43 protein-coding genes, 5 tRNA genes and 1 pseudogene (1 of these 49 only partly in view) are annotated in these 57,671 nt (G+C 50.2%); 19 read left to right on the top strand and 30 right to left on the bottom strand.

Going from position 1 to position 57,671, the window contains the following annotated elements; all coding sequences use genetic code 11:
* Positions 1 to 88: 88 nt before the first annotated feature.
* Positions 89 to 652, top strand: coding sequence for a helix-turn-helix domain-containing protein (locus PK629_02395; GenBank protein ID HOP10317.1), 564 nt, complete (start codon positions 89 to 91; stop codon positions 650 to 652).
* Complete coding sequence (locus PK629_02390; GenBank protein ID HOP10316.1) at positions 645 to 1,832, top strand: MFS transporter; 1,188 nt, start codon at positions 645 to 647, stop codon at positions 1,830 to 1,832. The genes PK629_02395 and PK629_02390 overlap by 8 nt, the downstream gene beginning before the upstream one ends.
* A 70-nt stretch (positions 1,833 to 1,902) precedes the next feature.
* On the opposite strand, the gene rplA is transcribed toward PK629_02390, so the two are convergent.
* From rplA to rpmG, 5 genes are all read right to left on the bottom strand, one after another.
* Complete coding sequence (gene rplA, locus PK629_02385) at positions 1,903 to 2,595, bottom strand: 50S ribosomal protein L1 (protein HOP10315.1); 693 nt, start codon at positions 2,593 to 2,595, stop codon at positions 1,903 to 1,905.
* A 17-nt stretch (positions 2,596 to 2,612) separates the two neighbouring features.
* The gene (gene rplK / locus PK629_02380) at positions 2,613 to 3,038 is read right to left on the bottom strand and encodes a 50S ribosomal protein L11 (GenBank protein ID HOP10314.1); all 426 of its coding nucleotides are present in this window, start codon (positions 3,036 to 3,038) and stop codon (positions 2,613 to 2,615) included.
* Positions 3,039 to 3,159: 121 nt separating this feature from the next.
* On the bottom strand, positions 3,160 to 3,678 hold the full coding sequence (gene nusG, locus PK629_02375) for a transcription termination/antitermination protein NusG (GenBank protein HOP10313.1): 519 nt from the start codon (positions 3,676 to 3,678) through the stop codon (positions 3,160 to 3,162).
* 8 nt (positions 3,679 to 3,686) lie between these two features.
* Positions 3,687 to 3,905 (bottom strand): preprotein translocase subunit SecE, encoded by a 219-nt coding sequence (gene secE, locus PK629_02370; protein ID HOP10312.1) that lies wholly within the window; start codon positions 3,903 to 3,905, stop codon positions 3,687 to 3,689.
* 15 nt (positions 3,906 to 3,920) lie between these two features.
* The gene (gene rpmG, locus PK629_02365; GenBank protein ID HOP10311.1) at positions 3,921 to 4,070 is read right to left on the bottom strand and encodes a 50S ribosomal protein L33; all 150 of its coding nucleotides are present in this window, start codon (positions 4,068 to 4,070) and stop codon (positions 3,921 to 3,923) included.
* Positions 4,071 to 4,478: 408 nt separating this feature from the next.
* On the opposite strand from rpmG, the gene PK629_02360 reads away from it, so the two are divergent.
* Positions 4,479 to 6,008 carry an ATP-binding cassette domain-containing protein gene (locus PK629_02360; protein ID HOP10310.1) on the top strand — a complete coding sequence of 510 codons (1,530 nt, stop codon included), beginning with the start codon at positions 4,479 to 4,481 and terminating at the stop codon, positions 6,006 to 6,008.
* Between the two features lie 317 nt (positions 6,009 to 6,325).
* Here the strand turns inward: PK629_02360 and srtB are convergent, their stop codons facing one another.
* A complete protein-coding gene (gene srtB, locus PK629_02355) occupies positions 6,326 to 7,198 on the bottom strand; it encodes a class B sortase (GenBank protein HOP10309.1) in 873 nt (290 codons plus the stop codon).
* 224 nt (positions 7,199 to 7,422) lie between these two features.
* Here srtB and PK629_02350 point away from each other — a divergent pair, with 224 nt between their 5' ends.
* The 8 genes from PK629_02350 to PK629_02315 all read left to right on the top strand — a co-directional run bounded on the left by PK629_02350 (position 7,423) and on the right by PK629_02315 (position 13,151).
* Entirely contained in the window at positions 7,423 to 9,297 is a 1,875-nt protein-coding gene (locus tag PK629_02350; GenBank protein HOP10308.1) for a heparinase II/III family protein, read from the top strand.
* A gap of 9 nt (positions 9,298 to 9,306) precedes the next feature.
* Entirely contained in the window at positions 9,307 to 10,974 is a 1,668-nt protein-coding gene (locus PK629_02345) for a formate--tetrahydrofolate ligase (GenBank protein ID HOP10307.1), read from the top strand.
* Positions 10,975 to 11,083: 109 nt separating this feature from the next.
* A tRNA-Val gene (locus tag PK629_02340) sits at positions 11,084 to 11,159 on the top strand.
* A gap of 3 nt (positions 11,160 to 11,162) precedes the next feature.
* Positions 11,163 to 11,239 (top strand) — tRNA-Asp (locus tag PK629_02335).
* Between the two features lie 3 nt (positions 11,240 to 11,242).
* Positions 11,243 to 11,318: transfer RNA gene (locus PK629_02330), tRNA-Phe, on the top strand.
* A 92-nt stretch (positions 11,319 to 11,410) separates the two neighbouring features.
* Positions 11,411 to 11,486 (top strand) — tRNA-Gly (locus PK629_02325).
* A 44-nt stretch (positions 11,487 to 11,530) separates the two neighbouring features.
* Positions 11,531 to 11,605 (top strand) — tRNA-Cys (locus PK629_02320).
* Between the two features lie 586 nt (positions 11,606 to 12,191).
* Positions 12,192 to 13,151 (top strand): uroporphyrinogen decarboxylase family protein, encoded by a 960-nt coding sequence (locus tag PK629_02315; GenBank protein HOP10306.1) that lies wholly within the window; start codon positions 12,192 to 12,194, stop codon positions 13,149 to 13,151.
* A 1,039-nt stretch (positions 13,152 to 14,190) separates the two neighbouring features.
* Here PK629_02315 and ugpC read toward each other — a convergent pair.
* The 6 genes and pseudogenes from ugpC to PK629_02285 form a co-directional block, all read right to left on the bottom strand.
* Positions 14,191 to 15,336, bottom strand: a pseudogene (gene ugpC / locus PK629_02310) (sn-glycerol-3-phosphate ABC transporter ATP-binding protein UgpC).
* 116 nt (positions 15,337 to 15,452) lie between these two features.
* Positions 15,453 to 16,310 (bottom strand): ABC transporter permease subunit, encoded by an 858-nt coding sequence (locus tag PK629_02305; protein ID HOP10305.1) that lies wholly within the window; start codon positions 16,308 to 16,310, stop codon positions 15,453 to 15,455.
* Positions 16,307 to 17,821 carry a sugar ABC transporter permease gene (locus tag PK629_02300; GenBank protein ID HOP10304.1) on the bottom strand — a complete coding sequence of 505 codons (1,515 nt, stop codon included), beginning with the start codon at positions 17,819 to 17,821 and terminating at the stop codon, positions 16,307 to 16,309. Before PK629_02300 ends, PK629_02305 begins: the two co-directional genes overlap by 4 nt.
* A 115-nt stretch (positions 17,822 to 17,936) precedes the next feature.
* Positions 17,937 to 19,181, bottom strand: a complete 1,245-nt coding sequence (locus PK629_02295) for an extracellular solute-binding protein (protein HOP10303.1) — start codon at positions 19,179 to 19,181, stop codon at positions 17,937 to 17,939.
* Between the two features lie 55 nt (positions 19,182 to 19,236).
* Positions 19,237 to 21,198 (bottom strand): glycosyl hydrolase 53 family protein, encoded by a 1,962-nt coding sequence (locus PK629_02290; GenBank protein HOP10302.1) that lies wholly within the window; start codon positions 21,196 to 21,198, stop codon positions 19,237 to 19,239.
* A gap of 42 nt (positions 21,199 to 21,240) precedes the next feature.
* Positions 21,241 to 22,254 carry a LacI family DNA-binding transcriptional regulator gene (locus PK629_02285; protein HOP10301.1) on the bottom strand — a complete coding sequence of 338 codons (1,014 nt, stop codon included), beginning with the start codon at positions 22,252 to 22,254 and terminating at the stop codon, positions 21,241 to 21,243.
* 419 nt (positions 22,255 to 22,673) lie between these two features.
* Between PK629_02285 and PK629_02280 the strand changes: the two genes are divergently transcribed.
* Complete coding sequence (locus PK629_02280) at positions 22,674 to 23,876, top strand: transglutaminase domain-containing protein (protein ID HOP10300.1); 1,203 nt, start codon at positions 22,674 to 22,676, stop codon at positions 23,874 to 23,876.
* 81 nt (positions 23,877 to 23,957) lie between these two features.
* On the opposite strand, the gene spo0A is transcribed toward PK629_02280, so the two are convergent.
* The 6 genes from spo0A to PK629_02250 form a co-directional block, all read right to left on the bottom strand.
* Positions 23,958 to 24,770: a sporulation transcription factor Spo0A gene (gene spo0A, locus PK629_02275; protein ID HOP10299.1), complete on the bottom strand. Its 813-nt coding sequence runs from the start codon at positions 24,768 to 24,770 to the stop codon at positions 23,958 to 23,960.
* Between the two features lie 507 nt (positions 24,771 to 25,277).
* Positions 25,278 to 25,841 carry a zeta toxin family protein gene (locus tag PK629_02270; GenBank protein HOP10298.1) on the bottom strand — a complete coding sequence of 188 codons (564 nt, stop codon included), beginning with the start codon at positions 25,839 to 25,841 and terminating at the stop codon, positions 25,278 to 25,280.
* Positions 25,842 to 25,872: 31 nt separating this feature from the next.
* A complete protein-coding gene (locus tag PK629_02265; protein HOP10297.1) occupies positions 25,873 to 26,571 on the bottom strand; it encodes a helix-turn-helix transcriptional regulator in 699 nt (232 codons plus the stop codon).
* Between the two features lie 180 nt (positions 26,572 to 26,751).
* Positions 26,752 to 28,119 carry an ABC transporter permease gene (locus PK629_02260; GenBank protein ID HOP10296.1) on the bottom strand — a complete coding sequence of 456 codons (1,368 nt, stop codon included), beginning with the start codon at positions 28,117 to 28,119 and terminating at the stop codon, positions 26,752 to 26,754.
* Positions 28,106 to 30,124, bottom strand: coding sequence for a hypothetical protein (locus PK629_02255; protein HOP10295.1), 2,019 nt, complete (start codon positions 30,122 to 30,124; stop codon positions 28,106 to 28,108). Before PK629_02255 ends, PK629_02260 begins: the two co-directional genes overlap by 14 nt.
* Positions 30,125 to 30,138: 14 nt before the next feature.
* Positions 30,139 to 30,867, bottom strand: coding sequence for an ABC transporter ATP-binding protein (locus PK629_02250; protein HOP10294.1), 729 nt, complete (start codon positions 30,865 to 30,867; stop codon positions 30,139 to 30,141).
* 232 nt (positions 30,868 to 31,099) lie between these two features.
* On the opposite strand from PK629_02250, the gene PK629_02245 reads away from it, so the two are divergent.
* Both PK629_02245 and PK629_02240 read left to right on the top strand, forming a co-directional pair.
* Complete coding sequence (locus PK629_02245; GenBank protein HOP10293.1) at positions 31,100 to 32,890, top strand: hypothetical protein; 1,791 nt, start codon at positions 31,100 to 31,102, stop codon at positions 32,888 to 32,890.
* A 15-nt stretch (positions 32,891 to 32,905) separates the two neighbouring features.
* Positions 32,906 to 34,672 (top strand): ABC transporter ATP-binding protein, encoded by a 1,767-nt coding sequence (locus PK629_02240; protein HOP10292.1) that lies wholly within the window; start codon positions 32,906 to 32,908, stop codon positions 34,670 to 34,672.
* Between the two features lie 62 nt (positions 34,673 to 34,734).
* On the opposite strand, the gene PK629_02235 is transcribed toward PK629_02240, so the two are convergent.
* The 12 genes from PK629_02235 to PK629_02180 form a co-directional block, all read right to left on the bottom strand.
* Positions 34,735 to 37,059, bottom strand: a complete 2,325-nt coding sequence (locus PK629_02235; protein ID HOP10291.1) for a C1 family peptidase — start codon at positions 37,057 to 37,059, stop codon at positions 34,735 to 34,737.
* Positions 37,060 to 37,152: 93 nt separating this feature from the next.
* Positions 37,153 to 43,008: a hypothetical protein gene (locus tag PK629_02230; protein HOP10290.1), complete on the bottom strand. Its 5,856-nt coding sequence runs from the start codon at positions 43,006 to 43,008 to the stop codon at positions 37,153 to 37,155.
* 16 nt (positions 43,009 to 43,024) lie between these two features.
* On the bottom strand, positions 43,025 to 43,999 hold the full coding sequence (locus PK629_02225; protein ID HOP10289.1) for a cohesin domain-containing protein: 975 nt from the start codon (positions 43,997 to 43,999) through the stop codon (positions 43,025 to 43,027).
* A 221-nt stretch (positions 44,000 to 44,220) separates the two neighbouring features.
* Positions 44,221 to 45,135, bottom strand: a complete 915-nt coding sequence (gene fmt / locus PK629_02220; GenBank protein ID HOP10288.1) for a methionyl-tRNA formyltransferase — start codon at positions 45,133 to 45,135, stop codon at positions 44,221 to 44,223.
* Between the two features lie 163 nt (positions 45,136 to 45,298).
* Positions 45,299 to 45,760: a peptide deformylase gene (def, locus tag PK629_02215; protein ID HOP10287.1), complete on the bottom strand. Its 462-nt coding sequence runs from the start codon at positions 45,758 to 45,760 to the stop codon at positions 45,299 to 45,301.
* 29 nt (positions 45,761 to 45,789) lie between these two features.
* On the bottom strand, positions 45,790 to 48,189 hold the full coding sequence (gene priA / locus PK629_02210; protein HOP10286.1) for a primosomal protein N': 2,400 nt from the start codon (positions 48,187 to 48,189) through the stop codon (positions 45,790 to 45,792).
* A 12-nt stretch (positions 48,190 to 48,201) separates the two neighbouring features.
* A complete protein-coding gene (locus PK629_02205) occupies positions 48,202 to 48,447 on the bottom strand; it encodes a DNA-directed RNA polymerase subunit omega (GenBank protein HOP10285.1) in 246 nt (81 codons plus the stop codon).
* Positions 48,425 to 49,048 (bottom strand): guanylate kinase, encoded by a 624-nt coding sequence (gene gmk / locus PK629_02200; protein HOP10284.1) that lies wholly within the window; start codon positions 49,046 to 49,048, stop codon positions 48,425 to 48,427. The genes PK629_02205 and gmk overlap by 23 nt, the downstream gene beginning before the upstream one ends.
* Positions 49,045 to 49,305, bottom strand: a complete 261-nt coding sequence (locus PK629_02195; GenBank protein HOP10283.1) for a DUF370 domain-containing protein — start codon at positions 49,303 to 49,305, stop codon at positions 49,045 to 49,047. The genes gmk and PK629_02195 overlap by 4 nt, the downstream gene beginning before the upstream one ends.
* Before the next feature lie 39 nt (positions 49,306 to 49,344).
* Positions 49,345 to 50,745 (bottom strand): oxaloacetate decarboxylase subunit alpha, encoded by a 1,401-nt coding sequence (locus PK629_02190; GenBank protein HOP10282.1) that lies wholly within the window; start codon positions 50,743 to 50,745, stop codon positions 49,345 to 49,347.
* Between the two features lie 99 nt (positions 50,746 to 50,844).
* Positions 50,845 to 51,210, bottom strand: a complete 366-nt coding sequence (locus tag PK629_02185; protein ID HOP10281.1) for a biotin/lipoyl-binding protein — start codon at positions 51,208 to 51,210, stop codon at positions 50,845 to 50,847.
* A 54-nt stretch (positions 51,211 to 51,264) separates the two neighbouring features.
* Positions 51,265 to 52,605 (bottom strand): carboxyl transferase domain-containing protein, encoded by a 1,341-nt coding sequence (locus PK629_02180; GenBank protein ID HOP10280.1) that lies wholly within the window; start codon positions 52,603 to 52,605, stop codon positions 51,265 to 51,267.
* Positions 52,606 to 52,881: 276 nt separating this feature from the next.
* On the opposite strand from PK629_02180, the gene PK629_02175 reads away from it, so the two are divergent.
* The 5 genes from PK629_02175 to PK629_02155 all read left to right on the top strand — a co-directional run.
* Positions 52,882 to 53,637 (top strand): alpha/beta hydrolase, encoded by a 756-nt coding sequence (locus PK629_02175; protein HOP10279.1) that lies wholly within the window; start codon positions 52,882 to 52,884, stop codon positions 53,635 to 53,637.
* A 26-nt stretch (positions 53,638 to 53,663) separates the two neighbouring features.
* Positions 53,664 to 55,244 carry a UDP-N-acetylmuramoyl-tripeptide--D-alanyl-D-alanine ligase gene (gene murF, locus PK629_02170; protein HOP10278.1) on the top strand — a complete coding sequence of 527 codons (1,581 nt, stop codon included), beginning with the start codon at positions 53,664 to 53,666 and terminating at the stop codon, positions 55,242 to 55,244.
* Positions 55,245 to 55,259: 15 nt separating this feature from the next.
* A complete protein-coding gene (locus PK629_02165; GenBank protein HOP10277.1) occupies positions 55,260 to 56,417 on the top strand; it encodes a D-alanine--D-alanine ligase family protein in 1,158 nt (385 codons plus the stop codon).
* Between the two features lie 117 nt (positions 56,418 to 56,534).
* Complete coding sequence (gene trxA, locus PK629_02160) at positions 56,535 to 56,843, top strand: thioredoxin (GenBank protein ID HOP10276.1); 309 nt, start codon at positions 56,535 to 56,537, stop codon at positions 56,841 to 56,843.
* 168 nt (positions 56,844 to 57,011) lie between these two features.
* Positions 57,012 to 57,671, top strand: partial view of a cytochrome c biogenesis protein CcdA gene (locus tag PK629_02155; protein HOP10275.1) — the 5' portion only. It continues 24 nt past the right edge of the window; the window shows 660 of its 684 coding nt (coding positions 1-660); its start codon is at positions 57,012 to 57,014; its stop codon lies beyond the right edge, outside the window.

Raw genomic sequence — 57,671 nt, 5'->3', positions numbered from 1 at the left:
CGGGAAATTCGGAGCAGTTTTGTTTTTTTCTTGACATTACTCTTTGTGTAATGTTATTATATTCGTAACATGAGAAAGGAGCTTTCAAATGGACACCATCTTTTTATCCGGAAAGAAAGAATTAGATATTTACATCAATCCGCAAAGGCAGGAGTTATTACGCCGCATGCGTATTTCCGGCACTCCGATGACGCCGAAACAGCTCGCCGATCAAATGGATATTTCCGCCTCAGCCGTGCAACATCATATTAAAAAGCTCATCGGACTCGGTATTGTGGCGCTTCATCATACCGCGCATATTCACGGCATTTTAGCGAGCTATTACGAAGTGTTGCCCAAAACGGTCAGCATCGGCTGCCAATTCGATGATATCAATGAGGTTCAACGGATTGCTTTTATGCAGAATGAATTGAACTCGGTGTTTTCCGGAATCGCAGATTATTATAAGAATGATTACAAAAACATAAAACCAGATGAACAACACGGCGATTTTCTCTCCGGCATTGTTTATCTTAAAAATGATGAGGCGAAAGAACTTTACGGCATCATCCGAAAATTCTTAGACGAACATCACCAGAATAAACAAGAGAATACCGTCCCATGGGAATATGCCCTGATTGCATATCCGATTACAGAAGAAACAGATGCGTAAAATATTTTTGATAATCACTTTTTTAAAGAGCTTTTCCGTTGGGGTTATGATGCCGGTTCTTGCTCTGTCTCTAATTGCTCACGGCGCTTCAATCAACACCATATCTCTGCTTTTAGGCACATATTCGCTCACTGCCCTTTTTGCCGAATTCCCAAGCGGTATATTTGCCGATATCTGCGGAAGGAAGAAATCGGCTCTGTTAGCTTATTTTTTATCAGCCGTCTCATTTGTATTTTTGTTGTTTTCAAACACTTTATGGCTCTTATTTCTATCCATGGTTTTCACGGGCCTGGGGCGCGCTTTTGCCTCAGGGAGCATGGATGCTTTGATTATCGACGACACTGTCTCAAAGGGGATAACACTCGTTAAGGTGACAAGCCGACTTTCGATTTTTGAAAGCGCGGGGCTTGCCGCCGGTGCGCTGGCGGGTGGGTGTCTGTCCGGTATCATACAGCGTTATACCGCCAATATTTTAACCGGCCTGATCATTAACGTTCTGTTATTGATGGTATTAATTTTCTTCGTTAAGGAAAAACATAGCGATTTGGAAAATAAACCGAACAAAAACAAGATCGGTATACAGATTAAAAACAGCTTGAGCTTTTTATCTCAAAAAGGGCTCGTACGAATTTTATTGGTATTTACAATCCTCACAGGTACAGCATTGTTTTCTGTCGAGACATACTGGCAACCGGCTTTCAGCGAAATTTCTTCAGCCTCTTGGCTTTTAGGTGTCACCAGTTTTACGGGTTTTGCTTTTGTTATTTTAGGCAGCAAAATTGCCGAGTGCTTTTTGGCCAAAAAGCCGAATTTCAGCGTGCTTTGGTTAATCATCAATAAACTCATATTTGGTATTTTACTATCCCTATTCATGCTGCAAAACCAAATCCCACTGTTTATCGGAATGTACGTATTCATCTACTTTTTTGTCGGAAACGGCAACGTTACAGAAAACACTTTATTAAATCAAATTGTCTCTCCCGATCAACGGGCAAGCATTCTCTCTTTATTCTCATTCATTCTGCAAGCCGGAGGCATCATAACCGCTCTGCTTGGCTATATCGTCAGTACACAAACCAACTACCGCGTGATTTGGCTGATCGCAGGTATTTTACTCATTCTCGGTGTGGGGCTGTGCGTCCTATTATATCGCAGAGCGATAATAAAATCACCCGCTTAAAAAAATCCTGAATAAATTATAAAGCAAAAAGTGCCGCAGCAAAAGCTGTGGCACTTTTTTGGAATTATGATTAGACCAGTTTGCTGGGCATGATCTTGACTGCCGGACCCATGGTCGAAACCACGGTGCAGGAGCGGATATACTGTCCCTTTGCCGCAGCCGGCTTGGCCTTGATGATGGCGCCGAGTAAAGTGTTGAAGTTCTCTGCCAGTTTCTCTTTGCCGAAACTCGCCTTACCGATCGGGCAGTGGATGATGTTGGTCTTGTCCAGACGATATTCGATCTTACCGGCTTTGGCTTCGGTGACTGCCTTGCCGATATCGGGCGTAACGGTGCCGGCCTTGGGGTTCGGCATCAAGCCGCGCGGACCGAGAATTTTACCGAGGCGGCCGATCAGACCCATCATATCGGGAGTTGTGATCAACACGTCGAAATCCATCCAGTTTTCTTTCTGGATCTTTTCGATGAATTCTTCGGCACCGACATATTCAGCGCCGGCTGCCGTAGCCGCTTTTACCGCATCATTTTTGCAGATTGCGAGTACGCGGACGGTTTTGCCCGTTCCATTGGGAAGAACGACCGCGCCGCGGACCTGCTGGTCGGCATGGCGGGAGTCGACGCCCAGACGGACATGGACTTCGATGGTCTCGTCGAACTTGGCTTTGGCAGTCTGGGCGCAGAGCTCCATTGCCTCTTCAACTTCATATTGTTTGGTCTTGTCGTACAGCTTTACGCTGTCGTCATATCTCTTTCCGTGTTTCATATCCCTGTTTCCTCCCGTCAGTCGACAACTTCGACGCCCATGCTGCGCGCGGTACCGGCGATCATCTTCATCGCGGTCTCGACACAGGAGGCGTTGAGGTCCACCATTTTGGACTCTGCGATCTGGCGAACCTGAGCAGAGGTGATCTTGGCGACCTTGGTCTTGTTGGGCACACCGGAACCGCTCTCAATGCCGCAGGCCTTTTTAATCAGAACTGCCGCAGGCGGTGTTTTGGTGATGAACGAGAAAGAGTGGTCCGCATAGACCGTGATAACAACCGGGATAATGAGTCCCATGTCGTTTTTTGTTCTCTCGTTGAATTCCTTTGTGAATTGCATGATGTTCACGCCGGCCTGACCGAGTGCCGGTCCGACAGGCGGTGCCGGTGTGGCTTTACCGGCGGGGATCTGAAGCTTGACATAGCCAATGACTTTTTGAGCCATTTTTCTTTCCTCCAATTTTGTGGTTTCTGGCGGACATTCTATGAACATCCTCCCACTGACGCCTGATACCTCCGGCGTCCGGAGTTCACCTCAACTGAAGTGATCACTTCAATAAAGTGATTTATACCGGTGTGATCTGATCCATAGCCAGATCGACCGGGGTCTCCCGGTTCATCACGAACACCATCACGCGCACACGGCCTTCAGCGGTGTCGATTTTATCGACAACACCGGTCATGCCGGAGAACGGACCATCCATGATTTCAACGGAATCGCCGACTTCATAGTCGACTTTGACACTGCGCGTTTCAACGCCGAGGGCGTTGATCTCCGCTTCTGAAAGCGGTTCGGGTTTGGAAGCTGCGCCGACAAAACCGGTCACGCCTCTGGTGTTTCGGACGACATACCAAGATTCATCGGTCATCACCATTTTGACGAGCACATAGCCGGGAAACAATTTTTGTTCGACCTCGCGGGTCTTATTGTCCTTGATCTCGGTCACGGTCTCGAGCGGGATCTTGGTCTCGAGAATCAGATCCTGCATATGGCGGTTCTCCACCATTTTTTCAAGATTGGTGCAGACCTTGCTTTCATACCCTGAATAGGTATGCACGACATACCATTTTGCGGCTTCAGGCATAGTTCCTCTCAGCTTCCTGCGATCACGCCGGCCAGCAACAGCAGCAGGCGGTCGAATCCAAAGAGCAGTGCGGCGCAGATGATGACGACCACCATAACCAGCATAAATCTCTTAAATGCCTCTTTATGCGTCGGCCAGGTGATTTTTTTCATCTCAAGACGGACTTCTTTCAGGAATTGTCCGAGCTTTGCAAAACCCTTTTTCGGAGCGGCGGCATCGTTAGCCATTTTTGTACCTCCCCGTTACTTCGTCTCGCGGTGGAGTGTGTGTTTACGGCAGAATCTGCAGTACTTGTTCATCTCCAACCGGTCGGGATCGTTCTTCTTGTTTTTGACTGTGTCATAGTTGCGCTGTTTGCACTCCGTGCAGGCCAGCGTGATTTTGACCCTCATGACGGCACCTCCGTTACAGCGGTCTTCCCGCCTTAGTTTGCCTCCCTCAAGGGTGAGTTCTTGTCCTTCACGCAAAAAAGTGCAGACAAAAAATAAGCCCTCTCTGAGGTGATTGTCATTGTATCATAATTCGGACGCACTTGTCAACCCCTATTATGCCATATTTTCGGGCGAAATGCAACATTCTCGATTGACAAAATCCGCTTTTCGTGTTACACTCAATCCATCTTTCCCGATAGGAGTGAAAAGATGTACAATTAACCGCTTGAACGACACATCACTTGGCGTAATCGAATCTTGACTGGATTCGAACACACTTTGTTATGCTGTCGGAAAAGACGGTTTTTTTGTTTGTCTTAAAATAAATTTCCGGTTCTTTTTTGACAGCTTTGAGGGAGGAATTTTCAGATGCTTCAAATCTTGAATTTAACCATATCGCTTTCTAAAAACGGCAAGAAAATCTTAGACAATTTCACTTTTTCGCTCAATCCGGGCGATAAAGCCGTCATCATCGGAGAAGAGGGCAACGGTAAGAGCACCCTTTTAAAGTTGATTTATGACCCGGCTCTGGTCGAGCATTATATCGAATACAGCGGTAATATCCTGCGCGACGGATTGAAATACGGCTATCTCAAGCAGGAACTTTCCGATGCCGAAAAACAACTCTGCGTAAGAGAATTTTTATCGGATGACCGTTTGTTTGAGACGCTTTTGCCCGACGAACGCGCCGAAATTGCCGCACAGCTCGGGTTGAACCCGCAAATGTTCAATTCCGATCAATCAATGAGCACCCTCTCGGGCGGCGAAAAGGTCAAAATGCAGATGGCGCGGATTCTGGCTGCACGGCCCGATGTGCTGCTGCTCGATGAGCCGACCAACGACATTGACATTAAGACCCTCGAATGGCTGGAAACCTATATCAACCGCTGCGGACTGCCGGTGCTGTTCGTCTCCCACGACGAAACGCTGATCGAGCGCACGGCCAATGTCATCATCCATCTCGAACAGGTGGTGCATAAGCGCAACGCCCGACATACGATTGCAAGAATGCCGTATGCACAGTATATCGACGAGCGTATGCGCGGCCTTGTCCATCAGGAACAGGTGGCAAGAAAGCAGCGCGAGGATTATAAAGCCCAACAAGAGCGTTGGAAGAAGATTCATGACAAGGTCGAACGCGATCAGGAGAATATCTCTCGTCAAGACCCCGGGGGCGCTCGTCTTTTAAAAAAGAAGATGAAGGCAGTCAAATCGCTGGAACACCGGTTTGAGCGCGAAAAAGAGGACTTTGAGGAGATTCCGATTGTCGAAGAGGCCATTTTCATGAAATTCGCCGAGGGCACCGCTCTGCCCCGCCAAAAAGAGGTCCTGCGGCTGTCGCTGCCGGAACTTAAAATCGGCAGCAGGATTCTCTCGAAAAACATTGAACTTAACGTATCCGGCGGAGAACACGTCGGAATTATCGGCGACAACGGCACGGGCAAGACCACACTGCTGCGGCTGATCGCGGACGAACTGCTCCGGCGAAAAGACCTGAAAGCCGCCTATATGCCGCAGGATTACGAGGATTCGCTCGACTTATCCCAATGCCCGCTTGATTTCCTTGCGCCGTCCGGCAAAAAGGAGGACATCACCCGCGCACGAATCCAAATGGGCAGCATGCGCTTCACCCACGAAGAGATGCTCGGAACCATCGGCGGACTCTCAGGTGGTCAGAAGGCCAAACTGCTGTTTTTAAAGATGACGCTCGACGGCAGCAATGTGCTGATCCTCGACGAGCCGACACGCAATTTCAGCCCGCTCTCCAATCCGGTCATCCGCCGCGTATTGCGGCAGTACGACGGCACGATCATCAGCGTAACCCACGACCGCAAATACCTCGCCGGGGTCTGTGACACCATTTATGAAGTGACGCCTGAGGGACTTTTCAAAGTGTAATTTAAATTGTAGGGCGCGGCATCCCTGACGTGCCGTATGGATTTCCATGCAGCCGACTTTAATCAGAAGGGCAACGGAAGTGCAATGCGCACCCTTACAATGAAAAATCGTATAAACGGCGCGTCAGGGATGCCGCGCCCTACTACTATACGAAGCACTGAAAAATTCCATACGGTGGGACGGGGTCTTCACGCCCTACGATAAAAAACAAAACAACTTAAGAACAACTTAAGGTAAACAAAAAACAAGGGCTCGGAGGTTTCCCCGAGCCTTTTGTCTTTTTTTTAACGGTTACTTGCTTATTAAAAATCCATTATTCAGCTCGCGTATTGGCCGGGCATAATCACATCGTCGTTGAGTTTTGCCGCTGAGGTGTCGACGTCAGTGCTTTCATCCTCACGGATTTCGCGGGCAAAGATGGCATACCGGCCGTCTTCAATATCATACGAACAGGTGACCAGCGAAATAATCAGATCGTCTTTTTGGACGTCAACATCAATATCAAGCAGACTGTGCGCCCGAATGGTGTCTATGTAATCCATAAAACTGTCATCACTCGAAAACTGCGAATACAGCTTAAACTCATCGTCTGAACCGTTATCGGGCGAAGCGTCCATCAGCACGACGGCGAAAATCTTATATTTGGAATAATCGTAAAGGGTATTAAACTCGACAATCGGGTGCTGTTGATAATACTCAACCGAAGTGTATTCGTCAAGCGTGGAAAACATCGCTTGGGTTTTCATATTATGGCCGTAAATGACAATATTCTTGCCCTTGGGATTAAATATGCTTTGATAATCGAGGAAGATCGTGCCGTTGCGGTTATAGCTGCCGTCATAAGCGGTGCGCAGATAGTCGTCGTTATTTTCGGTCTGAACCACGACATAGTCGATCGGCGTGTCCTCAATTTTAATCCAGCCAACCGTGTCTTTGTTTTGATCATACAGCGTTCGGAAAGCCGGCAGAATATCATTTTCTCCCATTGGTGCCGTAATCTGCTGCGCCGCACTCTGCATTTCAGATGCCAGTTGTTCTTTTTCCTTTTCGCTCTTATACCCGTCGTACCAATCCAAAAACAGAATGCCGGCACAAATCAAAAGAATCATCATAAAAATGGTGATCAATACGATTTGTATTTTGGACATCCCTTGTTCTCTCGGCGGTTGTTTTTCTCTAATTTCGTTCATTTCTATCTCCCTGAAAAAGGATACCACTATATTATATCGCCTATGCCGTTATATTTCAAGTGAGTCATAACGCTCTAAATCGTTTGATTGTGGCAAAAATCGTGAAGCCACTCAAAAAATCAACATCAGGATAAGCGGTAAGTGGCTTCACAATGGTTGCTTTTTAAGGTATCTCATGATAAAATGGACACAATTCGGAATACCGAAGTTCTGGAGGGATCAATATGGCATACATCCAAGATTATTCAGCGCTTAAACAAAAAATAGATCAATACGACTGGGCTGAAAAGCTCTATGATAAGATGAAAACCGGCGTCGACGCATTTATCGATACCTATCACGACGATATCAACCGCCGCAACGGCTGGGGTCATAACTACATCTGCGAAAAATGCGGCACCGGTTTAAAATTCGACAAGGATATCCCGATGGGGCAGCCCTGCCCTGCCTGCGGACACATCAATATGGGTTGGCGCGCCAATGACGCCTGGAACACTTCATATCGCGGCAACGCCAACGGCAACGCAAAAAAAGCTGCGATTTTATACAAGCTCACCGGCGATACGAAATATCTCGAATATATTAAAAAAGTTCTTACATTCTACCTCGAAAATTATCAGAAACTGCAGGTATGGGTTGTCCATCCGATGTACTTAGGCCGAATCAACGGCCAGCACCTTTCCGATGACGGGTGTGTGATCTCTCTTTTGACCGCGATGATGATTCTCGGCGATGAACTGGATGAGGGCTTTGTCACCGAACTGGGTGAAAAATTCTTTATTCCGGAAGGACATTTTCTCAAGCCGTTCTGCTATTACATTAATAATATTCCGGTATGGGATCTGTGCGCCATTGCGACCATCGGCATTTTCTATAAACAGCCCGATCTTATTGAATACGCCTTCGAAAGCGAATTCGGCCTGATCAATCAGGTCGCGTTGGGCATCACCAAGGATTATTTCTGGTATGAGGGTTCGGTGCATTATCACTTCTACTGCATTGCTCCGATGACCGATCTGATCTATTTTGCCAAGTCGTCCGGCTATCAGGCCGACTGCATCGACAAACTCGCTAAGATTATTGAAAAGATGTACGTTATGCCGGCGCAGATGGCATTCAAAAACTGTATGCTGCCCAATCCCAACGACGGCTGGCCGTTCATCTCCATGGCTAACTTTGCCGGACAATATGACGTTGCCTCAGCCAGTTTCGATCATCCGATGATCAAGTGGGCCGCGACGATGATGTATGACGACCGCTCTCCGCTGCTCGATCATAACGGCGTCCCGAGTCCATCCCGCGGCGGCGATCTGCCCCGGCTGTTATTCGGCATCAACCCTTCGGACTACGACAAATATCCACGCGAAAAGCTCGAAACCCGGCTCTGGGAAGACACGGATTTTGCCATGCTGCGCGATAAGGATCTCGAGGTGTTCTTTAAATACGGTCTGATCATCGCCTCGCATTCGCATTTCGATATCATGAACATCGAAATTTCCGCGTTCGGCGAATCGGTCTGTTATGATCTCTCGACCAACGGCTATGGCTCGTTCCTGTTTAATTGGCAGCAAGGCACGCTTTCACACTGCACCGTCGCGACCGATAAAGTCAATATCCCGAAAAAGAATAAAGGCAAGCTGCTTGAATACGATAAAGATACTGCACATATCAAAGCGCTCAGCGAAGACGCCTATCCCGGTGTCGACTATATCCGTGACCTGAAGCTCGACAATAACACCCTGCATGACAACTTCACCTGTACCGGAAAAGACGGCAAGCCGCACACCTATGATTATTTCTTCCACTGCCTGGGCGAGCCGGAATTCAATTTTGAGGCGAAAGAAGTCCCGCCGTTTACCGAAAAACTCTACGACACACTGCAGGAATTGAAGTGTTATGAGAGTGACGGCGATATCAAGTTTTCCTACAAACTGCCCGACAAGCGGGTTGATATCACGCTCAAGGGCCAAAAAGACACAAAGTTCTATCTCTTTAAAGGCTATGCCCAGACCGGCAAACACTTCCGCTGGGGCATCATGGCCCGCCGTAATGCCGTTGATACGACCTTTGCCGTCGATTATAAATTTTCAAAGATTTGAGGTTATTGAATGCTTTCCGACATCGAAATCGCCCAAGCAGCCAAGTCACTGCCGATTGCCGAAATCGCCGATAAACTCGGGATTCCGTCCGACGAACTCGAACCCTACGGAAAATATAAGGCAAAAATCACGCAATCGGCTTTTGAACGAACCGCAGACCGCCCCGACGGAAAATTGATTTTGGTCACCGCGATCAACCCCACCCCTGCGGGAGAGGGCAAGACCACAACCACCGTCGCACTCGGACAAGCGATGAGACAGATCGGAAAGAATGCCATTATCGCACTGCGCGAACCGTCTCTCGGACCGGTGTTCGGCATCAAAGGCGGCGCTGCGGGCGGCGGTTATTCCCAGGTGATTCCGATGGAGGACATCAACCTCCATTTTACAGGCGATATCCACGCAGTCACAGCTGCCAATAACCTGCTGTGCGCCGTAATCGATAATCATATCAACCATGGCAATGCCCTGCGTCTCGATACAAGGCGTATTTACTTCAGCCGCTGCATGGACATGAACGACCGTGCGCTGCGCGAAATCATTGTCGGCATCGGCGGCAAAGCCAACGGCTTTATGCGCTCCGACAGCTTTAACATCACCGCGGCTTCCGAGGTTATGGCGGCACTTTGCCTCTGCACGGACATCGCCAATCTCAAAAAGCGACTCGGTGATATTCTTGTGGGTTACGACCTCGAAGGGAATGCGGTCTTCTGCCGTCAGCTGAACGCACAGGGTGCAATGGCGACACTCCTTAAAGATGCGGTCAATCCCAACCTTGTTCAAACCCTTGAGGGTACGCCCTGCCTGATGCACGGCGGCCCGTTCGCCAATATTGCCCACGGCTGCAACTCTGTCAGAGCGACAAAACTCGGGTTGAAACTGGCCGATTACTGCATCACGGAGGCCGGATTCGGCGCCGATCTGGGCGCGCAGAAGTTTTTTGATATCAAATGCCGCGCCGCCGGTTTGACGCCGTCTGCGGTCGTGCTGGTCGCCACAGTGCGCGCATTAAAATACAACGCAGGCATTGCAAAAGCCAAACTCGGTATTGAAAACGCAGCCGCAGTCGAAAAAGGCAGTGTAAACCTCGCTGCCCACATTGAAAATATTAAAAAATACGGGCTTCCGGTCGTTGTCGCCGTCAACCGCTTCCCGACCGATACTCCCGAGGAAATCACCGCCATCCTGCAAATTGCTGAACGATACGGCGCCGACTGCGCGGTCAGTGACGGCTTTTCGGAGGGCGGGAAAGGCGCCGTATATCTTGCTGAAAAAGTCGCGGCAGCAGCAGATATGGGGGGAAATTTCAAACCGCTCTGCACCGATAAAATGACGGTCACCGAAAAGATCGAACGTATTGCCCGGGAAATTTACGGTGCGAATGAAGTTGTGTTTGAGGATATGGCTTTAAAACGTCTGAATGAAATTCAGGCCCTCGGGCTGGACAAATTGCCCGTCTGCATCGCCAAGACCCAATATTCACTCAGCGATGATCCCAAGAAACTCGGACGGCCGAGAAACTTTAAGCTGACGGTGCGCAATCTGCGTCTTTGCACCGGCGCGGGCTTTGTCGTGGCACTCACGGGTGATATTATGACCATGCCCGGATTGCCCAAAGTGCCGGCCGCAAGCACTATCGACATCGATCAAAACGGTCTTATAAGCGGATTATTTTAAAGGCGGAAAAAATCTAAAAAAACTGGTTTTTGGTATTGACAATACCCTTCGAATTGTGTTATTATGTTATCCGTCGCCGGCTGGCAGAGAGGTTCTCCGGGACGCGTGGGGGAGCATAGCTCAGCTGGGAGAGCATCTGCCTTACAAGCAGGGGGTCACAGGTTCGAGCCCTGTTGTTCCCACCAAATGGCTCGGTAGTTCAGTTGGTTAGAACGCTAGCCTGTCACGCTAGAGGTCGAGGGTTCGACCCCCTTCCGAGTCGCCACTTGCCTCTGTAGCTCAGTTGGTAGAGCAGGGGACTGAAAATCCCCGTGTCGTTGGTTCAATTCCGACCGGAGGCACCATTTACCCCGCGCCGTCCCAACACCACCTTCCCTGCACCGCGATTCTTCTGCCGACGCGGACTAACCCAAAGCGTCTCCAGCGACGCAAATTTGCGGATGTAGCTCATCCGGTAGAGCGCAACCTTGCCAAGGTTGAGGTAGCGAGTTCGAGCCTCGTCATCCGCTCCAAAAAACGAGGGTGTATAAAAATATACACCCTCGCATTCATCCCCGGCACCATAGCCAAGCGGTAAGGCAGAGGTCTGCAAAACCTCTATTCCCGAGTTCGATTCTCGGTGGTGCCTCCAAAAATGGAAGAGTACCCGAATGGGTGCTCTTTTGTTTTTAGAAATACAGAGAATGGACTTTTCGATCTCTCAGAGAATCGGTTCACCGATTCCCTGGTGCCCTCCAAAAATGGAAGGGTACCCGAAGGGGTGCTCTTTCGTTTTTAGAAATACAGAGAATCGGACTTTTCGATCTCTCAGAGAATCGGTTCACCGATTCCCTGGTGCCCTCCAAAAATGAAAGGACTCCTTTAGGGTGTTCTTTTGTTTTTTTAGAAATTCAGAGAATCGAACTTGTCGATCTCTCGGGAAATCGGTTTACCGACCTAACCCTCCAAAAATCACTCGTAAGATTGTGAGTGCTTTAGTTTATTTATGCTTTCTCCCACAAAAAGATATTCTCCGGCCGAGGAATTTGTAACCGCCCAGTGGCTACCGCTCAAGAGTACTTAAGTATGCGGACACTTATAATCAAGTATTTCCTTTAGACAAAAATTTTTATTTAATATTTTGTATTTTAGGATTTACAAAACAACTGTGAATTTGTATAATGGGCATATCGCGATCCCAAATTTTGATAATCTTTTTATAAAAAGGAGTTATTGTTATGACCAGGCGGGAGAATTTTTTCCGGGCAATTCAATTCAACAAACCGGAGTGGGTGCCTTTGAATACGGGATACTGCCCCGAGCCGTATAAGAGCATGGGCGACTGCATGTGCGTCGGCTACAAAGCCGCTGCTCCGGGCGAATGGCTTTACCATTTTACAAAACTCGAAGGCGACAAGACCATCGGACAGGTCACCGAGCACCCATTGAGTTCCGTTCAGGCCATATTGGACTTCAAGGCCCCCCCGCTCGCGCTCGACGTCCGTTTTCAGGGCGTGAAAGAACGCGTTGATGATCTGAAAAAGCAAGACTTATTTGTCTTCGGTTCCATGGCCAATTATTTATTTGAACGGATGCATTATCTGGTGGGCATGGAAGATCTTTTCGACTATCTCTATAACGAGCGTGAGGCGATTCAATCCCTCGGTGACAAGATCGTCGATTTTCAGTGCGAAATGATCAAGGAATACGCCAAATGCGGCGTTGACGCTCTTTGGGGCGGCGACGACTGGGGCCTTCAAGATCGTTTGATGATCGCACCTGATCTGTGGCGTGAACTCTTTAAGCCCTGGTATACCCGTATGTTTCAGACAGCCAAATCCCTCGGACTGATTACATATATGCACAGCTGCGGCAAAAACAATGATATTATCAACGATCTTATCGAATGCGGTCTCGACGTGATCGAGCTGCACCAGCCGACCGTATACGGCGTCGACTGGCTCTCTAAAAACGCCGGAGGGCGGTTATGTTTTTCCACAACCGCCGATCTGCAGCGTACGCTGCCAACAGGAGATAAAGAGACCATTTTGAAGGAAGTCATCGCGTTAAAAGAGAAACTGGGCAGCTTTAACGGCGGCCTGCTGTATGAGGTCTATCCCGATTATCAGGCATTGGACATCACCCCGGAAACCGTGGAATATTACGTCGACTGCTGTGTGAAGAATCGCGCGTATTAAGAAGTCATCTTGAAATAACATATTAAAATCCGCCGCCCGATTTTCATCGGGCGGCGGTTTTATACTTTTTCGTCCGGTTTACTTCATTTACGCCTCTTCAGGTCATCGGGTATTCCGACTCCATGATAAACGCTGGCAAATAAAAATTTGAATATGTTGACGGAGCGACGAGGGCGCCGCTCCCTACGTATCAAACATACACTGAGGTCAGAAACACGCGCTATGCGGCTTTCGATACGCAGATTTTATGACGCGTATGAAACCGGCATCATGCCGGTTATGCGATAATCATATCGACCTTGTCATCAATAATGACCAGGGATTTGAGGTCAATATCCAGATGGATATCTCCTGAGATTTCTGTATTCGTTTTAGCTGTGATTTGCGCGTCGCCGATTTTGACGACGGCAAACTGTTCGCTACCGTAATCCAACGTTTTTTCCACACTACCCGAAATCGAACCCTCCCCTGCCTTTACCGCATACGGTGAAAATTCGAATCGCAGTTTTTTCTTGAATACGTTCATGCCGCCGCCCGTGACCAACCGCTTTAGCATCTCATCGGTAATTTCATATTCACCGTTGGCGATGGTCAGCGTGAATTCGACGACCTTCTTTTTAATGATTTTGCCGTGTTCTTCAACCGGCTTTTTCAGCACTTTCCGGTTAACCGCACCATAGAGGACGTTTTTCAACTCCAGCGGTTTATGCAAGGGTCTGCCGTCTCTCGAGATTGCTATGCGCTTCATATCCAGTCCGATCTCCAATTCACCGGGCTCGATGTCACGGTCGGCTTTGGCAAAGAAGACTCGCTCTGCACTCTGAAGATGCAGCAGATCGGTTCCGGAAATCATCTCCCGCTTAACACAGGTGACTTTCTGCGTACCTACAAAGGTAATGGAATCCGTAGGAACTTCCACCGAAACATCGCCGTCCTTGGTTTCCAATGCTTTCGGAAGCGGAAATTCCAGTCCGTCGAATTTTAGGACATTATTCTCGACTGTACCGTCGAAGGCGTTGACCTCCGGTAAACGGGGGCTGATAGATTTTTCGGTCTCTTTATCAAAAAAGTGCAGATACTGGAATGCAAATGCCAGTTTCACAATGTCTCCGGCTTTCATCTGCACACCCTGCTCCGAATCCACTTTAAAGACGACGCTGGTTTTGGTTTCCGCAACCTTGTCGGTCTGCCCGGCGAGATCGCCGAATACCAGCGTCTCATCTCCGAGTTCCTCGGTGTGTGAAACCGTACAGCGAACGGCTGCATCCGGATGTTTGTCGACATAATCCGAGTCGCAGATTACCTTTTCCGCCCGGATGCCGAGTACGACTTCCTTTTTACCGTCCAGATATTCAGGCTTGACTTTGAGGAAATTCGCATACGGAACCTTCAGAATGTCCTCAGTGCCGAATAGGTCAATCTCAACCATATTGCCCTTGCGTTTGAGGGTGGCCTCGAAAAAGTTCATCTGCGGTGTGCCGATAAAACCGGCGACGAACTTGTTGCCGGGGTAATTATAGAGGTTGCGCGGCGTATCAATCTGCTGGATAAAGCCGTCCTTCATCACGACGATGCGGGTGCCCAGCGTCATGGCCTCGGTCTGATCGTGGGTAACATAGATAAAGGTCGTGCCAAGTTTTTGGTGAAGCTTGCTGATTTCGCTGCGCATCTGGGTGCGCAGTTTGGCGTCGAGGTTGGAAAGCGGCTCGTCAAGCAAAAACACTTTCGGATTGCGCACAATTGCCCGCCCGAGCGCGACACGCTGGCGCTGGCCGCCCGACATGGCGCGCGGCTTGCGGTCAAGGTATTCGGTGATACCCAGAACTTCGGCGGCTTCAAGCACACGCTTATGAATCTCTTCGTTTTCCAGATTCCTCAATTTCAGTCCGAACGCCATGTTTTCATAGACGCTCATGTGCGGGTAGAGCGCGTAATTTTGGAAGACCATTGCGATATCGCGGTCTTTCGGCTCGACGTCGTTGACGATCAAATCACCGATTTGTATCTCACCCGCAGTAATATCTTCAAGCCCGGCGATCATGCGCAATGTAGTGGATTTTCCGCAGCCGGAAGGCCCGACAAAGACGATGAACTCCTTGTCGTCAATATCCATCGTGAAGTCGCTGACAGCCTTTACACCATTGGGGTAGACCTTATAAACATGCATCAAACTCAGATTTGCCATTTTTATGTCCATCCTTTCGATCGTCATTGCGAGGGGTTTTAGCCCCGCGGCAATCCAGATTAAGTGGTGTCCAAAAACGCTTAGATGATCCGCGCTTCTCCTCGCAAAGACGGAGATTACCCTTTGACCGCACCGCCTGTCACACCGGCCACATAATACTTCTGCAGCAGCATGAACAGAATCGTGATCGGAATTGCGATGACGACACCTCCGGCGCAAAATCGCGTGAAATAGTTGACGATATGTTCTTTATCGAGGAAGGTATACAGGCCCACCGCCACGTTATAGCTCTTGGTGTTGCCAAACGCAATCAGTGAAGCGAACATATAGTCACCCCAAGGCGCCATAAACGCCATCAGCGTCGTATAGATCACAATCGGCTTTGCCATCGGTAAGATGATTTGATAAAACACCGTGCGGCGATTGGCACCGTCAATTCGGGCGGCCTCGTCGAGCGCACGCGGAATCGTATCAAAATAGCCCTTCGCGATATAATACCCCATGCCCGAACTGCCGACATAAATCAACATCAGCCCCACGATGTTCTGAGTCAGGCCGACCAGTTTGAGCACAAAGTACACTGCGATCATCGACATAAAGCCGGGGAACATCCCGAGCACTAAAATCAAATTCATCAAAAACCGCCGCCCGCGGAACCGCATTCTCGACAGTGTATAGCTGACCATCAGCACGATGACGGTTTGGAACACCGCGACGACCAACGCGACGAGCAGTGTGTTGGTAAACCAGCGCAGGAATTCCGTTTTGGTAAACAGTTCGATGAAATTGACGAACGACCACTGGCGCGGAAAAACGTAATTAACCATGCCGGTCGATTCGCCCCGAAACGCCTGGAAAATCAGATAGACGAACGGGATCAGCCAGACGATGCTGATAAAAATCAGAATGATATAAATAAAGGTGTTTGCCGTGGCCTCGGCGCGCTTTTTGCTGCGCAGTTTCGTATTGCTCATTGGAAGTCCTCCTCATCCTTGACCGACCGCGACCGGTTATACACGATCAGTGAGAACACCGCCACGACCACGAAGACCATGATGCCGATGACGGATGCCATCTTGTAGTCGCTGGTCTGGGTCATGGTCAGCTTATACAGCCAGGTAATCAGGAGGTCGGTGTACCCGGCAGGCGATTCGTAATTTAATGTGTATGGTGCGCCCGCGGTCAACAGATAGATGACGTTGAAGTTGTTGATATTGGCGATGAACGAGGTAATCAGATACGGCGTGGTCACGAACAGCATATACGGCAGCGTAATCTTCATGTACATCTTGAACGGGCTTGCGCCGTCAATTTTAGCCGACTCGTACAGGTCCTCGGGAATATTCATCAAAATGCCGGTCGCGATCAGCATCAGATACGGAATACCGACCCAAATGTTGATTAAAATCACCATTACGCGGGCGAGTCCTCCGGTGGTCAGCCAAGAGATCTTTTCAGCAATCACGCCCCACGAAAGCAACAATCCATTGATGATGCCGTCTTCGGCGAACATCTTTGAAACCAACAGCAGTGAGATAAACTGCGGAACTGCGATCGTCATCACCAATGCCGTCCGAAAGATTCGTTTTCCTTTGATGCCTTTCTTGTTGATCATGAGTGCCACGATCATGCCGAGAAAATAGTTTGAAAAGGTTGCAAAGAAAGCCCAGACCAATGTCCAAATCAACACCGAGCCGAATGTAAATCCGAATTTGGTTCCCGTCGCCACCGAATTGACGCCGAACAAAGTGGCAAAATTCTGCGTGCCGACCCAAGTAAATAATTTTCCGGGCGGTTGATGCAGGGCGTCATAATTCGTGAAAGCGACTAAAATCATAAACACGATCGGAATGACCGTGAAAATCAAGATTCCGAGCAGCGGCATCGCCAGCAGCGTCTTATGATATTGCTTGTCTGCCATCGCACGGATATCGTCACGCGCCTTGTCAAGCCGGAAACCCAACTCTGTCAGCTTTTGCGCTTCTCTGTTTTGAATACAATTGCTGTGCCATACATAGATAAACGCGACAATAAAGAAAATCGTCAACAACCCATACAGTAAAATGAGCATGCTGTTGTCGATATATGTATTGAACGTCAGACCTGTCTCGGGGTCTACTGTCGAAACTAAAGCGACTTCCCCCAGAGAACCGAGTTTGGCGAGATATTTCCAACCGAAAAGAATCATATAAGCGATGAAAATAAGTTCGAAGAACAGATACAGAAGGCCGCGCAGCACCTGACCGCGGGCAATCTGACCGAACCCCATCACAAAAAATGAGGTCCGTGTCTTCCAGTCACCGTTTTTAAACACTGTAAATACTTCTGTAAAAATCCCCGCGAACTTTTTCAGACCCTTGCCGAGTTTTTGCGGGATACGCTTAAAAAACGCGCCGGTATTGTGCGGCAGTTTTTTAAAAAAACGTTTGAACCGGAAGCAAAACTTCTGCCAAGACGTCATCTTTAAATATTGCAGATCTACCATTTAAAACACCCCCGTGAATGTAATGGGGTAAAAGGGCGCCGCAAAACGAAATTATTCTTTTGCGGCGCCCTTCGCGTGAAAGTTTACTGCTTTTTCGAAAGCTATCCTTAATTAATTACTGTGTGACATCCGCTTTCAGATAGGCGACAAGATCGTCGAGCACTGTCTGCAGCTGGGCATCGGTGTAGTCGTTATAAACACCCGCATTGACGTCGGTGCCGAACGCCTCCATCTTGGTCCAGTAGTTGGCGCTGCACTGCGGCTGCGCCGGTGAATAGACCAGCTGTGCCTGAAGGGCTGCAAGAGCTTCATCCGCCAGAACCGCCGAATCCTGCTGCGCGGTCTTGTTGGACGGACCCCAGCCTTTGGCATTATAACGCGCCAGCTGGACATCGCCGCTTGTCAAATAAGCTGCGAGTTTGTGAGACGCAACAACCGCTTCCGCACTCTGGGTCGGATTGACGCCCAGCAGTTTAAAGCCGCCCCAAGCGCCCATCTGAACCTGTTGTCCGTCAACCGTCATCGTCGGCAGTTTGGAAACGCCGTAATTGTCGCCCAAATAGCCCTTGATGTTGGCAGCATCCCAAGTTCCGGAGATCGCCGCACCTGCTTGACCGCCGTCGGGGTTGAACTGTGCAGCAAAACTGTCGCTGCGCTGGAATCCCGGATTCTGAGCCATTGCGATCAGCGCCTTGAAGGCCCCCAAACCGGCTGCGGAATTGAAGTCACAGTCAACGGTGTTAATGGCACCTTCACTGTTAGCGGTTGTGGTGTAGTGGCAACCCGCGCCGAAGAAGAAGGTGACCAGATACCAACCGCTCTGGTTTTCCATGTAGAAATACTTTCCGGCGTTCTCACACTGTGTCAGGATCCCATCCAGCGTTGAAGGATCGGTGACAACGCTCTTGTCATAGAACAGGAAATAGCCGTTGTCACTGGTCAGCGGATAGGCATACATCGTATCACCCATCGTTGCAGCCGCAACCGAACCGGCGTCATTATTGGCCTGCGCATCTGTCATATACGTTCCGCCCAGTGGGCTGAGTGCGCCTGCCTGCACCAAACGGCCGAGCTGATCCTGCGCAAAGGCGAATACGTCGGCGCCGGCTTCAACGTCGGTGATCATCTGGGTCGCCGCTTCACCTTCGCCCATCGCGGAAACCGTGATGGTGAACTTTTCGGCGAGGTCGGGATTGGCCGCAAGGAATTCGTCGCATTTGGTCTGTGTGAATTCCACGACCTCGTCAGCGGCCCATACGAGGATATCTTCCTTTTCCGCCGGGGTGCTGCTGCACGCCGGCAGAATGCCGCACGCAAGTACCATGACGAATGCCAATAGTACTACCGCAAGTTTCTTCATTTCGTATTCCTCCTACAAAATTTATCTGTAACTTACTTTCGTAAGATACATTCAATCATTCCACCGGGTTGAGCAGCACGTCGTCAATCGTGCCCCATGCACCGGCCCCGCATTTAACATAGATGCCTACCGTGATCTCACCGTTCACACTGATATTCTCAATCGTCGGACTGTCCCATACCCGCCAGGAACTGATCTCAGCCGTTTCGGTTTTCTTTTCGCCGTTGACAATCGTGTAAATATAGATATTCTGTACCTCGGCATCCCCGCCTTGAATCGATAGAGAGAAATTATAAATTCCCGGCGCAAGTCCCGTGACTGTCTGCTCAAGCGTAAACGCCACTTCGCTCTCGCTCCAGAAATGAAACGACTTGCTCCCCGTGAGTGCATCGGTAGACTTATCGAGCACATAGAGTTCGTCGACATTCGAGAGGTTATCAACCTTCCACATCGAGATATCGTCGTCTTCAAAACTGTAATTATCGATGTAATTGCGTTCGACCATCGACAGGTAACAAACCGCCTTTTTGCCGCCTGCCTCTCCGTTGATAACATATTTAGCGACCTCACCGTTTGACATAGCCGTCAAATCGGCTTGTTCCCAAGTGACCGGAACCTGTTTGGTTGTGCCGTCATTCATAATCGCTGTCACGGTCTCCGGCAACTTGATTTCTTCTTTCAAACGAACGGTCAGTTCGACGTCCTCAGTCGCATCAACCGCAACTTCGCAGGTCGTACCGGTATAGACGTATTTAAAAATTTTCAATGACTCCAGCGGATGGCCGGTGCTGTCGAACATCGCCTGATTATCCCACGCACTGCCTCCGTAATAAATACCCGCGTCATCGGGATCATATTCCGCCGAATACGAAGAAGCCCAGCCGCTGCCGTATTTTTCCCACAATACACTGTTTTCCTCAAAACTCGCACCGCCGACGCTGATCCAAGCCGGTTCCCAGTAAAAGAACCCGATTCCCGCTTCGCCGACATCCGCCACCGCCCGAATGGTTTCTGCCACTGCAGTCGCCTGTCCCTGCACCGTCAGCGGATAGTTTTTCGTATAATTCTTTTCTTCACCGATGATATTGGCATTGAAGTCACTGTCCTCGGCTGTATAAGCATATGACATCTCAGCCACCATTACCTTTTTGCCGTAGGTGTCGGCAATTTTTTTCAAAATTGCGGTGAGATTATCGAGTGTACCGTGCCAATAGGGGTAATAACTTGAGGCGAAAACATCGTAATCCAAATTATATTTGTCGAGATTGCGGGCGAATTTTTCGTAATTCGCCGCATTTTCGGGATTTGTAAAGTGTACGGCAATCAACGTATTCTTATTGACCTCGCGGCTGGCTTTTGCACCTGCCGCCATCAGTGCGCAGATGTTCATCCAGGTGTGCTCTCCCGCAAGCCCCGTTGTCGTCTCGTTGCCTAATTGCACCATCCCGACGTCGACGCCTGCCTTTTTCAGCTTGGTCAGGCAGTCCAGCGTATAATCATAGAGTGCAGTACATTTTTGATCGATATCCATATCGGCCCAAGCTTTTGGAGTCTGCTGCTTACTCGGATCAGCCCAAAAATCGGAATAGTGAAAATCCACCAGCAGTTTCAAACCCGCTGCCGTAGCCCGTTTTCCGATTAATATTGCCGTCTCGATATCACAGTTGCCGCCGCCGTATCCGTTGCCCGCGGCATCAAATGGGTCGTTCCAAACCCTGACGCGGATATAATTGACGCCGTTTTGCGCCAGTGTGACAAAGATATCCTGTTCATTTCCGCTAAAATCATAGAATTTTACGCCGCTGTTTTCCAAAGAGATCACGCTTGAGATATCCGCACCCATAATAAAATCGTCGGACAGATTCTCGATTTTATCGACGAAAAGTGAACTCTCGGGAACGTCGTTACCATACTCCGCTGCGTTCGGCATGGGATTATAAACACAGCCGTAAGACAAAAGCAGACACAGGGCAAGTGGCATAAATAAACCACGGATGCTCTTTCTCACCTTCATCATCACGACCATCCTTTCACAGTCGATTTGAATCGATATCGATACTCAGCTTCTGAGATCTCCGGTCGAAGCTCTGTAATTGATAAAATATCCCGGGTTTCGCTCGGATACCCGTTTCCCGTCCAATTGTCCGACCAATTTTTCAACCGCCATTGCTCCGAGCGCCATGTCGTCGACTTCGATTGCTGTAATCGAACGATTTTTCAAGGCCGGATTATCATAAAAAGCCGCAATCCGGATGTCTTTCCCCGGCGAAATTCCCCGTTCGTCCAGCCGTCCGAGCGCCGTCAGACAGATCTGGTCATCTCCGCAAATAATGGTGCCTGCACCTTTTGCAATGAGCCGGTCGACGGCCTCATAAATGCTCTCTTTGGTAAAGACGTCCGGAACCACTCTTTCCGCCGGTCTGATATTCGACTTGTGCACAGCTTCCTCAAATCCTATTTTGCGGTTGAGATTTACAATATAATGCGAACTTCCCAAGATAAAACCGGTCTGCTTTTCGGTCGTTTCCAAAAGCCGCGTCGTCAGTTCTTCGCAGGCCTTTGCATGGGGCACGTCCACCTGTAAAACTCCCTGATCCGCTGTTGAGCCGATCACGGCAAAGGGTATATCGGCTTTTGTGAGACATTCCATGCATACGTCTTTGACCAGTGACCGCATCAGAATAACCCCATCCACAGACCTTCTGGATATCAATCGTTGAAGATAAGTACAGTCTTTCTCGGTTGCCGACGTTACTACGATATCATAATTATGCTCTACCGCCTCCTGACAAATCCCCATCAGACAGACTTGGAAAAACGTATTGACGCTTAAAAACGCATCAGCCGGCATGACGACGCCGATATTTCCCGTCCTGCTTGTAGCCAGACGCTGTGCAATGACATTGGGGCGATAATCGTGGTTTGCAATATATTCTAAAACCTTTGCTCTGGTTTGTTCGCTGAAGTTCCCCTTCCCGGCAATTACCCTTGAAATTGTGGACTTTGAAAGTCCGAGTGCATCAGCAATATCTGCCAGTGACATCACGTTTTTACTCTTTTTTTCGTTCGCCATACGCGCGAGTCCACCTCATCTTTGTATAAGCAACCGTTTGCCTAACTCTTGAATCTATGATATCACACGCTCCACACTTTGTCAACGAGAAAAATCAGAGATTTTGTACATTTTATCGAATATGCATAATCCATTATGATCGAATATGCATAATCCATTATGAATGTTTTTGTGACATTTGGAAATATCTAACCTTCCGTTTTACTCATCATGTATTCACAATATCCTCATATATAAGGAGTAAATTAAAATTGAATTCGATATACGTCCAATATCCAAGTGAAATCGTCGTACATTCGAAACAAAATTACCAATATAAATCAATTTGACATTTTATTAATCTTTATGCTATCATAATGGCGATTTAATACCTCGGCTTTATGCCATCAAACCCGAAACGCCGAAAGGAGGCGACAGATATGCGGTTAAACAAGTTGACTCCGCTTTTTTTGGCAGCTGTACTGCTCTTAACGGGCTGCAGTGAAACTTCTTCCGTTATATCCGTAACCTCCATTGAAGTCTCCGGCAGTACCGCCTCGGTATCCGAGCCCGACTTCTCCGTTGTAGAGGTTTCTCAGGAATCCTCTGTCGCATCATCTCAGCCGCAGCCCGAGACAATCCTCCCGGAGCAGCTCAAGCTCGATACGCAAAAGATTTATCTCGCCGATGGACAGTCCTACACCATCAACTCGGTTGTCTATCCCGCCGATGCACTCGGAAAACAATTGGTCTGGAGCAGCACGGACAACTCTGTGGCCTCTATAAAAGAAGGCGTTGTCGAATTTGTCAATCCCGGTTCAGCGGTAATCACCGCATCAACACTGCTCGGAGATCTGACCGAAAGTTGTCAAGTCGAATGTATCACCATTTGTGATACCGTTGATAAATTGGCATCCGTCTTAAAGGTCTCTCTTCTATCCGAAGACAGTGTTTTCAACGCCTATCTTTATGACACAGCGCTTCTCGAGGATCTCACGATCGATCCGGTTTACGGTCTTTATTCAGCCGATGTAAAGGAAAAGATCTATTTTGTCGGAGACGAGACCATGTCAGAGGTTTATCCGGTCACTTTCCAATTGACGCCGAATTTTGCCTCAAGCTGTCTGACCGCGCTTTCTTCAGGCAATCTCACCGGGCTCTCTTTGCTGCAAAGCCAAGCTTGCAATTCTGCAAAGAAATTTGCCGAAGCCCAACTCTCCTCCGGCCTTTCCGATTATCAGAAAATAAAAATTATTCACGATTATATTGTTAAAAACGGCAATTTAGACGCTTTAGCCGGAGAAGACGCCGCTTATTCGGAAACTGTTGCTTACAGTGTTTTAGCGAGTGATATCGCCGTCAGCGACGGCTATGCGGACGCTTTTCAGTTGTTGGCCGGCATCGCCGGTATTGAAACTCGTGTGATCGTCGGAACGGTAAATTCTCAGCGCCGTGTCTGGAATCTGGTCAAGCTCAATGACAGCTGGTATCACATCGACATCGTGGCTGACGATCGCGCCGATATGACGGACGGCACTTTAAATTATGACTACTTTATGATCAGCGACACACGCATCGCTCTTACGCATTCCTGGAACAAGGCTGTCAGCCTGCTTGCGCCTGATGATTACATTGAAAAATAAAAGGAGTGTATTTCGCACCCCAATTAAAATTATTATATTTCTTTTCGAACGATAGGGTGCCGGGCGCACTCCATTAAAACATTAAATTTTCAACAGCTCGCTTTTATCCGGCGCTCGCAGCGACGAAAAGCGACGCTGTTTTTCATTGTCGATACGCAATTTCAGCTTGTCCGCAATCATGGCGATAAATTCCGAATTGGTCGGTTTTCCTCTGCCTGTATGAATTGTATAACCGAACAAAGTATTTAAAACGTCAATATCTCCGCGATCCCAAGCGACTTCGATGGCATGACGGATTGCTCGCTCTACGCGTGATGCGGTTGTGCTGTGTTTTTTTGCAACATCGGGATAGAGCATCTTTGTCACTGCGTTTATGTACTCCCCGTCGTTGATACACATCACAATGGAGTCCCTCAGATATTGATATCCTTTGATATGTGCCGGCACGCCCACCTGATGAATGATCTCGGTCACCATCATCAACAGTTCGCTGTCCGACATCTCATGGAAACCCCTCTCTGCACCGGACATTCCCGTCAAACTCAGCAGGCGGTCTACTGCAATCTGAGGGTCAAACGGTTTCAGCAACAAATACTGTCCGCCGGCCGCAAAGACCTGACGCTCAAGTTCCCCTGTTAGAAAAGCTGTCATGACCATAATTTTTGTCCCTGGGCTGATGGTCCTTGCCTCGTTGATGACGCCGATGGCGTCGATGCCGGCGAGATTGAAGTCAATCAATGCAGCGTCGAATTTTGTCGATGCTCTCATCATCTCCAAAACCACCTTCCCGTTCCGAGGAACGGTAGACACCTCAATTCCGGCTCGAGTTAAAGAATTTGCCAATTCCGAGGCGTTTTGGGTGTTATCCTGCGTGATCAGTATCCGTTGCTTCATTGCGGAAAACTCCTTTCAAAAAATTAATTTATTAAAAGATTACCATATTTATTTAGACATTTCAATGGTTTTTGACGATTATTATGGTATAAATTGTTAACACTATTCGACATATTTCGACATTTAAGGTGGACAAGTTCCCTCTTTATGTAAACCAAAACGGCGCTTCTTTGCAAGCGCCGTCAAACTCTGTCGAAACTTTTTTAAATCATTTTATCTAAAAGTGGAATTAAAAACAGAAATAAAAAAGTAATGGATGTATATTGAAACCACAAATATACCTTCTCCGTGATAAATCATTAACCTTCTTGCCGCTCGCTGCCATCAGTTTTTATTCTGTAGGTATCGTTCCATATATGATAATAGATCCATTCCCCGACGATTTTTATCTCACGGGATAAGTGCTTCCCTATTATAACAGGTGCTTTTTGGTATGTAAACTCAAAAAAATTCGGGCCCCGCCCAGCCTGTGAGCGGTACACCCGGACTTTAATATCAGAATGCGCTTCACATTCGATTGTTGTCTTTGGCTCTTTGGATATAACTACTCAATTCAACCATCCACTTCGGCGTCAGGGCACCCCGGAAAAATAACTGTCCCTCCACAATCCGGGCAACTTCCACAAACCCGTTGCAATTATCGTAAAAATGCACCTCATCACATTGAGGTAAAATCCGCATAAGATTTGAATATCGGAAATTAAACCGTCTGACAACATCGGCTTCGGGAATAAAATGACCGCCGTTTTCCGCACGAATACGGATGCGCATGATACTTTCCTCAACGGTCTCAAGCCCGACATAATACAGACGGATATAATATCCTCTGCGGCGGGCACGGCCGATCGTTTGAAAGGTTTTGACACCGGATAAAGTTGTCTCCTGAGTAAAATTAAGCCCTTTATTCATCAGCTGCTTTATTCTGCCCAACGCAATTTTACCCGCTTCGATGTTAGAAATTTCTCTCTCGGCAGCGATGTCATCTACATTTATTATTTCGCCCAGATCTTTACGCTCGGATTGGAGCACACCGGATAAACTGGACTTCCCGGCGCCGTTTACGCCGCCGATGATGGTGAAGGTTTTAATGGGTCAACACCCCCTATTTCTTGGGCTTGGCGCCCATCCTCGATTCGGCCGCGCTGACGACGTTGAACAGCGAGGCGGCGGTTTGCTGATAACGGGAGGATAACTGCTCCGGAGACATCTCCGGTGCGATTTCCGGTGTCACAGGGCTGTATTCGCCGATTGCGTCCCCGGAACAAAGCGTGGTCATATAAGCCTCACTCACCTGCATCGCCGCGTTGCTCAAGCCGGTCGAAAGCCCCTCCCGAATCGCAAACATCGCACGGGGATTCTTGGGATTGGCACAATACAGAATATGAAATACTTTATACAAAGCCAGTGACAGATATGCGCTAATCTCGGTGGTCAGATCCTTTAATTTCGGTGAACGAAGCTGATCGAAAACTATACTTACTGTATTGACAATTAACTTCTTGTTCAGGGTTGCAACGACGCTGCCGTTAAAGGTTTTATCACCGGAATCGTCATATTCGGGGATATCCTCTGCCATAAGCTGTACGCCCTGCCGGTCGGACGTCCGGCCCAACAGATAGTCGGTCGAGACGCCGTATTCGTCGGCGACAGCGATCACAAAATCCAATCCGCATTCTCGGATACCTTTTTCATAATGGGATAAAAGCGCCTGGCTGATGCCGAGTTTTTGGGCGGCAGCCTTTTGGCTTATATTTCGTTCCTTACGCAGTAATGATAAAATGCGCGGAAAGTCGTTTCTCATTTTGTCACACGACCCTTTCGTACCTGAATTGGAGGCGGATTATTATTATACTATATTTTATACCATTTGTATAGACCTAAAATGAAAATTTTACGTTTTTTTGTCGAAATATTTTTACGCTTTATAAAAACAGGGCGCTCGGAAAACCGGACGTCCTGTTCACATTTTGCTTAAAATATTCTAATATCTCATGGCCTCAAGCGCGGAGAGCCGCGTAGCTCTGTGCGCCGGCAGAAACCCGGCGATCAGCCCGACGAGTACGGCGAACAACACCGCACCGAGCGCCAACCATGCCGGAATTACCGACAGTTTGCTGCCGTCCATTCCGCCGAACAATGAGCCGCCGCCCACCTTATTTAAGACAAACGATAGTGCATAGCTAAATCCAATGCCAATCGCACCGCCGACCAAACCGATAATACCTGCCTCATACAGAAACAACGAACGGATATCGCCGACCACGCAGCCGATGACTTTCATAATGCCGATCTCACGGGTGCGCTCATAGATGGACATAATCATCGTGTTGGTAATGCCGATCGCGGCAACCAGCAGCGAAACCGCACCGATGCCGCCCAGAATCAGCTGGATGCTCTGCATCTGCTTTTGATAACTGGCAATCCATTCGGCATTAGCATAGGCCTGATACCCGAGATCCTGAATCTGCTTGGCAATGTCGATGGTCTCGTTCATTGTTTTAGCCTTGACATAGATCTGGTCGTAGGTAATTTTCGCGCTTGTTTTGTTACCGTTGTATTTGTCGTATTCCTTCTTCAGCTTGAGGGCCGTCTCCATGTCGACATAGACATTATAGTCCTTCTCGCCGTTTTCTGACGCAAGCACGCCTGTGATGTCGAGCGTATAGACCTTGGCGACATTGGTATTGCCGTCGTCATAAGTATTGGGCATCTTATAGTTATAGTCGAAAGTGAACTGGATGCGATCCGTCAAAGGGTCGACTAATAATACCGGTTCTTGGTATTCACCGTCATCAACGACGACACCGCCGGGGGCTATGGCTTCTTTGTAAGCAATACCTCCGCCGCCCCAGCTGCCGTTGTCCCTCGGATTATAAAAGAACGAGGCAACCTGTGAACCGAAAAGGCAACTAAAAGTCTTTCCGGCGGCAGTCGAAGTCTCGGGCAGCATCTCACCGCTCGCCACCGTAAAACCGAGTTTTTCCATGATGTCGCGGCGTACGCCGATTATCGAGACATTCGCGTGATATTTTCCGGAGATGAAGTGGCCATATAGGGATACTTGCGGAGAAACCGCAATTACGCCGTCAATGGTCTGCAGTTCTTTAACCGCATCATCAGTCAACGGAACTTCCTTACCCTCGCTCCAGTTCGGATAGACATTGACCAACGTCAGGTCGCCCATGTTCTCCATCTCTTTGGAGAAGTTCACGTTCAATGCGACGCCCAGCGAGATCATAACCACGATTGACGCCACGCCGATGACAACACCGAGTACCGTCAAAACGGAACGTGCTTTCCGGCGCCGGAAGTTACCCAACGCCATCAGCGCAATATCAGTCTTCTTCATTTGCTGCCTTTGCTTTCTTTGCCTTTTTTACCGAAACCACGATAATGACCGTGACAACTGCAACCGCACCGAAACCGATCAACGTCCAGACCCACCATGCCAAACCGTTTTGAACCGGTTCAATCGGACCCACGGGATCAACCGGGAAACCCGGATCGGTCGGATCTGTAACCTCCATCGGCATGACCTCGACGGTGAATTCCTGCCGCAGTTCCTGCGGGGTGCCGTTCGAGCTCTCATATTTTAAGACGATTGCACCGGTCATTGTACCGGTACCCATCGCCATCATGTAGTCGTCAAAATAGTCATTTTGTCCGGCATTCATATTACCGACATAAGTATCGCCGCTCGAAAGTGTAAAGTCGCCTTCCACAGCGATTGTCAGGTTATAAATCGTGGCTTTTCCCTTATTGATATACTGAAAGCTGACAGGGATCATATCGCCTTCCATGGCGCTCTGCATCAGGTTGAAGCCGACCGTCTCAAGACGTTGCTCCTGGCTGACAGCGAACGAGAGTTCCTCGGTCGTGCTGAAGGTTCTGCCGCTCTCATCCTCGTATTCAATAGAGAGCATGATCGGATAAATGCCCGGTTCCGCGTCCTGATTGGCTACGAGCTGAATCGATTTGGTGGCTTCACTCTCGGCGGCAATGCTGTCGATATAGAACGAGTTGCTGCCTTCGGCAACCACAAAAACCGCGCCGCCGCTGGACACAGAACCCGAAGACAGAACGACTTTGATGTTTCGGACTTCGGTGGTCTTTGCGGTGTTTTTCAAAGTGAAGCTGAGTTTAAATTCGTTGCCCGAGGTGATGGTGTCAGTACTTGTATTATATTTCGAAATAATGATTCTCGGGGTTGAAGAAGAACTGCCCGCGCCGCGGTCGAGTTCGAGATAGGCGGTGCTGTCCAACTTAGAATCGGTTGTCATATCCGTCGAGCGGTAATTAAGGCCGAAAGTGAGCGGATAGTTTCCGGCGGAGACCGAACTGTCGATATAGACCGAGAAAACGGCCTGCGCCTCTTTCCCTGAGGAGATAGCGCCCAAAGACACCGGTGTGAAGTTTTCGTACAGCGAGAATCCGGAGGTCGGCTGTGAACCGAACGTCACGTTCATCTTGCTGATATCGTATTCGCCCGGATTGGCCACGACAACTGTCATCAGGTATCGGTTGGGATTGTTTTCGTCGGCTTTTTGAATGCCGATGGATTTGACATACGGCAGCGCTGCCAGATCACGCGCTTTGACTGCGACGGTGATTGTGCCCTCAAAGGTCGAAGGGGTGCCATCGTCGGAATTCGCGGTGATGGTGTAACCGAGAACATAATTGCCGCCCGGAATATCGGCCGAGATCGCCAACGGGATGATGACACTTCCCAAAGAAACCGGGTTGATCAGCGTTGTACTGCCCTGCCCCGATGCCATCGTGAAATACTGTGCGGCGTCCCCGGTGCCTGCCAGCTGAACGGAAACGCTGTGTGCGGCACCTGTGCCGGCATTTGCAATTGACAGGGTGATGTTGCTCGTTCTGCCGCCCATGAGGCCGTTTGCGCTGACCGCTGTGACATTGAGCAGCGGCGCAGAACCGTCGGAACTCGAAGGAACCGCCGTCCCGTTAATCGAAACGGTTGTATTATTGATATAGGTGACCGAATCGATGATTGAAGTGACCCGAATGCTCAGCAAACCGCCGGTACCTTTATAAAAAGCGTTGATGGAAACGACCTGCGGTGAATTCGCGGCAATTTTCGCATTGGGAACCACCACGTTTACCGGCTCAAAGTCGCAGCCGGACAGGACTTCGATATTGGTGATTTTAACTTCTTTATTCCCATTATTCATCACGAGGATGGGGACGGTGGCGTAACCCGGTGTAAATACGTTCTGGGAGCCGACCGAAAATGACAGGGGCGCCTCTGCGGCCCCTACTGTCGCCGCGAACAGTGAAAAAGCCATCACCAGTGCAAAAATCCATGCAAGCATTCTCTTTTTTGTAATTATCATATTGTTACCCTTCTTCAATGTACTTCCGCTGACTGCGTAACAATCTGCGGATGTTCGTTTTCTTCAACGCTGAGGATGTTCCCGTCAAGGACATGAAAAATCTTATCAGCGTATTTCGCCAAATCCCGGTCGTGCGTAACAAGTACCAGCGTGCCGTGGTTTTTTCGGATCTCGCGTACGATCAAATCCATGATCTCGGTGGTGGTCTTGGAGTCGAGATTCCCGGTCGGCTCGTCCGCAAAGACAATTTTCGGCGCTGCCACAAACGCCCGCGCAATGCCAACCCGCTGCTGTTGTCCGCCCGAAAGCTGGTCCGGTCTGTGATTCAGATGGTCGCCGAGTCCCACGTTTGTCAGAATATCTTTCGCGGCCTTTAACCGTGCTTTTCTCGGCACTCCCTCAAAGGTCAGCGGCAGCGCCACATTCTCCAATGCGGTCATTGACGGAATCAGATTGTAACCTTGAAACACGAACCCGATGTTCCCCTGCCGGTATTTCGCCAGCGACTTTTCGTTCATTTTGTCGATGTGGTTTCCGTCGATTGTAATCGTACCTTTGGTCGGTTTTTCGAGCCCGGCCAGCATGTTTAAAAGCGTCGATTTACCCGAACCCGAAGTCCCGAGCAGACAGCAAATTGTACCGCGTTCTACCTGTATATTGACACGATCAAGCGCAACAACCTTTTCCTGACCGATCCGGTAGACCTTCCTCAGGTCGCTTACGTCAATCACCAGATCTCCCATTCATATACCATGCCTTTCATCATTGATATCCTCCGGCGCTATGACCGGTTTCTGATAAGACAGATTCTTATTCCATATCGTTACAACAAAGGAAAAATTTTTCTGAAAACGCATCCGACGTGCGATGTATAAATTTCCTTTTTTGGTTGCCGAGGTCATTTTACAGGTTGACTTTACCCCTCGCTGCGGGTTACAATGAACCAGACGCAACTGCGCAATTGGAGGTAACAACATGAAAAAGAAAATGACCATTTTTCAGATCACGCCAATCAACACCGATGTCACCGATCTGAAAAAGTTCGAAACATATGCCGCAAGGGCTGCCAAAGCCGGTGCGACCCACATCTTCGTCACCGAAGTCGAAAAAAGCCGCTGGATCTGGGAACGCGATATGAGTGATCCCTATCCCAACTGGGGCATGCTCAACTCGGCGCTGTTTAAAATCATCGTCCCGAAAGAATTGAAAAATTACATTCCGCAGGATTATGCCAACCGCAACTTTGAACTGATCAAAAAACGCTGTGCGATCTTGAAAAAATACGGCTTGAAAGCCGCCGCCTACTTCGCAGAGCCGTTTTATCTGCCCGAGGAGGTCTATCGTGACCATCCGTCCTGGCGTGGCCCACGCTGCGACCATCCCCGCCGTGCAACCAATTATTATTACAGTCCCTGCATGGACAATCCCGAAGTACTGGCGATGTATCGCAGCGCGATGAAAAGACTCTGCGAAACCGCCGAAATTGATTATGTCTATCTGCACACCAACGACTGCGGCGCGGGTATCTGCCATTCCAGCGGACTCTACGACGGCCCGAACGGACCCGAATGGTGCAAGAACATCCCGTTAGCTCAGCGGATTCTCGGTTATTTCCGCGTCTTCCGTGAAGGCGCTGCCGACGTGGGACGGGAGATCTCCATCGAGACCAACAGCAATATCGGGTTTAAAGCCGATGAGAGCGTCATGGACGCCGTCTGGCCGCTGCTCGACGACGGTATGGCTGTCAACTTCAAGAGCAACAAAGGCACGCCGCTCTCCTCGTTGGTCGACGTTAATTACGAATTCACCTACTCTCCGGTACGCTGCATTCCGCTCTATTTTGAATACCTGCGCCAACTCCAAAATGCCAATGAAAGCAAGAGCGAAATTTTGCGGCTGTATATCAACGACGACGACCTCGACGGTTATTTTACGCTGTATGAGATGTTCTCAGAACACCCGACTCGTTCCTTTGCCGACCGCGCCGCGTTGTTGAAAAAGTTTGCCGCACAGGTCGCCGGAAGCCAAAATTCCGGTGCGCTTGTCGACGCATGGCAGGCCATTGACCTCTCCGTCAAACACTACCTCGACACCTGCATTGAGGGCTTCTCGTGGACCAGCGTCAATCAGCGACTCATCAACCGTCCGTTTGTGCTGTTCCCCGACGAACTGACTGAAGAAGAAAAGGATTATTACCGCCCGTATCAGTTCCAAGCCGTCGATGAAGAACAGGCCAACGACCTGCTCAACAACCAAAACACCTCGTTCATCCGTGGATACTATGCGGTATTTCTGGCCTCGAAATGTCTTCAGAAGATGATGGCGCAAATTGATGCGGCACGAAAACTGTATTTGAATGTTGCGGAAAAATCGGATCATCCGGAATTGTTCCTGTTGGCCGCAGACCGCTTTTCGCTGTTAAACTGTTTTGCAAAGAACTATATGCACGCGATGAAATTTCAAGACATCGTCGATTCCACCGACTATACCGAAGAACCGGAAATCAGCCCGCAGTGGCCGCTCGACGCCGATCCGCGCCTGCTCGAATACGAACGCCTGACCCGCGCCGAAATCGACAATACCTATGAAATCATCCGCCTGATCGAAGGCCGGGAACGCGAAATGCTGCTGCTCTCACCGACAGCCGCGCTCGAAGACATCTTCTGGCTGTCGCCCGAGATCACCGAACAGCTGCAAAGAAAGGCCAATACCATGCTGAATCATCAGCTCGACGGCAAGCGGCTTTTCCGCACCAATAATAAATAATACACAGGAGGCATAATGCTCTCAGACGAAGAAAGAAAACCCCGCAAAGGGCTTATAAGGCGGTTCCTGCCCTATTATAAAAAATATATTCCGGTTCTGGTGTTTGACTTGTTCTGCGCGGCGTTCACCACCGTATGCGAATTGGTGCTGCCGCTGATCGTGCGTTATATCACTAACGCAGGGATTAATGATATTGCCTCGCTGACCATCGCCGTGATTCTCAAACTCGGCGGGCTTTATCTCGTCCTGCGCATCATTGATACCGCAGCCAATTACTACATGGCCTCAGTCGGACACGTTATGGGTGCGAGAATCGAAACCGACATGCGCCGGGATATGTTCAACCACCTGCAAAAACTTTCGTATTCTTTCTACGATAACACCAAGATCGGGCAATTGATGTCACGCATCACTAATGATCTGTTTGAAGTCACCGAATTTGCCCACCACTGCCCCGAGGAATTCTTCATCGCGGGAATCAAGATCATCGCGGCGTTTGTGATTTTATCGCAATACAGCTTTTGGCTGACGCTGATCGTATTCTCCGTAATCCCGGTGATGGTACTCGTGCTGCAATTTTTCAATACCCGTATGCGGGCCGGTTTTCGGCAGTCGCGCATCAAGGTCGGCGAGCTGAATTCGCAGGTGGAGGATTCGCTGCTCGGTATCCGCGTGGTGAAATCGTTTGCCAACGAAGGCATCGAGAGCGAAAAATTCGAAGAGGGCAATATCGGCTTTTTAAAAATCAAAACCAAGGTCTACCGCTATATGGCGGGATTTCAAGCCTCGACCCGGTTTTTCGACGGCGTAATGTACATCACGGTCGTCGTCGCCGGTTCCATGTTTATGATCAAGGGCAAGATCCAACCGGCCGATTTGATTGCTTATCTGATGTATGCCACCACACTGCTGACCTCAATCCGGCGTATCGTCGAATTTGCCGAACAGTTCCAACGTGGTATGACCGGAATCGAGCGTTTTTCCGAGATCATGGACACCCCCGCTACCATCGTCGACAGTCCGAATGCCATCGCGCTTGAAAACGCACGCGGTGAGATTGATTTTGAAAACGTCTCGTTCAAATATTCCGAGGAAACCGATAATGTTCTCGCGGACATTAACATCCACATCGGCGCGGGTGAAAATGTCGCGCTGGTCGGGCCTTCCGGCGGCGGAAAGACCACGCTGTGCAGCCTGATTCCACGCTTCTATGAGACTCGCGGCGGTTCCATTAAAATTGACGGGCGTGATATCCGCGACTTCACCTTGTCTTCCCTGCGTGGCCAAATCGGCGTCGTGGCGCAGGATGTCTATCTGTTTTCGGGCAGCGTGCGTGATAATATCGAATACGGCAAGCCCGGTGCGACTGACGAGGAGATTCTCGAGGCGGCCAAACTCGCGGGTGCCGATGAGTTTATCGGTGAACTTCCCGACGGATTCGACACTTATGTCGGCGAACGCGGCGTCAAGCTCTCGGGCGGTCAGAAGCAACGCATTTCGATTGCGCGGGTGTTTTTGAAAAATCCGCCGATTCTGATCCTCGATGAGGCCACCAGTTCTCTCGACAACGAGAGCGAAAAACTGGTGCAGCAGTCGCTCGAGCGGCTGGCAAAAGGCCGCACCACGCTGACCATCGCCCACCGTCTGACGACCATCCGCAATGCCACAAAGATTCTGGTTTTGACGCGAAACGGCATCGTCGAACAGGGCACGCATTCTGCGCTTCTTGCAAAGAAAGGCATTTATGCCGGCCTTTACGAGATGTACGCGGAGAAAGTATAATCAATACATAACAACAGGCGCGGCAGAAAATCTGCCGCGCCTGTTTTATTCGTTGTTTTCGTTTAATTAAGCTCGATTGCAGGATTGGCCAATGCTTGTACTAATAGGACGATATCCGCCATATTGACCGAACCGTCACGTGTAATATCAATTGCGGCGAATTCATCAAGGGTATAAGAACCGACTTGTGCCAACCGTTGAATGAACGCCACGGCATCGGTGATATTCATAGAAACGTCTAAATTGAAGTCACCGGGAACCACTGCGGTCGCATTGCCGCTCCAAGGGCTGCTGGTCCATCCGGTTGTGCCGTTTTTATAATAAGTCGGAACGCCAATCGGACTGCCCGCCCCTATCGTGCCGGAAACCGCCGGCGCGTTGCCCATGAAATACACGAACTGGAGACTCGTGCATCCAGAGAACGCAGTTGAGGAGATGGAGGAGGGATTTCCTTCGAAATAAACGGTTTTGATTGCGGTATTCCCGCTGAACGCGGTTGAGGAGATAATCGACAGCGTATATCCGTCCAGTGTTTTCGGTACGGTTACCGAAGTGTCGGTTCCGGTATAAGCTGTAACAGTCGCAATTCCGTTGCTGACGGAAATTGTGAAATCCGCCGAAGTCGGATATGAGATGCCCGGTGCGTTTTCACGAGTAACCTTCATTCGAATGACCGCGTTGTTCAAATCCGCTTTGCTCACAGTAGTATCGTCCACAATGCTTTCACAGAGAGTTCTGGCCTCGGTAAATGCCGTCCACTGGTCTGCGGTTGCCGTACCCTGTGTACAGCCCTCGGTCTCGTCGAGTTGCTGTTGAACCAATGCCCTTGTGGCCGCATAGGTCGAATCGACGTCATCTGTCAATGCTTTGATCGGGAAGTTGCCGTCAAAATCAAAACCGCTGATGGATGCGGTCCCGTATGTATCAACCCAGGTGACTCCATCACCCCAAAAGCTGATTCCTGCGCTCGAATTTGTTCCCTCATCAAGAGTAGTTCCGACCAATTTCTCAGCGCCGAAATTAACTACACCATCGTAAATTGCCGAAGTGGATTTACATGAAATCACGATGGAATATTTGGTGCCGGCGGCAAGTGATATAGCCGAAGACAAATCCACCGTAAGGTAGCCGCCGTAATTGGAATGTCCCGAAACCGAAGCGGAAAGAGTACCTGCAGTCGGGTTTGTCACCGTTGTCGGCAAATTCTTATAAATTTTAATTGTATAATCAAATCCCGGTGTTCCGGAGGTGCCGTCGTAACTCTCCATACGGAAAGCCACCGCTTCGAGGGTGGACGCCGTGTTTGCAGTGAAGACATTGGCAAGATAAATTTCATCGCTGACTAAAGCAAGAGGGAAACCGGTGCGCTCATATTGATTGTAATTATCATAATTGTCATTGGTTGTACCGATAAAAGTCGTGAAATTGGTGATCGCATGATTATAATATGAAATCCAGAAGTAACCCCCATCACCCGAACTTGTCCCCCAGCTGTTCCGGCACAGCCAAGCGCCGTTTCCGGCCGGCGTTGTCACAAAGTTTGAAGCCGGATAATCATCATCCCAACCAACAAGAAGGACCGCATGTCCGCCACTGGAAGAATACGGGTCGTTGGAATAATCATAAGAAGGATTATAATATGTTGATTTAGATGCATTAAAACAATTCCAGTTTAACCAAAACGATAAATACATAGCGCCGTTTGCCACCAAACTGCTTTTCACCGCATCCGTATTATTTACGGGAATTTCATAGGCGCTTTTGACCCTGTAATAAGATTCTTTTCGTTGTGTCTCGGTGAAAAAACCAGTATTGGACGCGTTTGAATACAGTGCGTTTTCGTCCAGTTGCGCACCCTCGGCAGAACCCCAAAGCCCATACGCTGTGCTTGACCATCCGCCCGCATTGTATTTATCTATGCCTGTGTAAGATTTTCCGTCGTTATAGGTCGTACTGCCACTCACAGAATCTTTCGTATAAGCATACCAAGCCGTATGCAATTCGGAAAGGTCAATCGATGTGTCCGCAATACCCTGCATAATCAGATTGGATTCCAGAGCGCCCACCGAAGCAAAAGACCAGCAGGTACCGTAACTCCCCTGATTCTTTACCGATGTAACATAACTGACGCCTTCAACATTGCGCAAATCGAATGAGACGGGAAGCGCTCTGTCGCGGTTATCATTCTCAATCAAGCCTTTGTTTTCAATGACGTTTCCGTCTTCATCCAGCAGAACATAATCGTTCAAGCCCGTCGGACTTGTGCCGATATATTGATATGTAACTGCTCTTATGCCGGAATCCGTATCCTGAGCCGAAACGGGAATTCCGGTCAGCGTCAGTGAAAGCAGTGATACCGCAAGGAATAGAGCTATGAGCTTTTTCATATGTTTTCTCCACTTCTTACATTTTATGTAATTTGCCTTTAGACTGAATCGCCGCGCGGTTTTTAGCCGCGCGGCGTTTTGATTTGAACAATATTAATTCTTAATTCTTCTCTTTTCGATCACAACCAGTGCGATGCCCAAGAGGCCGAACAGGCCGATTGCAATTCCCGCGGCATTCGACGCGCCGCCCATACCCATGTTGGGTACCGAAGTGTCGCTGCCGGTGCTGACGGTCTGACTGCTTGTCTGCGAGACTGTAGAAGCTGTCGAACTCGGGCTGGACGTAACTGTAGACGGGACCGAATAGGTGTAGGAACTCGTCGGGCTCGAAGTCTGTCCGCCGCCCGTTTCTATCGCGGTAAATGCGATAAAGATTCGAATGTCGTATTTGCCTGCGACAAAGGTGAAGGTGTCATTTCCGATGGCCGTGAGTGTCACGCCGTTCGGCATGGAATCGAAGATCTCGGTCAGTTTATAACCCTCCGGCGCGATGACTTGAATGGTCGCCTGCGTTCCGATTTCCACGCGGCTCGGAACAATGACCGTGCCGGTGATTCCGTTGTAGAATTCATAGGTCACATTGACAGCGTCGGGTTGGGTCTGCATGGTGAGCGAAAGCGTCGTACTGTCATCGACTGTCTCACTGCCGGGAATCTTGGTGATGATTGTGTAGGTCTGGCCGGGCGTCAAGCCGCTGAACACGCCGTCAAACGTCTCGTCAGTCCAGGTCAGTCCGCCGTCGATGCTGTAGATTTGCCCCGGAACGACTTGAATCGTGATGGTTGTTTTGTCGAATCTCAGCACTTGCACCGGGACCGTCGTTCCGGGATTAACGGTCTTGCCGATCACTTTTCCCGCGCTTGCCACGCTACCGGTGTAATAGCTGCCCGTGTTGGACACATATTTCTCGACTGTCAGAGTCTTGCCGATCCAAGAAGCATCATCGATGGCGAAGGTCGAGTCGGTTCTGCCGACTACTTCCGTTCCGTCAAGGAACCAACGATAGCTCATATCGGCGTTTGCACCGCTCGGAAGCACACTGTCCGAAGCGGTGACCGTGGAGCCGTACCGAACCGTTCCGGTGATGGAGATCGTACCGCTGACCAGTTTCTTATCGGGTGTTACGCTTGCGGACGTAAGTGAACCGGTATAGTTGACATCGTCACCCGTCACGACCACACGGAGCAAAGTTGTGACTCCGCCGATAGAACCAATGTCATCCGCCGTCACCGTATAGGTGGGATTCGTTGCGCCGACGATGTTCTGCCAAGATCCCGTAGTAAGCGTGGAGCTTGTCGTCACGCCGGAGGTTCCCGTATAGCGCTGCCACTGATATGTCAGTGTGCCCTGAGAACCGCTCGGTGCGACGTTGGCGATAACTACGCTCAGTGTGTCACCATAAGAAGCACTGCCGGTGATGCTGATGCTGCCGGAGATGGTCTTCTTGGTAACTGTAGCTGTTTTTGCGGATACGACAGAGCCTGTATAATCACTGTCGGTTTCTGCGATTGCGGCAACATTTATTTGGCAACCGATATCATCAGTGGTGATCGTATAGGTTTGACTTGTCGCTCCGGGTATTAAATGAACTGTGCCGCCTCCGTCCATCCGAAACCATTGATAGGTCAGATGATACCGTGCGTAAAACGGTGAGATACCGGTAATGACCGCTGTCAGCGTATCGCCGTAGGAGGTTGAACCACTGATTGTGACCGTCCCGGTGATGGGCTGCTTGTCGGTCGTAACTATGAGCGGTTCGTCGCAGGCAGGACTGGCGTTATGCGTATCAGTCTCCTTGAGGCGCGCATACACATAGTAGGTGGTGTTGGGAGACGCCATCCATCCGGTGCTTATACCCCCGCCGTCAATCCAGTTCAGCGTACCGCCGAGTGTTTGTGTCGCTGCATATTGTTTGTCTAACGATGAAGCTATAGTAAAGCTATTATAAGTTTTACTGATCAGTACAGGTGTATCCGGAGCAGTCGCGTTTGCTTTTGCCACTGCGGCGGAACTGACCGCTGACAATGCTCCGGTGTAGTCACCGGATCCGGTAACTTCCACTTTGATATATTTCCCGACCTCGGAAGCACCGAGTGTCAGTGTCGATGAGGTGACGCCGATCGCCTCTGTGGCGGTCTCTGCGCTGTCTCCGCGATACCACGCATAGGTCAGTCCGGCTTGTGCGCCCGCCGGGAGCACGCCGCTGATATTGACCGACAAGGTCTCTCCATAAGTCAGTGTTCCGGTGATCGAAACCGATCCGGTGATTGTCTGTTTGAGTGTTGTGACAACCGTCGCATCACTGGACACGGATGCAAAATGCGTATCCGTTTCCGGAATGTAACAATAAATCGAGTGTTCGGTATTCGGGCTCAATCCTGTGAAGTCAAACGTGCCGTCCGATGTTCTGGTCGCACCCCAGCTGCCGCTGTCGATCTTGTATGCATATCCGGTGATGCCGGTAACGGTGATCGTGCTGTAGGTATTGGAAACTGCGGTCGGCGCAGCGGGTTTCTCCGGTCCGTCGGCTTTGGTGACAGTCGCCGTTGTGGCAGCTGTCGGTGTGCCGGTATAGTTGCCGGTGCCGATGATTGTGGCGCTGATCACAGTTCCGATATCGTCTTTGACAAGCGTATACTGCGTGTTGGCGAGGGTTGCGCCGTCACCGCGTTTGAGCTGAACGTCGTCACGGTACCAGATCACGTCGTAGGTCGCTCCCGCAGGTGTCAGTGAGCCTATGGTTATTGTAAGTTCTTCGTCGTATTTTGCGGAACCCGAGATGCCGATGGTAGCGGTGATGATCTCCTTACCGCCCTCAACAGCTAAACTGCGGGTGGTGCCGCGATAAGTCGCATTGGCGGAATCAACCGTGACTGCTACATAAAGCCATTTCCCGATATCATCCCCGATTACAACATAGGTTGCACTCGTTGCGCCTGTAATCGCTGTTCCGGTTCCGGTTTCGGTATCACTGCGATACCACTGATACCCGATATTGGTCCTGGCATCCGCCGGAATGGCGTCAAGCGCGGCGCTGATGGTGGTTCCGAAGGTCGGGCTGCCCGATACGGTCGGTTTCGCGGTGATGGTCTGTTTCACGATTGTCGTTGTGGTTGTGACAGAACCGCGATAACTTCCTGTTGCGCCGAGTGTTAATGTCAGGGTTTTGCCGACATCAGTTGAAGCCGGCGAATAGAGGGGACCCGTTGCTTTTACAGTTCCTTCCACTGACCAGGCATATGTAATACTCGTCCGAGGCATGCTGGACGGTATAATTCCAGAAGAATTCGCAAATACCACACTGCCCCATTCGGCACCGTCAGCGGCTTGATCCGCTATGATTGCCGTACCGCTGATGGTCTTTGCAAGAATCGTTATTGAATTTGATTGAATCGGTGTGGGTGTTGTATACGGGTTATCGTTTACAACAACTACAACATAGACGCTCTTTCCGAAATCGGACTCGGTCGTCACGTAAGAAGATCCGGTACCGGATTGAACCAGTGTTCCGCCGGAATACCAGCTATAGATGATATACGGAACCGCTGACTGCGGGTTAATGTTCGTGGTGTCTGCCGTCAGCGTCTTGCCCCATTCGGCATCTCCGCCGCCCGATACACTGATGGTCACGGTACCCGTCACCGGGTATTTGTCGGTTGTAACCTCGAGCGGTGTTGTGCAGGCAGCGCTGGCATAGTTCGTCTCGGTCTCTTTGACGCGTGTATAGATGTAATAGGTTGTATTGGGCGACAATTCCATCCAGCCGACGGTTGACATCGCGCCGTCTGTCCAATACAGCGCGCTGCCCTGGGTCTGTGTGATCGCGTATTGTTTATCCTGTGATGAATACACTTCGATATAGTCGTAGGACTTACTGCTCAATTCCGGCGTGGCGGGTGCGGCGGGACCGGCGGCCTTATCGACCACACCGGATTCCTCTTTGTTCAGTGCTGAATCCCACGAGTAACTGCCGCCGACAGTCAACGTGACTTTAAGCGTCTTTCCGATGTCCGCTTCAACCGGCGTATACTTGTTCGTATTTGCCCCGACAATTGCATCCGTATCTCTGTACCATTGATAAATCAACGACGACTCCGCCTCAATGACATCTGTGGTTCCGGTTGCCGTCTCTTCAATGCCGTAAACCCAAGAATCCGGACTTACCGAAAGGGCGCTGTTATCCAGCCGCCATTGTGCGGTGGTTACATTAAGCGTCTGTTCCACCGTACCGGCGTTTTGTGTAGAGGTAGCCGTGAACCGAGTTGTGATCACATAATCCGTCACGGGTTTCAACCAATCCGTGAGGTATGTTGCAAATTGCTTGGTGGTTCCGGTATAAGAAGCCCAATCACTCACCGTTACGCCACCTTGCGTAATCTTATATTCCTGATTTTCTTGTATGCTGATTACCAATCCGCCGATATTTACATATTCATTGGAATTGACGGAAGGTGTGACCGGTGTTGCAGTATTGTTGGCTTTTGCAACCGTTGCGGTTGCCGAAGAATAAACCGCACCTGTGAAGCCCCAACTATAATCGGTGAAATTATCCACCGCGCTGATACCGAGCGTCAGGGTGTGACCGATATCTGCCTCAACCACGGTATAGCTCGAACCCGTACCGACGACATTCGCCGCAGTGACGCTGTCGCGATACCAAGTATATACCGCCGTGCTGAGACCGTGGTCTTTAAAATCGGCATCCAGTACGCTTGTATACGCCCCCAGCGTTTCGCCATATGCGGGTGTCGTATCGTCAATTCCCAGTGTTCCGCTTGCCGAGAGCTGGGGTCTCATTGTTGCGGAAGAGGCGCTTGCGTCAGATGCTAACGTGGTGGTCGTTTCTGCCACACGCGCATAGAAGACATAGCTGAACGAATTATCAAGACTGTTAAACGTCGGGCTGTCCTGCCAGGTGCCCTCGGTGCCCATTTTAAATTGGCAGTCTGAATTAGTCAGCGTATCATCAGAGATGCCGATGGTGATCGAATCGGTCGTACGGGAGACCAGAACCGGCACCGGGACGGTGCCCGTATAAGCCGCTCTGACCGCTTTGACCTCGCTTGAAGACGCCGGCGTTGCGGTGAAATTCCCGGTTGCTCCGATGGTAACGGAGAGGATGCAGCCATCGTTGCTGGCTGCAATATCGGTATCTGTCGCCGCGATATCATCAGCAGTCGGCGAATAGGTTGCACTTGTGGCGCCTGTGATCGCTGCGCCGTCTCTGTACCACTGATAGGTGAAAGAACTGATTTGATCCTCGGTATAAGTCGTTAAATTGCCGTCGCGTCCGTCGGTAATATTGAGTGCGCTGGCGCCGAGTGTGGTGCCGTACACCGCTTCGCCGCTGCCGTTCAGACCCGTGATGGACGCAGTATAGGTAATCGGAATCGGGTTGATGGTCAGCGAACCGCTGACCAAATCGGTCGGGACATCGTCAAGCGCAGCATTGGTCATATTCCCCTCATAAGTCCCAGTGATGGGGAACGACATAGTAATTGGATATACACCCGCCGGCGCATTATCGGCAATGGTGAAAGTTATTTTGACAAGCCATGCCGTGTTGTCTGTCGTTGTTGTATAAGAAATATTTGTGTCATTTGCCCAAACCAATGTGAGATTTGTCAAATTTGTATTGACAACGGCAAGATTTGCGGTTTTGAAGCCATTACTGACATTCCAGGTAATCCCCGTACTCGTATCGCAGGTCATCACTGTCGGGTCAAACCCGATGTTGAATCTTGAACCCGCAATCAAATACTCCGAATTCTCGGGCAAACTCACTGTAACCGTGATTTGCCGTGCAGCCGAATCAGCGTCGTAATCGATGCTGTGAGACGATACTGTCAGCGCCGGGTTGGTACTGGCGTTCACTGCAATTACAGCTGCCATACTCACAACGAGCAATGCACCCAGAACGATGATCAGTAACTTTTTCGCTTTTAACATTTTTGGCACCTCTCTGTTATTTCACTTGTGTTTTGTTTCTTCTGATGATGAAAACGATTAAAACGGCTGCCGCTCCTGCGGCGATAATCAGAACCGCAATGAAAAGGATATCGGGGGTTTTCCTGTCGGGAGACTGCGTCGGGATTTGTTCCCCCGAGGATTGGGACAGTGTGGGATAAGAATTTATGCTTTCTGTTCCGGGTGATTGTGTTTGACTGTTTTCGCCGGAACTGCTCTGAACCGTGCCGGAAACGGATTGAGAGGACTGCAGTGTTATACTGTTTTCTGAAGCTGCACTCGTATAATCCGGAACAGGCACCTGACTATTCACTTCAATCAACGGTGTGCTTGTCCCCGTTGAAATCGTTGAAGATGAAGGTATGCTTGAAACCGCAGAAGCTGAGGAAGAGGCCGAAACGGGAGATGCGCTCTGTATCTGACTGCCGGTGTTTTCCGACGAGACCGGTTGCGAAGGTTCGGACTGTATCGAAACCGTCTGAACCGATGCGGTCATTCCATTGGCTTCGCAGGAGATGGATTTTGGATCACCGTCGACAATACTGACAATATCGGCAGGATCATAGGTAATCGTGATCGGATACTGCCCGTCTTTGACGGTTCCGATCACCGAGAAGGTTGCGCTGCACAGTTCTCCGTTTCCGGTATAATTCGTTCCGTTGGCCCACACTACATTCAATTGGGTGGTGGCGGTTTCGTGGTTATCGATATACAATCCGTCCGAAATCTTACAGACGGTCTGCACCGGTTTAAGTACCGTGTTGTCATAGTTCATCGTGAACCGAAAACCCGCGATGCCGGGGTTATTTGTAATCGAAAAAACCACTATTATGGTCTTCCCGTCCGCCGAAGGTTTGAGCTCAGCGCTCAGGGTCGGAGAAGCGGCGGATATGGATAATGTAAGCAAAGACACTAATAAAGCAGAGAGAATGCAGCATATGTAAACGATACCGTAACGTCTCTGCGAATGCATGCAATTTCTCCTTCCCCGCTAATTTTCCGTATGTGAATATTATATCGCATCTTGTCAGTATGTGTCAACAAAAAAATCAAATTTTACCTTGTCATTCATATTGACCGCTCCATCTCGAGTAAGGTCAACCGCAGCAAACGCCAACGCAATAAACATTACGACATCTGTTAAAAGCGGGCGCATATCAAATGATATACGCCCATCGTTTTCTATTATATAATTCAATTATCAACACGCACAAAGCGATGTCCGTTATAATAAGCCGCGCCTGTCATCGGTTTTTTGCCCTCGGGGCAAATTTCGTCCAATCGTACCGCGCCCGTCCCGCAATACAGATATAATGCACCGTCTTTAATTGTCACTGTACCAGCAGTGCCGTTCATATCGCCGATGAAAGCGGTTTTCAGCAATTTGACCCGCCGACCGCCCACCGAGAAAAAAACACTCGGCGACGGTGAAAGACCGCGCGCAAGATTGTGAATTTCAAGAGCGGGTTTAGAAGGATCCAGCTTTCCGAGTTCTTTTTTAATCATCGGTGCATAGGTCGCCTCTGCATGATTTTGCGGTGTTCTCGGAAGCGGTCCCTTTTCGAGGTCGTGCAGGGTTTTTGCCAATAAATCCGCACCGATCACGGCCAACCGCCCGCGCAGTTCAAAGGCGGTCTCATTTTCGCCGATTTCGGTCTCAACTTTATCAATCATATCGCCGTCATCCATACCCTCGGCCATATACATCGTCGTCAGACCCGTCTTATTCTCGCCGTTGATCACCGCCCATTCAATCGGTGCGGCGCCGCGGTATTTGGGCAGCAGCGAGCCGTGCAGATTGATACAGCCCATCGGCGGAATGCTCAGTATATCAAGCGGCAGAATTTTACCGTAAGCGACGACCACAATCACATCGGGTTTCAATCCCCGAACCAGTTCCGCAGATTCGAGCGTGCGCATGGAAGCGGGCTGATAAACGGGAATGCCGTGTTTTTGCGCAGTGACTTTGACCGGCGTCGGCAGCAGTTCATAACCCCTTCCCTTCGGCTTGTCCGTCTGCGAAATCACAGCTGCAACCTCAAATTCAGCGGCCAGCTTTTCCAGCGAAACCGCAGCGAATTCAGGTGTGCCCATGAATAGAATCTTCATACAATCTGCCTCTAAAAACAATTTATAGGGAGCGACGACTCGGCGCTCCGTCCCCGCCGTGCGGAATCCATGCGATGGGGACAATCCATGCGATGGGGACAATCCATGCGATGGGGACAACGCGGGCGAACGCAGCAGGCCGTTGCCTGTATCGCCCCCTACATTATTTTACGTCATTTTCTAGCCACTCGACGACGCGTTCTTTAAACAGAATGCCGTTCAAATGGTCGTTTTCGTGGCAGAAGGCTTTGGCCATCAAATCCTCACCGGTAAACTCAAATTCATTACCCTTAAGGTCGAATGCCTTTCCGACGATCTTCTGCGGACGCACAGTAACACCCCAGAGCCCCGGGCAGGAAAGGCACCCCTCCGCCGTGCGCTGGTCTCCTTCGCGGCTGATGATCTCGGGATTGATAAACTCTTTGATCTCTTCACCGGTGTTGATGATGAAAACACGCTTTAAAACGCCGACCTGCGGAGCGGCAAGCCCGACGCCGTTTTCGGCGGTCAAGGTATCGCGCATGTCCCCCACCAGCGTTGCAAGACGTTCATCGAATTTCTCAACCGGCCTGCAGACCTTTTTCAACATCTCGTCGCCGTCTATAACGATTTTTCTGATTGCCATGTTATTCCCTCATTCCGAAATTAGTTTTCTTAATAATACTGCTCGGGATTCATATCCGCAAACGCGGTGATATTGTCGCGCTTATGCGCGTTTGAAAAATCTTTGAGCGCCTGCCCGATTAAATCCCGAAAACCCTTTGTATTCCGGCACTTCAAAGTCAGGCGATAGCGATATCGATTGGCCGCGCGTGCCGTCTGTGCGGGTGCCGGACCGTATGCACGCACCGGAAACTCGGTTCCGACAGTCTTTTCCTTGACCAATTCCAAGAATTCATCGGCGGCCTTGGCGGTTTCTTTTTCGTTTTCTCCGCTCACACCGATCAGGCAGATATCGCAAAACGGCGGATGAAGCAGCTGGCGGCGAAGTTCGATTTCGTCGTTATAAAAAGCCTCATAGTCCTGATTGCGGGCATATTCGAAAATCCGATTTTCAGGCAGGTAGGTCTGGATGATCGCCTCACCGCTGTACTTTCCCCTTCCGCAACGCCCGACAACCTGCGTCAGCAGTGAAAAAGTCCGTTCCGCGCCTTTGTAATCGCCCGAGAAAAGCCCCTGCTCGGCATTCAATACCCCGACCAGCGTCACGTTTTCGAAGTCAATGCCCTTGGCCACCATCTGTGTGCCGATCAGAATGTCATATTCCCCGTTTTTAAAGTTGGTAAACAACTTATCGTGGGCGTCCCGTGTCACAGTGGTGTCGGTGTCCATGCGCAGCACCGAGGCCTCGGGGAGAAGCTGTGCCAGTTCGGTCTCGACTTTCTGAATGCCACTGCCCAAGAACCGCATCCGTTTGCCATCGCATTTTGAACAGCGCATCTCCGCGGTGCTGTAGCCGCAGACGTGGCACATCAGACGCCCGTTGGCGATGTGGTAATTCAGGGCGACACTGCAGTGCGGACACTTGATTACCTCACCGCAGTCGTAACAGATCACGATGGTATCATGACCCCGCCGGTTTAATAATAACACCGATTGCCGTCCATTGTCACGCGTATTTTTCAACGCGTTCAGCAATGTTTCTCCCAAAACACCGCCCGGCGCTACCGGAGACTCGTCCCGCATGTCAATGAGTTTCACCGACGGCAATCTTGCGCCCGCATATCTTGCGCCGAGTTTGACCAATGCGATTTTCCCGTTTTGCGCTGCATGCCAAGTGCGGATTGAGGGCGTTGCCGAAGACCGTAAAAACAAGGCACCGTGGGTTTTTGCACGCATTGCGGCGACCTCTCCGGCATCATAACGCGGGCTGCTCTCTGATTTATAGGCGCTCTCCTGCTCCTCATCCATCGAGATTAAACCGATGTTTTCGAGCGGTGCAAAAATCGCGGAGCGGGTTCCAATCACGAGATCTGCATCGCCGTTTTTGATGCGGCGGTATTCGTCGAGCCGAACCCCCTCGGAAAGACCGCTGTGCAGCACCGCCACCCGTTTTCCGAAGCAGCCGGTAAATAATTTTGTAAACTGCGGCGTCAATAAAATCTCGGGCACCATCAGCAGCGCCGATCTGCCCTCGGAAAGTGTTTTTTGCACCAGCTTCAAAATGACCATCGTCTTGCCGCTGCCGGTCACGCCGAATAACAGTGCGTTTGAGCCGGGAGCAAGCGCCGAAAGGGTCTCATATGCCGCCTGTTGGTCTTTGTTCAGGATAAGAGAGTCCGGGTCAATCCGTTCGGCGGATTCATAGGATTCCCGATAGCATAACTGCTCGTTGGCAATAACAGCGTTTTTACTGATCAGCGTATTGATCGTGGCGTTGGAAGCGCCGGTGTAATAGCTGACCTGCTTTGCAGCGCTTTCCCCATTCTCTTCGAGATATTTCAAAACCGCCGCTTGCTTGGGGGACTGTCGTTTGGGTTTCTCCGGTCCGAGTGATAACAGTTTTACTGTCTTGTCCCCGACTTTACGCGCCGTCTTTACGCTGCTTTCAAGCAGTCCTTCGCGTACCATGATCTCCAATATCTCAGAACCGACACCGGTCTCTTTTTTCAGCTTTTGAGCGCTGACGGGTTTATCACCCAGATATAACAAAACAGACCTCTGCGGTTCGTCGAAGGACTGCGGATCCCGGTCTGTCGTCTTTTGATATGTAATTTTGTCGAGAAATCCGAGGCCCGACGGCAGCATCAGCTTGATCGCGTCGTAAATCGGACAAAATGTACGCTCCGCCACCCGGACGGCAAGTTCCAACTGTTCCCCTGTCAAAACCGGTTTCGGGTCGATTAGCGCCTTGACGGGTTTGAGTTCCTTTGCTTCGTTTTCGGAGACGATTTCAAGGATCATCGCCGCCTTTTCGGCATTGCCCTTCCCGAATCCGACCTTCACCCTGCATCCCGGTTTAACAGACGAAAATTCCGGCGGCAGCAAATAGTCAAAGACCCGGTCGTAACTATAAAGCAGCCCCGCAACCGCGACTTTTGCAATCGACGGCACAGTTACATCTCCTTAATGGAAGGATATTTCCGTGTAATCGTCGTCTGAGGTCTCGTTTTTCTCTCTGTTGACCGTGACGATTTTAAATCTGCCCTCGATGAGTTCTGTCATCGCTGTTTTGACCGGTTTTTCGGTCAGAATCTCTTTCTCCTCCGCCGCCTGTTCGGCGATCTCACGGGCGCGCTTTGCGACGCCGATCACCGTAGAATAACGGCTCTTTGAGTATTTTTCCGGATCAAATGAAATGATTTTTGACATCGTCTTTTACCTCGTTCATAAAATCGATATTTTCGTTCATCGCGGCGTGCCGGGCGGAAATGATGTCCGCCAACTGCTTGGCCGCATTGTCTGCGTCGTCATTGATGATTAAATAATCATAGATCTTTTTTGCGGTTTCTATTTCGGTTTGGGCTACGGCAAGGCGTCTTTTAATGGTCTGTTCATCCTCGGTGCCGCGTCGCCTCAGCCGTGCGGCAAGAATGGCCGCACTTGGCGGAAACGTAAAGGCCAAAACCGCGTTGGGAAACCGTTTTTTCACATTTTGTCCGCCCTCGACCTCAATTTTTAAAATCACGTCGTCTCCTGCGGCGGTGATGCGATTGATCTCGCTGTAAAGTGTTCCGTAGTAATTGCCCGCATATTCGGTATATTCAAGCAGTTCGCCGTCTTTAATCGCTTTTTCAAATCGTTCGCGCGTAAAAAAGTAATAGTCTATGCCGTCTTTTTCGCAGGCTCTGATCGGACGCGTGGTGGCCGATATGGTCTTTTTTGCAGTGCCGAACTTGAAATACCGTTCCAGCATGGTATCTTTGCCGCTGCCGGCAGGACCGGAGAGGACGAGGATAAGCCCTTTGCTCATTTCTCGTCCTCCTTATGATTATCCGTGTCGGCAATACGGCCTGCGATGGTCTCCGGCTGGAGTGCCGAGGCGATCACATAGCCGCTGTCGGTGAGGATGATCGCCTTGGTCTTGCGCCCATAGGTCGTATCGACCAGCCGACCCTCCGCCTTGGCGTCCTGTGCCAGACGTTTGACCGGTTGTGTGTCGAATCCGGCGATCGATACGATGCGCTCGGCGACCACAAGATTTCCGAATCCGACGTTTATCAGTTTCACCGGATCGACACTCCTCTCGGTTTATTCAGCAGGGACTAATTAAACGATATGGGTTTTATTGGCCGGGTCGAAATGCTCGCTGTCGACGCCGTGCATCCTGTTGCGGCGCTGTTCGAAGAACTTAATCGCAACCTGGTCGAACTGGGCGTAAGTCAGCACATCCTCGTCCTGAATGGCCCATTTTGCCGCTTTTTCGCGCATGGTATCCAGCTCGGGCTTAAGCAGATCGGCGGGGCGGCAAGTGATAGGCTCTTCGTCGCCGAGAATCTTCTTGGAGAATTCCGGAGAGATGGGCATCGGGGTCTTTCCGTACTCACCTTTGATCAGCGCTTTAAATTCCTTGGTGACGGTCTTATACCGCTCGCCCATGATGATGTTATATACCGCTTGGGTACCGACGATCTGGGATGAAGGCGTAACCAGCGGCGGATAACCGGCGTCGGCGCGCACACGCGGGACCTCATTGAGCACATCGTCGAGTTTATCAGACTTTTTGGCGTCTGCCAATTGTTTAACGAGGTTCGAAAGCATACCGCCCGGAACCTGATACAGCAGGGTGTTGGCATCAACACCGAGCATTCTCTGGTTGATCATGCCGCTCTTGATGTATTCAGCGCGCAGTTCGGCGAAATAATCCTTGATCGGGTTCAGCTTGACCAGGTCGATTCCGGTGTCATACTGTGTTCCCTTGAGTGCGGCGACCATACTCTCAGTCGGCGCATGGGAGGTGCCGAGTGCCAGCGGGGACATGACCGTGTCGATGATATCGGCGCCAGCTTCAATGCCCTTGAGCAGAGACATGGACGCGAGACCCGCCGTATAATGTGAGTGCAGCTGGATCGGGACTTTGACGTTTTCTTTGAGCGCCTTGACCAGATCATAGGTAAAGAACGGGGTCAACAGACCCGCCATATCTTTGACACAAATAGAATCCACGCCTTCGTCCTCGAGCTGTTTGGCGTATTTAACGTAATAGTCAATTGTGAAGACCTCGCCGGTCGTATAAGAGATTGCACCCTGAACATGGGCTTTTTCCTTCTTGGCTGCGGCGATGGAGCACTTCAGATTGCGGATGTCGTTAAGCGCGTCAAAGATGCGGATGATATCAATACCGTTGGAAACGCACTTCTGGACGAAATATTCGACCACGTCGTCAGCATAATGGCGATATCCCAGCATATTCTGCCCGCGGAAGAGCATCTGCAGCTTGGTATTGGGCATTTTTTTGCGCATGGTGCGCAGACGATCCCACGGATCTTCGTTCAAAAAACGCAGGCAGGCGTCGAATGTCGCACCGCCCCAGACTTCCATCGAATGAAAGCCGATTTTATCCATCAGTTCCATGACCGGAAGCATCTGCTCGGTGCTCATGCGGGTCGCCAACAGCGACTGATGGGCATCACGCAGCGTCAGGTCGGTAATCAGAATCTTTTTTGCCATATTATAACCATTCCTTTACAGATTGAGAGATGTTTGAGCCGATTCGGAAAAGCCGAAAGGAACAAACTCCCGGTTCGAAAAATTTATTTTTCGAACTGCTTACGCGATGGTAAGCAGGACGTCGTCTGCGTTGACCGTGTCGCCTTTTTTTACATTGACGCCGGTGACGGTGCCCGCTTCGGCCGCCTGAATCTCGTTTTCCATTTTCATGGCCTCGAGAATCAACAGAACCTGACCCTTTTCCACGGTATCACCCTGCTTTGCGAACACATTGATGATGGTGCCGGGCATCGGGGCTTTGACGGGGTTACCATCTGCGGCGGCAGCGGGTGCTGCGGCAGGTGCCGGTGCAGGTGCGGCTGCGGGTGTCGGTGCGGGTGTCGGTGCGGCTGCCGCGGTTGAGCCGACTTCTTCGACGGCAACGTCATAGGTTTTGCCATTGACGGTGATCTTCAGGTTTTTCATATCTTTTCTCCTTAATTCATTAATCATTATCTATATAGATCGGATTGCCCGATTTTACAACAGATTGGTGGCATGCTTTTTGGGCATGCGGCTGACCCGTTTGCCCGAGAGCATTGACAGCGCCGAAAGCACCTGTGCACGAATCGTGGCGGACGTCACGATGGCATCTACCAAACCGGCAGAAGCTGCTGCTTTTGCACCGAGTTTGTCTGCGGCATAGGCGGCATAAACCGCTTTGCGCTCCGCCTCGCTCTTGCAGTTATCCAGCAGCTGCGGTTCGTTGATAATCAACGCCGCATCGGGGTTGACCGGACTGATAATTGCATTTTCATACGCAAATACAGCGTCTGCATTTGCGGATTTGCCGCAGGTCGCAATATAAACAGGACCGATGGCTTTCCCGGTTATAACCGAGATCTTGGGGCAAGTCGCCTCTGCATACGCCTGAGACAACGCGGCGGCGGTCATAATCGCACCTTTTGCCTCGCCGTCGCCGTCCGGCGCAAAACCGTCGGTATCAACCAGCGTAACAACCGGGATCGAATAGGCGTCGCACAACCGCACAAAACGGGCGATCTTTTTAGCGGCGCAGCTGCGGATATAGCCCTTTTCGTCCTTTGCGGTGGAAACCAGGCCCACGCTTTGTCCGCCGACGGTGGCAAAGCCGACTTTCGCGGTTGTGCCGTATTCGGCGTAGAGCTCATAAAAACTGTCTGAATCGGCAATACCTTCGGCGGGTTCGGTAAAATCAAACACCGGGGGCACGTCGAGATTGTTGGACGGGAGATATGAGAGCAGCTTTTTCGCCGCCTCAACTGCCGAAGCTGCGTCTTTCGTGACCAACGCCGCCGTTCCGTTCTTTGCCGCTGTCACACTGCTCTTAGCGGGCTTATAACCGGGCTGTGCCGCTTTGATGATGTCGTCCGGCGTCAAAAACAGCTGCGCGTCTTCACACAGAATCACTGCATCGGCACATTCGGCGATCATCGCCATTGAACCGCCGCAGGTACCGGTCACGACCGCGATCTGCGGTACTACGCCCGAAAGGGTATTGGCGCTGTTCATAAATTTACCGAGTGCCGACATCACTTCGCCGCCCTCAGCCATCCGCACGCCGTTGCTGTCAAAAATCCCGACAACAGGAGCGCCGTTTTGGGCTGCAAGCTCATAAATCTTTCCGATCTTTTCCGAGGCCGCCGTTCCGAACGCGCCGCCGATTGTTCCGCTGTCCTGCGCGAACGCAAACACGGGATTGCCGTCTGCGGTTCCCCATGCCGCCAGCACGCCGCTTTCGCCGCTGGCCGCCAGATCTCCGATCTCCATAACGCTGCCCTCGTCAAACAGCGAGAACAGAATCTGTTTTGTCTGTTGTTTTGCCTCCGTGTTATTTGCCATAAAAGGGTTTTCCTCCATTCGCTTACAAACGAACCGATTTGATCCGCCCGCAAAATTCTGCGCTCATACCGTTTCCAAAGGGAACCAACAAAACCATCCTCCCCCAGTATGATGAACTCATTATAACAGATCGCCCGAAAAATGACAAGGGCTGATCGGGCGTTTTACGGGATTTCCGTCGAATTTTTTCCCAAATGTCCGGCCTGTCTGTCGTTGACTGCCATGCGGACGCATGGTATAATATACTAAACACATCATGGGTCTGAGAGGAGATTTATGAAAACTTCGGTCGACGGTCTTGAAATCGGATATGACAGCACCGGCGAAGGCAGGCCCGTTTTGTTTCTGCACGGCTGGGGCGTCGACCGCAGCACCTTCAAACCGGTCGCAGACCGCATCTCCGACTGCTGCCGCGTGATCACGGTTGACCTGCCGGGGTTCGGTGAGAGCGAAGAGCCGAAAAAACCCTTTAACACCGATGATTTCGCCGATTTCACCGAACATTTTATCGCAGCACTCGGCCTCGAAAAGCCGATTCTGGTCGGTCACTCAAACGGTGGAAAAACCGCATTGGCACTGGCCGGACGGGGATACCAAAACATTTCAAAACTGATACTTGTCAGCAGCACCGGCATTCCCGCCAAACACAAACCCGGATTTTATATCAAACGATTCTTTTTCAAAACGGGAAAAAAACTTTTGAATGCTCCGGTGATCGGCAAACCGTTTTCAAAAATTTTCGACCCGTCCAAGTACGGCTCTGAAGATTATAAAAAGGCCTCGCTGATGATGAAAAAAACCATGTCGGCGGTGCTGGCGCAGGACGTGTCCGACCGGTTGAAAAACATCTCCGTCCCCACTCTGCTGTTCTGGGGCGACAAGGACACCGCGACGCCGCTCTCCGACGCCGAAAAAATGAAGAAATTGATTCCGGACGCCGGACTGATCGTCTATAAGGACTGCGATCACTACGCCTTTTTACGTAAATTACCCGAATTCACGGCTGCACTGCGTTATTTTATATTGAATTAAACAACAAGTGAGAGGGGACACCGAGTGTGATTGCGAAACTCGTCTATTTGGCCGCCTGTCTTTTAATGGGCTTTTACTGTGTTTTCAACGTCAAATTCCATCTGCATATGCTTCAGCTCTCGTCCTACCGCTCCGAGCGTTATCTCGACTGGGTACTGCATAATTTTAAGAAGTTGATCCCGAACCTGGTTTTGCTTGTATCGGCAGATATCGTTACCATATTGATTGAACTTGGCTCGGATCAAGATATCGCGTTTGCACTTGCGGCTTGTCTGCTGGCGATCGTATTCGGAATTTTCTGGCTGCTTTTCAAAGCGCCCAGAGCCAAAAAAGCGCTGGTTTTTACCGCGCGTGCCAAACGGATTTTCGGCACGGCTTTATTCTTCCCGCTCGCGGCAATGATCAGCGGATATTTTTTAATTCCGCACCGCGGTGCAATCGTGCTGGCCGGTTCGGTATGCGCGGTCGGACCGCTTTTAATGTTACTGTCACTTGCGTTAAACACCCCGATCGACAAGATGATTTATAACAAATATTTTAAAATGGCACAGCAAAAGCTGGCTCAAAGCAATGCCGTCACGGTCGGAATTACCGGCAGCTACGGCAAAACCAGCACTAAGTACATCCTCGGGCGTTTGTTATCCGAACACTTTAACACGCTCATCACGCCCGAGAGCTATAATACCCCCATGGGCGTCGCCAAAGTCGTCAATAATGACCTCAAAGCCACGACTGAGGTCTTTGTGGCGGAGATGGGTGCGGCCTGTGTGGGTGATATCGCAGAACTCTGCCGCCTGACCAACCCGGTATTCGGCGTGATCTCCGCCATCGGCGAACAGCACCTCAAGACCATGGGTTCGCTCGAAAACATCATCGCCACTAAATTCGAGCTTGCCGACGCCGTCGAAAAAGTCGGCGGGACAATGTTTTTGAACTATGACAATCCCTATATTTCTGCGCACGGTTCCAAAGCCAAAACCGTTAAATACGGGTTGGAAGCGGAAGGGCTTGATTTCCGGGCCGACGGTATACAGGCCGACCAAAACGGAATCAAATTCACCATTCATTATCCCGACGGCACCTTCGAGGCGCGTACCAAACTTTTAGGCCGCCACAACGTCATCAACATTCTGGCCGCAGTCGCCGTCTGTTCCGAATTCGGCATTGACCCGAAGAGAACGGCCGGTGCCATTTCCAAGCTTGAACCCGTTCCCCACCGGCTCGAAATGCATAAGAACCCGTTCGGCCTGACGATTATCGACGACGCTTACAATTCTAATCCCACGGGGGCAGCTGCTGCGCTGGAAGCGTTGTCTTGGTTTGACAGCATGAAAATTGTGGTCACGCCCGGCATGGTGGAATTGGGTACGAAAGAAGATGCTGAAAATTACCGACTCGGCGAAAACGCAGCAAAGGTCTGCGATTTATTGATTTTAGTCGGCGGAAAACGGGCTGACCCGATTTATGACGGCGCAGTCGCCGCCGAACTTGCCGAAGATAAAATTATCCGTGTCGACACTTTCAAAAACGCGGCACAGATTTTTAACACCTTTGCTTCCCAAAACGCGGTCGTGCTGTTGGAAAACGACCTGCCCGACAATTATTAATCGGAGGAACTGTCAATGAAAATCAATCTCTGCGTCATCATGGGCGGAAAGAGCGTCGAACACGAGATCTCGATCATCACCGCCGTTCAGGCCATCAAAGCCATGGATACCGAAAAATACGAGATCATCCCGCTCTATATCACCAAAACCGGTGAGTTTTACACCTCGCCCGCGATGTGTGACATCGACAGTTTCAAGGATATCCCCGCCCTGCTGCAAAAATCGGAACGGGTGGCTTTTATACGCAAGGGCGGCACCGTCTATCTGGAAGGCGAAAAGAAGGGTTTGAAAAAGCCGTTTTGCATCCATATCGACGTCGCGTTCCCGATCGTGCACGGCACCAACGTCGAGGACGGAACGCTCGCGGGATTTTTAAATCTGCTCGACCTGCCCTACTGCGGATGCGACGTGCTCTCTGCCGCAAACAGCATGGATAAACTGACGACCAAAGACATTCTCTCCGCAAAGGGCATCCCGGTACTGGCGGCGACCGATTTCTACGCCGACCGCTGGGCCGCTGAACGCGATAAACTTCTCGATTTGATTGAGAAAAATCACCGTTATCCGATTATCGTCAAGCCGGTTAATCTCGGTTCGAGCGTCGGCGTTTACAAGGTCAAAACCCGTGATAATTTATCCGGAGCCATTGACGACTGTTTCCTCCTGTGCAGCCGGGTCATGATTGAAAACGCGGTCGAAAACCTGCGCGAAATCAACTGTTCGGTGTTGGGTGACGTCTATGAAGCCGTTGCAAGCCCCTGCGAAGAGCCGGTCGGCAACGATGCGATTTTATCTTATGGCGACAAATACATGAGCGGGCAAAAAGGGATGAGCGGGCTGAGCCGCAAACTGCCCGCCGATATTGGCGAAGAACAGACCGGATTGATTCAAAAATACGCTGTTGAGGCCTTTCAGGCGCTCGGATGCAGCGGTGTTGCCCGCATCGACTTTCTGACCGATTCCAAAACAGGCGAAGTCTATGTCAACGAGCTCAACACCATCCCGGGTTCGCTGTCTTTTTATCTTTGGGAAGCGGCCGGAATGCATTATTGCGATCTTTTGGACAAAATAATTGCACTGGCGTTTAAACGCGACCGCGAGCGCAAAAATCTGAATTTCTCTTTCGATACCAATATTCTGTCCGGGTTTTCGTTCGGCGGTTTGAAAAAATAAAAAGCCAAACGACATTTCGATGGCCGATCACTTTAAGAGCGTTATGTGACGAGGTCACATTTTTCATAAATCTTTGATGCTATAATGAAGCCACATTCCTGAAAGGAGTCGTAAAACATGTCAGTCGTAACATTAACCAAAGATAATTTCACCGAAGAGGTCATCAACAGCAAGGTCCCCGTTCTCGTCGATTTCTGGGCCCCTTGGTGCGGTCCGTGCCGCATGGTCTCCCCGATTGTGGACGAGATTGCCAATGAACGTGCCGATATCAAGGTCGGCAAAGTCAATGTGGATGAACAGGGCGAGCTCGCGATGCAATACCGCGTGATGAGCATCCCCACCCTGCTGGTCTTTAAAAACGGAAAGCTTGCCGCTTCTTCAATCGGTGCAAGACCCAAAGCGGATATTCTGGCCTTACTTGCCTGAGCGATACAAAATCAATGTCGTGGCGTAAAGCCGTCACACCGCCACCGGCGTGACGGCTTTTTCGTCGTGACGATTTTTTCGTCATACATAATCGCAGGAAGTTTTTCCCTTCCGCATTTAACGAACACGGTTGGCTCTGCAAAACCTCTGTGAAAGGATAATACAAGCTTGCAATATCTGATTTCTTTCCTTGAGGGTATCATCACCTTCATCTCGCCGTGCATACTGCCGATGATACCGATTTATATCCTCTATTTCGCAGGCGGAAGTACCGGTGACAACGCCGAAGGCAAAAAGAGCAAGGTCTTTGTCAACGCACTCGGCTTCGTTCTCGGGTTCACTGCGGTATTCGTCGCACTCGGCGCGTTGGCCTCAGCCATCGGCGGTTTGTTAATTCAGCATAAAACCGCTGTTAATATTATCACCGGCGCAATCGTCATTGTATTCGGGCTGAACTTTATCGGAATATTCAAAATCGGATTTCTCAACGGCAGCAAAAAGTTCGATACCGCCGTGAAACCGCTTGGGTTTTTCCCCGCTCTATTGTTCGGCTTGATTTTTGCAGTCGGCTGGACACCTTGTGTCGGTGCTTTTCTGGGCTCTGCACTCGGGCTTGCGGCGAACAGTGATACCGTCTTTTCGGGCATAACCCTGTTGTTGGTCTATTCTCTGGGCCTCGGCGTCCCGTTTTTGCTCAGTGCGGTGCTGATCGACCGATTAAAAGGCGTTTTCGGTTTTATTAAAAAACACTATCAGATCGTCAATATCATCTGCGGTTCGTTGTTGATCATCGTGGGCATTTTAATGATGACGGGTGTCATGAGCCGG

The sequence above is a fragment of the Oscillospiraceae bacterium genome, from assembly GCA_035380125.1.
Classification (GTDB): Bacteria; Bacillota; Clostridia; order Oscillospirales; family JAKOTC01; genus DAOPZJ01.
Note: the sequence above shows the minus strand (reverse complement) of the source record. Positions and strands in the feature narration are given on the sequence as shown.

Excerpts from the sequence above, each read along its gene's own strand:
- PK629_02395 (HOP10317.1), top strand. The coding sequence starts at position 89 with ATGGACACCATCTTTTTATCCGGAAAGAAAGAATTAGATATTTACATC.
- PK629_02390 (HOP10316.1), top strand. The coding sequence starts at position 645 with ATGCGTAAAATATTTTTGATAATCACTTTTTTAAAGAGCTTTTCCGTT.
- rplA (HOP10315.1), bottom strand. The coding sequence starts at position 2,595 with ATGAAACACGGAAAGAGATATGACGACAGCGTAAAGCTGTACGACAAG.
- rplK (HOP10314.1), bottom strand. The coding sequence starts at position 3,038 with ATGGCTCAAAAAGTCATTGGCTATGTCAAGCTTCAGATCCCCGCCGGT.
- nusG (HOP10313.1), bottom strand. The coding sequence starts at position 3,678 with ATGCCTGAAGCCGCAAAATGGTATGTCGTGCATACCTATTCAGGGTAT.
- secE (HOP10312.1), bottom strand. The coding sequence starts at position 3,905 with ATGGCTAACGATGCCGCCGCTCCGAAAAAGGGTTTTGCAAAGCTCGGA.
- rpmG (HOP10311.1), bottom strand. The coding sequence starts at position 4,070 with ATGAGGGTCAAAATCACGCTGGCCTGCACGGAGTGCAAACAGCGCAAC.
- PK629_02360 (HOP10310.1), top strand. The coding sequence starts at position 4,479 with ATGCTTCAAATCTTGAATTTAACCATATCGCTTTCTAAAAACGGCAAG.
- srtB (HOP10309.1), bottom strand. The coding sequence starts at position 7,198 with ATGAACGAAATTAGAGAAAAACAACCGCCGAGAGAACAAGGGATGTCC.
- PK629_02350 (HOP10308.1), top strand. The coding sequence starts at position 7,423 with ATGGCATACATCCAAGATTATTCAGCGCTTAAACAAAAAATAGATCAA.
- PK629_02345 (HOP10307.1), top strand. The coding sequence starts at position 9,307 with ATGCTTTCCGACATCGAAATCGCCCAAGCAGCCAAGTCACTGCCGATT.
- PK629_02315 (HOP10306.1), top strand. The coding sequence starts at position 12,192 with ATGACCAGGCGGGAGAATTTTTTCCGGGCAATTCAATTCAACAAACCG.
- PK629_02305 (HOP10305.1), bottom strand. The coding sequence starts at position 16,310 with ATGAGCAATACGAAACTGCGCAGCAAAAAGCGCGCCGAGGCCACGGCA.
- PK629_02300 (HOP10304.1), bottom strand. The coding sequence starts at position 17,821 with ATGGTAGATCTGCAATATTTAAAGATGACGTCTTGGCAGAAGTTTTGC.
- PK629_02295 (HOP10303.1), bottom strand. The coding sequence starts at position 19,181 with ATGAAGAAACTTGCGGTAGTACTATTGGCATTCGTCATGGTACTTGCG.
- PK629_02290 (HOP10302.1), bottom strand. The coding sequence starts at position 21,198 with ATGATGAAGGTGAGAAAGAGCATCCGTGGTTTATTTATGCCACTTGCC.
- PK629_02285 (HOP10301.1), bottom strand. The coding sequence starts at position 22,254 with ATGGCGAACGAAAAAAAGAGTAAAAACGTGATGTCACTGGCAGATATT.
- PK629_02280 (HOP10300.1), top strand. The coding sequence starts at position 22,674 with ATGCGGTTAAACAAGTTGACTCCGCTTTTTTTGGCAGCTGTACTGCTC.
- spo0A (HOP10299.1), bottom strand. The coding sequence starts at position 24,770 with ATGAAGCAACGGATACTGATCACGCAGGATAACACCCAAAACGCCTCG.
- PK629_02265 (HOP10297.1), bottom strand. The coding sequence starts at position 26,571 with ATGAGAAACGACTTTCCGCGCATTTTATCATTACTGCGTAAGGAACGA.
- PK629_02260 (HOP10296.1), bottom strand. The coding sequence starts at position 28,119 with ATGAAGAAGACTGATATTGCGCTGATGGCGTTGGGTAACTTCCGGCGC.
- PK629_02255 (HOP10295.1), bottom strand. The coding sequence starts at position 30,124 with ATGATAATTACAAAAAAGAGAATGCTTGCATGGATTTTTGCACTGGTG.
- PK629_02250 (HOP10294.1), bottom strand. The coding sequence starts at position 30,867 with ATGGGAGATCTGGTGATTGACGTAAGCGACCTGAGGAAGGTCTACCGG.
- PK629_02245 (HOP10293.1), top strand. The coding sequence starts at position 31,100 with ATGAAAAAGAAAATGACCATTTTTCAGATCACGCCAATCAACACCGAT.
- PK629_02240 (HOP10292.1), top strand. The coding sequence starts at position 32,906 with ATGCTCTCAGACGAAGAAAGAAAACCCCGCAAAGGGCTTATAAGGCGG.
- PK629_02235 (HOP10291.1), bottom strand. The coding sequence starts at position 37,059 with ATGAAAAAGCTCATAGCTCTATTCCTTGCGGTATCACTGCTTTCACTG.
- PK629_02230 (HOP10290.1), bottom strand. The coding sequence starts at position 43,008 with ATGTTAAAAGCGAAAAAGTTACTGATCATCGTTCTGGGTGCATTGCTC.
- PK629_02225 (HOP10289.1), bottom strand. The coding sequence starts at position 43,999 with ATGCATTCGCAGAGACGTTACGGTATCGTTTACATATGCTGCATTCTC.
- fmt (HOP10288.1), bottom strand. The coding sequence starts at position 45,135 with ATGAAGATTCTATTCATGGGCACACCTGAATTCGCTGCGGTTTCGCTG.
- def (HOP10287.1), bottom strand. The coding sequence starts at position 45,760 with ATGGCAATCAGAAAAATCGTTATAGACGGCGACGAGATGTTGAAAAAG.
- PK629_02205 (HOP10285.1), bottom strand. The coding sequence starts at position 48,447 with ATGTCAAAAATCATTTCATTTGATCCGGAAAAATACTCAAAGAGCCGT.
- gmk (HOP10284.1), bottom strand. The coding sequence starts at position 49,048 with ATGAGCAAAGGGCTTATCCTCGTCCTCTCCGGTCCTGCCGGCAGCGGC.
- PK629_02190 (HOP10282.1), bottom strand. The coding sequence starts at position 50,745 with ATGGCAAAAAAGATTCTGATTACCGACCTGACGCTGCGTGATGCCCAT.
- PK629_02185 (HOP10281.1), bottom strand. The coding sequence starts at position 51,210 with ATGAAAAACCTGAAGATCACCGTCAATGGCAAAACCTATGACGTTGCC.
- PK629_02180 (HOP10280.1), bottom strand. The coding sequence starts at position 52,605 with ATGGCAAATAACACGGAGGCAAAACAACAGACAAAACAGATTCTGTTC.
- PK629_02175 (HOP10279.1), top strand. The coding sequence starts at position 52,882 with ATGAAAACTTCGGTCGACGGTCTTGAAATCGGATATGACAGCACCGGC.
- PK629_02165 (HOP10277.1), top strand. The coding sequence starts at position 55,260 with ATGAAAATCAATCTCTGCGTCATCATGGGCGGAAAGAGCGTCGAACAC.
- trxA (HOP10276.1), top strand. The coding sequence starts at position 56,535 with ATGTCAGTCGTAACATTAACCAAAGATAATTTCACCGAAGAGGTCATC.